Raw genomic sequence first — 46,953 nt, forward strand, 5'->3', positions numbered from 1 at the left:
GAGTCGGTCCGCGCTATTGCCCCTCGATTGAAGACAAGATCCATCGTTTTGCCAGCAAAGAATCACACCAGATTTTTTTGGAGCCAGAAGGTCTGACTACCAATGAATATTATCCGAACGGAATTTCTACCAGTTTGCCTTTTGACGTGCAGCTAGATTTGGTGCGTTCTATGCGAGGTATGGAGGACGCTTATATCCTGCGTCCAGGTTATGCGATTGAATACGATTATTTCGACCCGCGAGGATTAAAAACCTCCCTAGAGACACGTTCAATTAAGGGCTTGTTTTTTGCCGGACAAATTAACGGCACTACCGGTTACGAAGAAGCGGCAGCGCAAGGTATGTTGGCGGGATTGAACGCGGCATTGTTGACCCAAGGCCGTGATGCCTGGGTGCCGCGTCGTGATGAAGCCTATCTCGGTGTCTTGGTCGATGATCTGATTACCAAGGGTGTGCAAGAACCTTACCGCATGTTCACTAGCCGTGCCGAATTCCGCCTGAGTTTGCGTGAAGATAATGCCGATATGCGTCTGACCGAAATCGGTCGTCAGCTTGGTTGCGTTAGCGATGCGCAATGGGCAATGTTCGAGCAAAAGCGTGAGGCTGTTTCACGTGAAATGGAAAGACTGCGTTCGACCTGGGTGAATCCACGTATTTTGGCGGACGTTGAGGCCGAGCGTATTGTGGGTAAAGCCTTGGAGCGTGAATATTCTCTGGCCGATTTATTGCGCCGCCCACATGTGACGTATGAATCTTTGATGACCATGCAAGGTGCTGATGGTCAACAACTTGCTGGGCCTGGTGTGCAAGACGACGCGGTAAAAGAGCAGGTCGAAATCCAGGTCAAATATTCTGGCTATATTGACAGGCAGGCTAAAGAAGTTGAGCGCCATGCGTATTTTGAAAATCTCAAAATGCCAGACGACTTCGATTATTTAGAAGTCAACGGTCTGTCGGTAGAAGTGAAGCAAAAGCTGAATAAGCATCGGCCAGAAACCCTAGGGCAGTGCGGTCGTGTTTCTGGCGTGACACCAGCGGCGATTTCCTTGCTACTGGTGCATATGAAAAAACGTGGTTTTAAAGAGTTTACTGCTGCGCCCGAATTAGCTGTTGCGGTAGAAACAGGTGATGGCGAATGAGCGGGTTTGATGCAGCAAGCTTGCGCGCTAGTTTGGCTGAGGGAATAAAGGCTTTGCCCTTGTCACTGGACGATGCACAGATCGATCAGATGATTGCTTATCTGGCATTGTTATCGAAGTGGAATTCGGTCTATAACTTGACGTCGATTCGCGACCCTAAAGAAATGGTAAAGCAGCATGTGCTGGATTCCTTGTCAGCTGCACCTGCTTTTAAAGACGCCAAAAATGTCCTAGATGTCGGTGCTGGCGGCGGTTTGCCCGGCATGATATTGGCGATTACTTATCCTGCGATTCGAATTTCCATGATCGATACGGTCAGCAAAAAGACCGCGTTTTTGACTCAGGCGAAAACCGAATTAGGCTTAAAAAATGTCACTGTCCATACCGGCAGAGTGGAGACCTTGGCGGTGACAGAGAAGTTTGATGTGATTACCTCGCGTGCTTTTTCTGAGCTATGCAATTTCATTAACTGGTCGGGACATTTGTTGGCAGAGGGCGGGCAATTCATCGCCATGAAGGGCGTTGCGCCGGATCAGGAGATCGAGCGTATGCCAGAAGGATGGCAAGTCCAGTCGCTACAAGCTTTGTCAGTTCCGGGCATGGATGCTGAACGTCATCTGGTGTTTATTAAGCGACAATGAATTCACGTAATTGAGTATGTCAGTAAGCTGCGTCAATAAGTTACGTAAATAAGTATTACAAACGCAGCGACACCAATTGAAGCAAAGCGGATTTTGTTTTGTTTAAATATATACTCCACATGAGTATATTTATTTTTCTAGATAATCATTGGACGATACGGCATAATTTGCAAAATAACGGGGGAGTATATTGATTTCGTATTATTTTAGATTAAGGCAGCTTGCCTCCAAGTTGTACTTGTCCCCCTCCAGAACCCTACTAAAAGTAAGCTAAAGTCACTATGGCGAAAATTTTTTGTGTCGCAAACCAAAAAGGTGGGGTGGGCAAAACCACGACCACAGTCAATCTGGCTGCCGGATTGGCTAAGCTTAATCAGCGCGTGTTGCTGGTTGATCTGGATCCGCAAGGCAACGCTACCATGGGCGCGGGCATCAATAAAGCCAAACTGACGTCGTCGATTTACCAGGTGTTGCTGGGAATGTCCGATGCGGCTTCCGCTATTTTGCGATCCGAGTCGGGCAACTTTGATGTCTTGCCGGCGAACCGGGAGCTAGCGGGTGCGGAAGTAGAAATGGTGGAACTGGAAAACCGGGATAAGCGTCTGCGAGATGCATTGGCCGTAGTAGGCGCTAACTACGATTTTATCCTGATCGATTGCCCTCCGGCTTTATCCATGCTGACCTTAAATGGATTGTGCGCCGCTCACGGTGTCGTGATTCCTATGCAGTGTGAATACTATGCATTGGAAGGCTTGTCCGATCTGGCCAATACCATCAAAAAAGTATCGATCAACCTCAACCCGGATCTGAAAATTGTAGGTCTATTGCGGGTGATGTTTGACCCGCGTATGACACTGTCGCAGCAAGTCTCTGATCAATTGGAACAGCACTTTGGCGATAAAGTATTTAAGACCATCATCCCCCGCAATGTGCGTTTGGCGGAAGCGCCATCGTATGGTATCCCGGGCGTGGTGTTTGACCCAAGCTCTAAAGGCGCACAGGCCTATATTGCTTTCGGTGCGGAGATGGTGGAGAGAATCAAATTGTTAGAAGCAAAGTTAGACACTAAGTCGGAAGCAATATAATGGCAACCAAAAAACAAAAAGGCTTGGGGCGCGGTTTAGAAGCCCTGTTCGACGGCGCAGGCGATTTTACAGAAGCGGTTCCCACGGTAGCGGGCGCACCGAGCAGCTTGCCGGTCAGCCAGATGCAGGCAGGCAAGTATCAGCCGCGTACTCGCATGGATGAGGGCGCACTGACCGAACTGGCTAACTCGATTAAAGCGCAAGGCTTGATGCAACCGATACTGGTACGCCCGATTGGTCAGAATAATGGCATCACGCGTTATGAAATCATTGCCGGTGAACGCCGTTTCCGCGCTTCGCAAATGGCAGGTTTGGAAGAAGTGCCCGTGCTGGTCAAAGATGTAGACGATCAAGCCGCCGCAGCGATGGCTTTGATTGAGAATATCCAGCGCGAAGATCTCAATCCTTTAGAAGAAGCACAAGGTATTCACCGTCTGATCACGGATTTCAGTTTTACCCATGAGCAAGCGGCCGGTGCGGTAGGTCGATCGCGCAGCGCGGTGTCTAATTTATTGCGCCTGCTTAATTTGGCGAAGCCGGTACAAACCATGTTGATGGCAGGCGATATCGACATGGGTCATGCCCGTGCCTTGCTGGCAACGGACGCAGCGACGCAAATCCAGCTGGCGAATCAGGTCGTAGCAAAACGTATGTCGGTGCGCGAGGCCGAGAAACTGGTTACCCGTACCACGGCTGAAATGAGTTCGCCAGCGAAGACTCGGGATAAGGCAGAAAAATCGCGCGACATTACTCGTTTAGAAGAAGAGCTTTCAGACCTGCTGGCAACCCAGGTCACTTTAAAAATGGGTAGCAAAGGGCGGGGACAACTGATGATCGATTTTGCAGATCTAGATAGCTTGGACGGTGTTATTTTAAAAATACGCGGTCAATAAAACTGGTTTACCGATATGACAATTTTATTGCTGCCCGGTTTATACAATTCAGGTGCGACGCACTGGCAAAGTTTGTGGGAACAGCAACTAGCCAAGCAGTATGACATTCACCGGGTTCAGCAAGATAGTTGGGATCAGCCTGATCGCGAATCTTGGGTAACGACTCTTTCGCAAGCAGTCAATCGCGCTGATGGCACCGTTATCTTAGTAGCGCATAGTCTGGGTTGCGCTTTAGTTGCATGGTGGGTCGCATCCGGTATGCCGGGAGTGCAAGATACCCGTAAGGTAAGGGCGGCATTATTAGTGGCGCCGCCAGAGGTAGAGCGGGTCGATTTTCCGGCACCGAGTTTTGCACCAATGCCGCAAACAGCGATGAGATTTAAAACAAAAGTGATTGTTTCTGACGACGATCCTTGGTGTGAGATGCAAATCGCGCAGAAGTGGGCGCAGAGTTGGGGTGCGGAATTTCACCATATCGGTGCAAAGGGTCATATTAACGGAGATTCTGGTCTAGGCGACTGGAAACAAGGCCAGCATTGGCTTGCCGAGCTGGTGGCGAGTGCAGAAAATTGATGTGTGTCTCATTTTGATGCGCAGCATCAAACGTTTGACGATGGTGCGCACTACCACGTATAATTCCGTGGTTTTGGTTGGCAGGCGTTTGCGCTGACTTAAATCGTTTGGCAGTGAATAAATTTTATTAGATGCTGCCGGCAAATTACGAGGAATTGGCATGGCGCGTATTGTCTTGCTGCAATTTGTAGCGACGTTGGTAGTCGCACTGGTCGCGGCACTTATCGCTGGCACAGCCTCAGGAATATCCGCATTATTAGGCGGTTTGTGTTGCGCGGTTCCCAATGCTTTGTTTGCCGCACGGTTATATGCCAGTGCCAAAAAGCCCGGGGGAGCCAATCCGATGACATTCTTCATCGGTGAATTTGTCAAAATTGCGTCAACAGTCGCTCTCATGGCAGCGACTGTTTACTTGTACCACGATGTGAACTGGCTGGCGTTCGTCGCTGCCTTCGTCTTGGTACTGAAAAGTTATTTCATCTTACTATTTAGACACTAATTATGAGCGCAACAGAGAACGCCCCAACCGCGTCAGAATATATTTCCCATCACCTGGGACATTTATCTAACTCACATATTCCTCAAGAGTCTTTGTGGGATATGTCGTATATCAATATAGATACAGTAGTCTGGTCTGTTATTTGCGGCTTGATCGGTAGCTTGATCATGTACATGGCTGCACGTAAAGCGACATCCGGCGTTCCCGGTCGTTTCCAATGCGCAGTTGAGATGTTGTTCGAAATGGTAGATAACAATGCGAAAAGCATTGTCCATGGCAACACAGCATTTATCGCACCTATGGCATTGTCGGTATTTGTCTGGGTAGTGCTGATGAATTCCCTCGATTTTTTACCAGTAGACTTATTCTCTCAATGGTTGTTCCCTGCTTTTGGTATCAGTCCGGAAACGCATCATCGCGTAGTACCGACAGCTGACTTGAACGGCACTCTCGGTATTTCGATTGGCGTGTTTGCGTTAATGATGTACTACAGTTTCAAGATTAAAGGTGTAGGCGGTTTTATCAAAGAATTGTTCAGCGCACCATTTGGCCCTATGTTGTTCCCGTTCAATCTGGCATTGAACATCGTTGAATATGCAGCGAAAACTTTTTCCCTCGGTATGCGGTTATTCGGCAATATGTTCGCAGGTGAATTGCTGTTCTTGTTGATTGCCGCTTTGTTAGGCGCTTCTGATTCCATCCTTGGTGGTGTCGGTCATCTGGTACTTGGCACTGCATGGTCAGTTTTCCATATTTTGATTGTGCCTTTGCAAGCATTTATTTTCATGATGTTGACGCTGGTATATATGGGTCAAGCTCACGAAGCGCATTAATTAACGTTTTTTCAGGTTTTTGAAGTTTGGTTTTTAGTATTTGCTTTTGGTATTTTTATTTTTCAACTATTAAGGAGTTTTCTCATGACTAACGTCGCTTTCGTTGCATTGGCTTGTGGTTTGATTATCGGTTTGGGCGCTTTGGGTGCATGTATCGGTATCGCTATGATGGGTGGTAAATATCTGGAAGCGTCTGCTCGTCAACCAGAGTTGATGGAAAAGCTGCAAGGTAAAATGTTGTTGTTGGCTGGTTTGATCGATGCTGCGTTCATTATCGGTGTTGGTATTGCTATGTTCTTCGCAACTGCAAATCCGTTCAAAGGCTAATTAGCTTTCCTTTTCCTACCGTGGACTTAGTCTGCGGAACGATCGATTTGATAAGGAAACTAACATGAATCTTAATCTATCAATGTGGTACCAAGCTGGGGTGTTTTTCATCCTCGCATTGGTGACTGCAAAATTCATCTGGCCACCAGTTATTGGTGCGATAGATGAACGTATGAAAAAAATCGCAGACGGATTAGCTGCAGCTGATCGCGGCCGTGCAGAAATGCAAGCTGCTGAAAAGCGTGTAGAAGCACAATTAGCTGGTGCTCGTGATGAAGGTCAAAAGCGTATCATCGAAGCAGAAAAGCGCGCTCAGTTGATCGTTGAAGAAGCTAAAAATACAGCAACTGCTGAAGCTGCACGCATTATTGCTGCTGCCAAAGCGGACGCCGATAATGAAGTTACAAAAGCACGTGAAGAATTGCGCGACCAGGTTGCTACATTAGCAGTCAAAGGTGCAGAACAGATTCTGAAGCGTGAGATCAACGCATCGGCACATGCTGATTTGTTGAGTCAACTGAAAATCGAGCTGTAATCATGGCTGAACTCGCAACGATCGCTCGTCCTTACGCAGAAGCATTGTTCCGTGTTGCGCAATCTGGCAACCTGTCCGCATGGTTGGACTTGGTTGCTGAGATGGCGCAAGCCGCAGCACATCCTGATGTAGTCGCTCTTGCTCACAATCCTAAAGTCTCTGCTGTTCAAACAGCCGAGGCTTTCTTGTCCGTGTTGAAGTCTCCAGTGAACGAAGAAGCGAAAAACTTCGTCAATACGCTCACTGAATATGACCGCTTAACTTTGTTACCTGAAATCGCAGCACAATTTCACGCGTTGAAAAATGCGCAAGAAGGTGCCGCAGATGCGCAAATTACTAGCGCCTTTGAACTGACGGCAGAACAAGTAAGCGATTTAGCGACAACACTGGAAAAGAAATTCGGCCGCAAGCTGCACCCAACTGTGACAGTAGATAATTCCCTGATCGGTGGTGTGCGTATCGTGGTCGGTGATCAAGTGCTGGATACGTCGGTCCGTGCCAAGCTGCAACAAATGCAAGTTGCCTTAACTGCGTAGTGTGAGCACGCAAGTACTGAAACAATTTTAGGAGTTAGTATGCAACTCAACCCATCAGAAATCAGCGAGTTGATCAAGAGCCGGATTCAAGGCCTTGGTACCAGCGCTGAAGTTCGTAATCAAGGTACGGTTATCTCCGTTACCGACGGTATCTGCCGCATTCACGGTCTGTCAGACGCGATGCAAGGTGAGATGCTGGAATTCCCAGGCAATACTTTTGGTCTGGCATTGAACTTGGAACGTGATTCCGTTGGTGCCGTTATTCTCGGTGACTACGAGCATATTTCCGAAGGCGATACAGTCAAATGTACTGGCCGTATTCTGGAAGTGCCTATCGGCCCAGAATTGCGCGGTCGTGTTGTTAACGCCTTGGGTCAGCCTATTGACGGCAAAGGCCCGATCAACGCAAAACTGACAGCACCAATCGAAAAGATTGCTCCTGGCGTTATTGCCCGTCAATCGGTTTCCGAGCCTATGCAAACGGGTATCAAATCAATTGATGCGATGGTACCGGTTGGTCGTGGTCAGCGTGAATTGATCATTGGTGATCGTCAAACTGGTAAGACAGCGGTAGCGATTGATGCCGTGATCAACCAAAAGGGTCAAAACGTCACATGTATCTATGTTGCGATTGGTCAAAAAGCATCTTCCGTTAAAAACGTAGTGCGTTCTTTAGAAGCCCACGGCGCGATGGAATACACCATTGTTGTTGCGGCGACAGCGGCTGAATCTGCAGCAATGCAATTCGTCTCCGCTTACTCCGGTTGCGCGATGGGTGAATATTTCCGCGATCGTGGTCAAGATGCATTGATCATTTATGATGATTTGTCCAAGCAAGCTGTGGCTTATCGTCAAGTTTCCCTGTTGCTGCGCCGCCCACCAGGTCGTGAAGCTTATCCAGGTGACGTGTTCTACCTCCACTCCCGTTTGTTGGAACGTGCAGCACGCGTTAATCCAGATTACGTTGAGAAATTCACCAACGGTGAAGTTAAAGGCAAAACTGGTTCATTGACTGCGTTGCCTATTATTGAAACCCAAGCTGGTGACGTTTCTGCTTTCGTTCCAACCAACGTAATTTCGATTACTGATGGTCAGATCTTCTTGGAAACATCTTTGTTCAACGCTGGTATTCGCCCTGCGATTAACGCTGGTATTTCTGTATCACGCGTTGGTGGCGCTGCTCAGACTAAGGTCATCAAAAACCTGTCTGGCGGTATCCGTACCGATTTGGCGCAGTATCGTGAATTGGCCGCGTTTGCACAGTTCGCTTCTGATCTGGACGAGTCCACGCGTAAGCAGTTGGATCGTGGTGCACGCGTAACTGAATTGCTCAAGCAAGCTCAATATGCTCCCTTATCGATTTCTCTGATGGCCGCTTCCCTGTTCGCAGTGAATAAAGGCTTCCTGGATAACGTCGAAGTTAAGAAAGTATTAGCCTTTGAAGCAGGTCTGCATAGCTACTTAAAAACTAGCCAAGCAGCATTGCTCGCCAAGATTGAAGAAACCAAGCAACTCGACAAAGATGGCGAAGCCGTTTTAGCCGCAGCTGTTGCTGATTTCAAAAAATCTGGCGCGTACTGATCTTAACTGGCGCAGAAGGAGTAAGAACAGATGGCCTCAGGTAAAGAGATACGTGGCAAGATCAAAAGTGTAGAAAATACGAAAAAGATCACTAAGGCGATGGAAATGGTCGCCGCATCCAAAATGCGTAAGGCGCAAGACCGGATGCGTGCAGCTCGCCCTTATAGTGAAAAAATTCGTAATATCACTTCGAACTTGTCACAAGCGAATCCTGAGTACACGCATCCTTTCATGGTTCAACAAGATCAATCCAAAAAAGTCGGATTGATCGTTGTGACCACAGACAAGGGTTTATGCGGTGGCCTGAATACGAACGTGTTGCGTTTGGTCACCAACAAACTGCGTGAACTCGAAGCTAAGGGTTCAAAAATTGAAGCGGTCGCAATTGGTAATAAAGGTCTTGGCTTCCTGAACCGTATCGGTGCAAAAGTCGTGGCGCACGCAGTGCAACTCGGCGATACACCGCATCTGGATAAACTGATTGGCCCAGTAAAATTATTGCTGGATGCTTATCAGGACGGTAAGTTAGATGCAGTCTACCTGTCTTACACCAAGTTTATTAACACCATGAAGCAAGAGCCTGTCCTAGAGCAATTATTGCCCCTGACGGCTGACAAACTGGCAGCAGATAAAAATACCCACACTTGGGACTATATCTATGAGCCAGACGCAAACACGGTGATTGATGAGTTGCTGGTACGTTATGTTGAGGCACTGATTTTTCAAGCAGTGGCAGAGAACATGGCGTCTGAACAATCGGCTCGTATGGTAGCGATGAAATCAGCCAGTGATAACGCAGGTAGTGTGATTGGTGAACTGAAACTGGTGTACAACAAAACCCGTCAAGCTGCGATTACCAAAGAGCTTTCCGAGATCGTCGCCGGCGCGGCAGCGGTCTAAACTGATTATTATTTATTGAAGGAACGAACATGGCTAATGGCAAAATCGTTCAGTGTATCGGCGCTGTTGTGGACGTTGAATTTCCACGTGACGCGATGCCTAAGATTTACGATGCCTTGAAAATGGAAGGCTCCGAACTGACTCTGGAAGTTCAGCAGCAATTGGGTGACGGCATTGTCCGTACGATTGCTCTGGGTACTTCTGACGGTCTGCGTCGCGGCATGATTATTTCAAACACTGGCAAACCTATCATGGTACCAACTGGCAAAGCAACGCTGGGTCGTATTATGGACGTATTGGGTAATCCAATTGATGAGTGTGGTCCGGTTAGTCGTGAAACTACCGCATCGATTCACCGTAAAGCACCTGCTTACGATGAACTGTCCCCATCGCAAGAATTGCTGGAAACCGGCATCAAGGTGATTGACCTGGTTTGCCCGTTCGCAAAAGGCGGTAAAGTTGGTTTGTTCGGTGGTGCCGGAGTAGGTAAGACCGTCAACATGATGGAACTGATCAATAACATCGCTAAAGCACACAGCGGCTTGTCCGTATTTGCCGGTGTTGGTGAGCGTACTCGTGAAGGTAATGACTTCTATCACGAAATGGCTGACGCAAAAGTAGTTGATCTGGAAAATCCAGAAAATTCTAAAGTTGCGATGGTGTACGGTCAGATGAATGAACCACCGGGCAACCGTCTGCGCGTTGCTTTGACAGGTTTGACGATCGCTGAAGGTTTCCGTGACGAAGGCAAAGACGTATTGTTCTTCGTCGATAACATCTATCGTTATACTTTGGCCGGTACTGAAGTTTCCGCATTGCTGGGTCGTATGCCTTCTGCTGTGGGTTACCAACCGACTTTGGCTGAAGAAATGGGCCGTCTGCAAGAGCGTATTACATCGACTAAAACTGGTTCGATCACATCGATCCAAGCGGTTTATGTTCCTGCCGATGATTTGACTGATCCATCTCCGGCTACGACGTTTGCTCACTTGGATTCCACTGTTGTTTTGTCCCGTGACATCGCTTCTCTGGGTATTTACCCAGCGGTTGATCCACTGGATTCAACATCACGTCAGTTGGATCCGCAAGTGGTTGGTGTAGAGCATTACGAAACAGCCCGTGCTGTTCAAGGTACTTTGCAACGCTACAAAGAATTGCGCGACATTATCGCGATTCTGGGTATGGACGAGTTGGCACCAGAAGACAAATTGTTGGTAGCGCGTGCACGTAAAATGCAACGTTTCCTGTCTCAGCCTTTCCACGTTGCTGAGGTATTTACTGGTTCCCCAGGTAAATACGTTTCACTGAAAGATACGATCAAGGGCTTCAAAATGATCGCTTCCGGTGAGCTCGATCACCTGCCAGAACAAGCGTTCTACATGGTAGGTACTATCGACGAAGCAATCGAAAAAGCGAAGAAAATGGCTGCTGCTTAATTGCGTATTATTTGCTCATTAATTGCTGATTAATTACTCAGTAATTATTAAGTAACTAACAAGTAGGCTTGGGTGTAGTACAAAGTAATATTGCGCTACACCCCTCGTTTTTTGATCGAATGAAAAGGTCCGATATGGCACACACTATTCACGTTGACGTGGTTTCCGCAGAAGAGTTGATCTTCTCTGGCGAAGCCGAGTTCGTCGCGTTGCCGGGTGAGGCTGGTGAATTGGGTATCTATCCAAAACATACGCCATTGATCACTCGCATCAAGCCAGGCGCGGTACGCATCAAGCTGGTAGGCCAGGCAGAAGACGAATTTGTTTTCGTTGCTGGTGGTCTGTTAGAAGTGCAACCGAATGCCGTTACTGTTTTGGCCGACACCGCGATTCGCGGTAGCGATCTGGACGAGGCAAAAGCGAACGAAGCAAAAAAACTGGCTGAAGAAGCTTTGGTCAATAAAGAATCTAAAATTGACTATGCGCAAGCACAAGCAGAACTGGCAGTAGCAATAGCGCAGTTGGCAGCAATTGCAAAATTGCGCCAAAAGCGTTAATGCAGACAAGCTGACACTGGTAAGTCGGCAAAGCAGTAAATTGAAAGGCAGCTCAGGCTGCCTTTTTGTTTTTTTAGTTTTGTATCTGCCGTGCGTTAATGCATTAATTTTTTGTGTCGCTCAGCACATATTGTCGACATAGATTGATAAGTCGAAATTAATACTCCTGGTAGGTATATTTGGAGTGTCCAGAGATTAATTGGACTATGGCTCAATTAAGACAAAATAAATGGGGAGTATATTAAATCAACAATGATGTCGTCTTGAGAGAAGAGAAAAAAACATGTTAGTCTTGCCAGCGCTAATCTTTGATTTTACCTTACTCCCAGCTTCACATAATTGCTGATAAAAGTGGACGACAAAAGCAGGCGACAAAAAAGGGTTGATATGACTACCAATAAAGAGTTACGCCAGATTTTATTGCACGCAAAAACGATTGCAGTAGTCGGTTTATCGCCCAATCCCGCTCGTCCCAGTCACGAGGTTGCGGCCTATTTGCAGGCGCAAGGCTACACCATCATCCCTGTCAACCCTAACGAGGTCGGAAAATTAATTCTTGGTGAAACCTGTTATGCCAGTTTGGCGGACGCAGCTGCCCACGCAACGAACAGGATCGATATCGTCGATTGTTTTCGTCAATCCGACGCGATGCCCGCGCTGGTTGATGATGCTATTTCGGTTGGTGCTCGCTGTATCTGGATGCAGTTAGGGGTTAGTCATCCATCCGCGGCGATGACCGCACGCTCTGCCGGCATTAGCGTGGTGATGGATCGTTGCATCAAAATAGACCACGCCATGCTTTGCTAATCTCATCCAGCAAAGGACAAAATTTGTTTAAAATAGAGCAACAAAATTACCGTCAGGAATCTCCATGAGCATCAGCGCACTATTCCGTAAAAAGCCCAAATTCGTCTTAAAAGATGAGGATGCGTCGCAAAAAATGATTGCGTCCAGCGAAGAAGACAAGAGCAATGCTAAAGCCGCAGATCGTTTGCTCACCTTGAGCTTGGCGGAAGAGATCTCTGCTTTCCAGACAGTTTTATACGCGCAGAAAAAGTATAAATTTTTGATCATCCTTCAAGGCATGGACACCTCAGGCAAGGACGGAACCGTGCGCGGTGTGTTTGGACAGATTGATCCACTTGGCGCCCGATCCATCGGTTTTAAAGCGCCGACCAGTGTGGAGCTTGCTCATGATTACCTCTGGCGCGTGCATCAGCATGTGCCAGCCAGTGGCGAGATAGTAATTTTTAACCGCAGCCATTATGAGGACGTACTGATCACTCGCGTACATGACATGATCGATGACAAAGAGTGCGAGCGGCGTTACGCACACATCAGGGATTTTGAACGTATGCTGACAGAAACCGGCACCGTAATTCTCAAATTCTTTTTACACATTTCTGCCAAAGAACAAAAGCAACGGCTGGAAGACCGCATCGCCGACCCGGACAAACATTGGAAATTCGATCCCCAAGACTTGGCGGAACGCAAATTCTGGGATGCTTACCAGCGCCAATACGAAAAAACCATCGAAGCCACCGATGCCGACCATGCGCCTTGGTACATCATTCCTGCCGACTCTAAAACCCAGCGCAACCTCGCAATTGCCCATATCGTGCAAGAGAAGCTCGCCAGTTTAAAACTCGCTTACCCGCCCGGCAATCCTGAGTACAGCAAACTCAAAGTAGTTTAAACCTGGATGTTTCCTTATCTGGCTGAATTACTCGCGCTGCCACTATATCCATTGTTATCATGGCAAGGCAAACGCACCCGTGCCACTACGCCACGCTTGCCAGAGGCCAGTGGAGCGCGTTTTGGCATTAGTCACTACCAGCCGGAGCTTGTTTATGGCGACAATAACGCTGATCGTAATGTTGACGGAGATATTGGCTTCCGGTTGCTCAGCATAGGAGAATCGCCCGTTGCTGGTGTTGGTGTAGTTAACCAGGAGCTAGCTATCACAGCGCAATTAGCAAAGGCGTTGGCCTCACGTTTGAAAACCGGTGTGAGTTGGCAAGCGATTGGTAAAAACGGCGCAGATATAGCGAGTGCGATTCAGCATTTGCTGCCGCAACTATTTAATTTGGCAGACAAATCAACGCAGATTGATCTAGTGTTTGTCGCATTTGGGGTCAACGACACGACGGCGTTCAGATCTGATCAGCGCTATCGAGCTGAGTTGTGTCAGCTATTAACCGCGATACAGCAGCAACTCGCACCAAAACAAATTCTGCTATCGGGCGTGCCGCCGATGCACGCATTTCCCGCTTTGCCGCAACCCTTAAGATTCGTTCTGGGCAGCAAAGCAAAAGCACTCGATCTGGTCGCCAAAAAGTTAGTTTCCCAATTAGGTGATGGATGTGGCAACGTCAGTCACGTCCCTATGGCGCTGGATATCAGCGATGCGTCATTAATGGCAGAAGATGGTTATCATCCTTCAGCCAAAGGCACGAAGGCGTGGGCAGAACAGTTAGTGGCGGCGCGTTATGGTCAGCAACTCCAATATGACTAAATCTATCTAAAGTGGCGATAAATTAGTATTCTTTGCGGTACTTATGCACATTTTAAATAAGCTAGTATCTTAATAAAAAACCATGTGTAAAGAAGTGCAAAGACAATTAATCTTTTAAAATCATAAAGTTACAAGACAATATTCAATGCTTACTTTATTACTGGTATTGTCATCGCCATAAAATAGAAACTATCCACAAAGTTATCCACAGTTTCTAAACAGTAATTTCTATCAACTTTCTCTCAGAATTTCACCAGATTGCAGCAGATCAGATGCCTTGATCAGGCGCATCGGCGATAATGTCGGATTAGCGCTGCGTTTAACATCCCAAAGAACAGCAGCGTACGCCACTTCAGTATTCGTTTTATCGAAAGCAATTTATGTCGAACAGTTTTGCCCCGCTCAAAAATGACACCTTCTTAAAAGCCCTGATGTGTCAGGAGACGGATTACACACCGCTATGGTTAATGCGCCAGGCAGGTCGTTATTTGCCGGAATACCGCGCAACCCGCAAAGGTGCCGGATCGTTTATGAGCCTGGCAAAAAATCCCGACTTTGCGACGGAAGTGACGATTCAGCCATTAGACAGGTTTGAATTAGATGCGGCGATTTTATTCTCCGACATTTTGACTGTGCCCGACGCCATGGGTCTGGGCTTATATTTTGAAGAGGGAGAAGGTCCTAAATTTGAACGTCCGCTCAAAGATGAAAAAGACGTGCTGGCGTTAAAAGTACCAGAAGCTGGCAGTCTGCAATATGTCTTTGATGCCGTTACGCAAATCCGTCACACCTTAAACGGTCGCGTGCCCTTGATTGGTTTCTCGGGTAGCCCGTGGACACTAGCTTGTTATATGGTCGAAGGGCAAGGTTCGCGTGAGTTTCATACGGTTAAAACCATGATGTATAAGCGCCCGGATTTGATGGATCATATTCTGCGCACCAATGCCATGGCAGTTGCGACTTACCTCAACGCGCAAATCGACGCCGGTGCGCAGGCAGTCATGATTTTTGATAGCTGGGGTGGGGCATTGGCTGACGGTGCTTATCAACGATTCTCCCTTCGCTACATGCAAGATGTAGTTAATCAATTGCAACGCGAAAAAGATGGTCAGCGTATTCCCGTCATCGTCTTCACCAAAGGCGGTGGCCTATGGTTAGAGCAAATTGCCGATATCGGTGCTGATGCAATGGGTCTGGACTGGACCGTCAATCTTGGTCAGGCACGCGCCAAAGTTGGGCATAAAGTCGCCTTGCAAGGCAATCTTGATCCGGCAGTCTTGTTTGCCGACCATGATCAGATTCGCCAGCAAGTCACTGCGACCTTGCAATCCTATGGAACACCGGGCGCCGGTCATGGACATGTGTTCAATTTAGGTCACGGTATTTCCCAATTCACCCCGCCCGATGCGGTAAGTGTGTTGGTCGAATCAGTGCATGAAGTAAGTCGCCAGCAGCGTCAAAACAAGGCTTAAGGTCTTCGCAAATAAGGTATCAGAACAATAAACCTTGGTACGACTTGTAAAGACGTCATGTTGCTGTGCAACAGGCAATATTCATGCGCTTGTTAGCTTGATATGGCTGGGAGAACTAATGAAATAGCCGCAACAAAAAGCGCATAAAGATGCACACTTTTTGTTAGTTATGCACAAATATGAGGAGCGTAAAAATAAGTCGAATATTTATTTTGAAGACTTTCTGCATATTTGCAAGTCATTGATTTTAAAAGACTTATTTTTTGCTTTCAGAATGGGCAGTTTGTTGAAACCCGCATAAAACCTAGCGCAACGCCATGTCAATACACCTTTGTCCACAAAGTTATCCACAGAAACTGTGGATATGTAAAAAAGACCTTATGAAACCGTTAGTTAGCGTACTTCCTCATAGGTTACATTAAGTTCATGGAACACTGCATCCTCCAAATCGTGCTTGACACGCCGCTTGATACAAGCTTCGACTACCGGTGGAATCTGCGCAAAATTGAGGCGGGCGGAGCTACATCTGAGACCGAACCACAAATTTCATCCGTGCCCCAAATCGGGCAATTAGCCTTAGTTCCGTTTGGGCGGCAAGAGGTGATGGGGCTGATTGTCGGTATCAGCGACACTACCGAGGTGCCCGCCAACAAACTCAAAGATGTACTTGAAGTGCGCACCCAACTCGCGCCTTTGCCACAAGCCTGGCTGGACTTATGTCGTTTTGCCGCTGACTACTACCAGCGACCACTGGGCGAAGTCGCTTTGCCTGCACTACCAAAAAACTTGCGCACCAGTAAAGTGACATCGCTGGAACGCAATCTCAAGAAAGTCGCCAAAGATGCAGCGCCACAAGACACCAACCCCAATCCAGAACCCACCTTAAATGCCGAACAGCAACTAGCGGTCGACGCTATTGCCAGCGCCCAACAGTTTTCCCCGCACTTGCTCTACGGTGTAACGGGTAGCGGTAAGACGGAAGTCTATTTGCAAGCCACCGCCAAGGTTTTGGCTCAAAGCACAGACGCGCAAGTCTTGATTTTGGTGCCAGAAATTAACCTCACACCACAATTAGAGAACCACCTACGTCAGCGTTTTTCGGGTATCCAGATCGCCACTTTGCACAGCGGCATGGCCGAAGGCGAACGCGTGCGCCACTGGTTGTCGGCGCATTTAGGGCAAGCCCGTATTATTCTTGGGACGCGCTTAGCGATACTCGCGTCCTTGCCCAACTTAAAAATGATCGTCATCGATGAAGAGCACGATCCTTCTTACAAGCAACAAGAAGGCTTGCGCTATTCGGCTCGCGACCTAGCCGTCTGGCGCGCCCGTCAGCTCGATATCCCGGTCGTGCTCGGCTCCGCCACACCGTCCTTGGAAAGTTGGTACCACGCCAATACCCAACGGTATCGCAAGCTGAGCTTGCGTGAAAGAGCCGTTAAAGACGCCGTTTTACCCGTCGTCAAAGTCATCAACACCGAGCATGAAAAACCGAGCGAAGGTTTGACCCAAAGATTGGTCACCTCTATCCGCTTACGTTTAGAGAAAGGTGAGCAGTCACTACTATTCTTAAACCGGCGTGGGTATTCCCCCGTCATCGCCTGCGACGCCTGCGGCTGGATCAGCAACTGCACCCGCTGCACCGCGCATCTGGTCATGCATAAACTCGATCACAAATTGCGTTGCCATCATTGCGGTTTAGAGCAACGCATCCCAAGATCATGCCCGACCTGCGGCAATGTTGACTTGCAACCTCTGGGTCGCGGCACCCAAAGAATCGAAGAAAGCCTTGCCCATATTTTCCCAGAAGCAAGAGTGTTCCGGATTGACGCCGATTCCACCCGACGCAAAGGCAGTGCCGAAGCCGCTTTTGATACCGTCCACCGTGGCGAAGTTGACATCCTGATCGGTACCCAAATGGTCGCCAAAGGTCACGACTTTAAAAACCTCAGTCTGGTTGCTGCGCTTAATCCCGATTCTGCCCTATTCTCGCAAGACTACCGTGCGAGCGAACGCCTGTTTGCTCAACTGATGCAAGTCGCCGGTCGCGCCGGCCGCGCCGCCCGCAAAGAAGGCGGCAACCTCAGCGAAGTCCTGATCCAGACACGCTACCCCGACCACCCGCTATATCACGCACTGATGGCGCACGACTACGACAGCTTCGCCAACGACTTGCTGCAAGAACGCGAACAGGCAGGCATGCCACCGTTTATCTACCAAGCCTTGTTACGTGCCGAAGCCAAAGAGCTACAAATCGCCCTCGACTTTCTGCACCAGGCCGCCGCCCTCGCCACCGACCCTGGCATCACCCTCAACGACCCCATTCCGATGACTATGACCCGCGTCGCCAACGTCGATCGCGCGCAACTATTAGTCGAATCCACCTTCCGACCCGCTTTGCAATACTTCCTAAAAAACTGGATCAACGACCTGCGCGCACTGAAGTCACGGGTGAAGTGGTCGGTTGAGATTGATCCTGTCGATATTTGACTGAATTTAAGCCTAATCAAATACGATGCTGTGCCGTGACCACGCTGACCCATGCAGGTTTGTGACGTCTACGGTAACTTGTAATCGAAGGTATAAAAATGCTGCCCGTTATTGATTTGTATCTCCATCTGCCCAGTGATTCCTGCCAATTCATCGGTGCCGGAATCTGGAACGATTTGGACCACTAAATCTGCCTGGCCGCGATTCATTGTTCCTGTATGCATCAGGACAAAACTACCTTTCTTGCCTTGCAGACTACCTGTCACGCGCTCAATCGCGACATAACCCGCCGAACCCTTGGTTTCCGTAACTGCAGTCAGCATTTCACCTAAGCTAGAGGCATTTAAGTCGCCGTTAAATTGCTTGATGATCGTTTGGCGAGCAAGTTTTGCGACTTCGATTGCTGTTGCTGGTACTTGCGGGTTCAATTTGATGTCAAAGCCCCCTCTAGCGTGGTGCATATTTGGCGCCTTTAAAATGACAGATGCGGACTCTGTTGCTGGCGGGTTGGTAACACAGGCACTCAGGCAAGTTAATAAGTAAATGCTGATACCCACGTGATGTAATAAGTTTGTTTTCATCGTAATCTCCTTGGTAATAAAAATGTCTCCATTGACCAATCCAGATTAAATAGGACTCCAGATCGACATGATAGGAAAAACGCGACAACGTGTTATTAGAAAGAAGGCGTTATGAGCAATACCGATCCTTTGGCGCAAACGCAGATACAAAACCAAGAGTCGCCCAAACCACGTGGTGTTTTGCGCCGGACGCTCAATCAGGGAGAATTTCAGCATCACCGGCAACTGCCTTCTGCCGAATTGGCTGATGTTATTGAGCACTACTGGCATGTCAGCTGGGATCTGCGTGGCTTGCCCGCACAAGAGCAAGCCACTTTGCCCCATCCGAATGTGCATCTGGTGATAGAGCAGGGACAAGCGCGCATTTACGGTGTGCACAGCCACCGCTTCATCAGGCAACTGGCCGAACAGGATCAGGTCTTTGGTATCAAATTTAAGGCCGGAGGCTTTTACCCTTTTTATAGACAAGCCTTAGCAAGCTTACATAACCGATCAATTGACCTTACTACTTGTTTTGGTCAGTCCAGTGCGGATTTTGCCGGACAAATATCTGTCGCCGATAATTTTCTCGCCAAATGCGCAATAGCAGAAAACTTCTTACTAGCCCATTTACCGCCATCCGATCCGCAAGTCCTCCAAGTCAGTCAGCTAGTTGCGAGCATAGAACAAAACCACAGCATCACAACGGTCGACGATCTGCTTCGCATAAACGATCTGGACAAGCGCAGTTTGCAGCGCTTGTTTCAAAAATATGTCGGTGTCGGTCCGAAGTGGGTTATTCAGCGCTACCGCTTACACGAAGCTATAGCCCAGATTCAGGAAGGAAAAACACTTAACTGGATAGCGTTAGCGCTAGAACTTGGCTATTTTGATCAAGCCCATTTCGGACGTGATTTTCGGGCCTTAGTGGGCATGACGCCTGCGGAATATGAGAAGAGCTTGGTCTAGGCGAACGGATGGTATGTTTTATGCACACCACTTTAAATATACTCCAGGCGTGTATATTTAAAGTGTCCATATATTATATGGACAATAAGGCATATTTATACTGATCAATAGGGGAGTATATTTAATAAGGCCGGTATTCTCAGGTGTGTAGAGCCCTTTAAGGTTTTGAAGATTGTAAGAGTATGGAAACAAATGGTATTTTCTTAACTGCCAAGTTAGCATATAAAATTGGTAAATTAAATCACCTCAAGTTTCAACAGCGCGCCGGCTTAGCCACGCGTGCCTGTTACCTCAAACCTTAAACTGCGGGAATAATCAATGAAACTGTCCATAACTCAAGAGCAGCAACAAGAGATGCGCCACGCCCACTATGATGGCGCCCCGGGCGTTCTGGTATCTGGTCTCGTTTGGATTGCTGCCACATTGGTATGCTATCAGCTCGGTATAGACAAGGCTGTATGGACTCTGCTCATAGGCGGTGTATTTATTTATCCAATTAGCCTCGTTGTGACAAAGGCGATAGGACGCCCCGCGAAAACAAGCAAAGACAACGCATTGAACCAACTTGGGATGGCATCGACAATTTGGCTAATCCTTTGCTGCGCGATGGCCTACGGTCTTTTCCTTTTAAAGCCCGCGTTATTTTTCCCCGCAATGATGGCAACGGTAGGAAGCCGCTACCTGATCTTTGCAAGCATCTACGGCAGATCAATTTTTTGGGTGATAGGCGTAAGCCTGATTGTCGCTGCAAATCTCGTCCTCTTCGCAGCGGTAACGCCTGTCCTTGCCGCTGGACTTGGTGGATTGGTCGAGGTTTTATTTGCATTTTTAGTGTTTTCAAAAGCGTCCAAGTCAAATATCAAATAATAAAATCAAGCAATAAAATCAGGCGACATCCTATGTTGTTCTTCGCTCCGGATATCGCTTATATTCAGCTTAAGTGCAAAAGATGCCGTAGCCGGTTAATACCATCCGGCATCATCTTCAGTACTTACAAGGTAGCAGGGCTTTTGAAGACCGGATAGTTTGACCACGCGATCTCTTTAGTGAATACTAGAATTTTAGTGAGAACTTCTATGAAAAATATTTGGCAATTATTCAGTCCATTGGGTAAGACCGTAGTTTGTGTAGTCTTGTTGAATTGTGTGTGATTCTACTTTTGACGATGTTGACTAAGTCGGTCTTTGCATCAGCGGCTTGTTCCGTGGCGTTTTTGGGGTCGGTGTCTTTCTGGATTGGACCAGCAATGCTTCGTCATTATCGTAAAGAAGCTCACATTTAGCAGACACAGATTTTATTCGTGCGGCGCACGGACACGTGTTTGTTTTGGGTTTAATAAGCACCGTCTGCAGGAAATCTTTGCATTTATAACTAGCTCCCCCTCCATAAACCAATAAATCAATGAGTATAAAATCGTGCGATTAGCCTGTACTAATTCCACTTACTTGGGTTTGCTACTTTTGTTAAGCGTATTCCCATTTGCAGCGTCAGCCTCGGGCGGTACTGGCAAATACACATTGCCGTGGGCGCGTCTAGGCGAGCTTCTGGAATATCATTCTTGTGGCTGTGCCGATGCTTGTTGGGTTGCCGAGGTGAGGGCAGTTACAAGTCGTGCGTTGTTAGCCAAGCTGCGATGCGATTGCGAGAATCTGCATTTTTCCATCGGTGCGCACGGCAAGGAGCAAGCGGATATTCGTAGCTGTTCTGCGCTAGACAACAAGCCTGAATTTATCCGCGAGACCTTGGAAAAACTAGTGAAAAAATAGTAGCGGAGTATGTTTGCATGAATACAGACCGACCAGCTTATCTTGCTAGTCTGCATGCGTGACGTGCAACATAACTTTATTCATTAATCCAATTCACCGATATATACTCCCTATAGGTATATTTTAATTGCCTAGAGAAAATATGGACAATAAGCATATTTTAATTAAAAAACTAGGGAGTATATGGATTTGTGCCGCATAGACTTAGCGCAATATAGCTCGACTCACCGATTTCCATCTTCCACTATTAGCGATGCCATTGATGACTATTTCTTTACCGAATATACCTTCCGATACTCATATCAATTCCGGTGTTGCCGATGCCAGTTCAACGACACCAGTGATTACTTTCCGTGATGCAGTGCTGGCGGATGCGGACGTGGTTGCTGACATGGTCAACAGCGCTTATCGTGGCGATAGCAGTCGTCAGGGCTGGACGACGGAGGCGGACTTGTTGCAGGGGGCGCGTACCAATGCGGATGAAATCCGCGATCAGATCGCTGCCGCCGGATCGTTTATTTTGTTGTGTTTGCAGGATCAGGCAATCGTCGGTTGCGTGCATCTGGAGCAGCAGCAAAATGCAGCGTATTTCGGGATGTTTGTGGTACGTCCGCAGTTGCAGGGCAAAGGCATCGGTAAACAGTTTATGCAACAGGCAGAAAGTGCGGTACAGCAGCGTTGGGGCGTGACTAAAATCTGGATGACAGTGATCAGCGTTCGCCATGAGTTGCTAGCGTATTACGAGCGGCGTGGCTATGTTCGCACCGGGCGCTTAAGTCCTTTTCCGGTTGAGGAGCGTCAAGAGATCTTGCTGGCTGGTGATCTTCAATTTGAAGAGCTGGAAAAACTTTTACCCCACAAATCTTCATAAGCCTATCGCGTCTGCGACATTGGCGCGGTTGATGTAGCCAGTGACTTGATCCCATGAGTTCCTGACGCTCCTGCGCAGGCAGCAGACCAGATGTTCGGTTATACACGAACACCCGTGGATTCATGCTAAAGGAACGCAGTAATGATGTGAGCGGACCTGGTCGTTTATTGAAAAATTTCCAGAAGATCCCAATCCAATATTCGAGAGCGAATCAGCGTGTAGATTAGCTACTACCGCCTCCGCAACTACTGCCGCAGCTACTACCGCCAGAGCTACTACCGCAACTGCTGCCGCTATCCGCAGAACCGCCACTATCGCAAGAATTCCCAAAATCAAATGTGTTACCGTTGTCATAGGATGAGCTAGCCGCATTTGCTCTGGCGGCAGCCTCTGCTTGACGCCGATAGGCTTCGTACATTGCCGCGCTGATAAAGCCTGCCGTCATTAATTCCATTACATCCAGGCTGGCAGGGAAAATCATTCCCCCACCACCAACTCCGTCGCTATTCAGATTGCGATAACCAAACTTACCAGCGGCTGCTTGGTAAGCATAACCAGTAGGCATCTTCAATTTTCTATCAAGCGCAAACAGCGCCGGTACGCTGGTGCTGGCCAATGCCAATCCCTCAAGCCGCCGCGCCTGCACCAGTGTGCCGGCCAGCGCTTTATCGATAGACTCGCCCATTTCGCCAGCCTCGATATGCGGGATGTCTCTGCCAAAATGCTTGCGGCAGAACATTCCTAATCCAGCTTGTGACAGCGCGCTCCACGCATGCCAGATCGAATCCGCCGCTTTCGATGGCAACGCACAAGCGTGCTCGCTGTGTTTAACGCAATCAAAAAACATCATCAAGCCTTCTGCCGCCCGCGTAAAAAAAACGGCATCACGAGGGATGCCAGGAAATTCTCTGCTTGCCATAGTTTGCCAAAAGCCGAATAAGTTATCGGGGATATCGCTGAGGGAGTTTTGATACACCGACCGGCGAATAATGTGCTGCGACCGTAAGGTGTTGATCTGATCTCTGAGATTTTCTAACATTATTATTGTTCTCCCTTGGTTAAATTTCTTTTTTTTATGACTTTATCATGGGAGACCAATATGACCTTTGTATGACGCGGCACTAAGGAGTTTTACGTAGTTGCTTTAATGTTAGTTTGAACAACAAATAAAAATTGACAGATCAATTTCAGCTGATATTATATCGACATCCGATATATCAATATACGATATACCGATTAACGATATAAAGTGGCTATAGCATGACGACTATTAATTATTCTAAATATTTGCCTCTCTCTGAAGCCACGTTTTACGTAATGGTGGCACTAAGTGAACCCATGCATGGGTATGCCATCATGCAAAAAGTAGAGACCATCAGCGAAGGAAACGTCGTTATTGGACCTGGTACTTTGTATGGCGCTTTTACCACACTAGAAAAGCAGGGATTAATCATAAAAGTGAAGGAGGAGGAACGCCGCAAATCTTATGCTCTTACGGAGCTTGGGCAGCAAATATTGACGGAGCAGATCCGTCGCCTCGAAATCATGGTCAAAAACGGACAGTTAATTTTAAAATATCTTCAACAAGGAGCTGTAAAATGCGGTCACCATAAAAAAATTTAAATTTCACTTGGCTTGGCAAGACAATCAATGTGAACAATGGCTGCAAGAAATGGCAAGACAAGGACTACATCTCAAGAGCGTAAATATCTTCTGTCTTTACACATTTATACAGAGCAAACCCGCCGAGGTCAGTTATTGCCTGGATTTTGTGCCTCACCTCAGAAGAGATCCGGCCTATTTCGATTTGTTCCGTGATGCTGGTTGGGAGCATGTAATTGAAATCACCGGCTGGCATTATTGGAGAACCCCGATCGTTGCTGGTCGAGTCCCAAAAATATTCACCGATATCGAATCTAAAATTAAAAAATATAAACGTATTTTATTAATACTGGTACTTGGGCCATCACCCTTAATATTATTGTTTATTAGAAGTTTAGTCCTACACAGCCCAATAGAACAGCTAGCCACCTCAGACAAATGGATACTTGGCGGTATGTTTGGCGGATTGGGCGCGTTTTACATGTATGCGATGACTTCAGTTGGCGCGCGTATTCGTGAACTCAGACGAAATGGGCAATGAGAGGATGTCAGACGACACTTATTGTTTAAGCGTCCGAAGCAAACCATCCGAAGCATCTTCAATATAATCAAGCACCACATCAAAACCACGCCCGCCACCGTAATAAGGATCGGGCACTTCGTCGGCTTTACTCTGCGTCGCATATTGCATTAATAGACCTAGCTTATGGCGATATTCGATAGGGCAATCCGCTTCTAATAGCGACAGATTAGCTTTGTCCATCGCCAGAATTAAATCAAATTGGGCGAAATCTTCAGGTGCTACCTTGCGCGCTCGTTGGCGGGATAAATTGATGCCACGTTTTGCCGCAAATTCTTGCGACCGCAGATCCGGTGGCTCGCCCACGTGGTAGGCATGTGTGCCGGCAGAATCGATCACGAACGCGTCAGCTAAACCGGCTGCTTCTATCTTGCTGCGGAATACGCCTTCCGCCGTCGGTGAGCGACAAATGTTGCCCATGCAGACAAAGAGAATCGCAGTATTTTTTGTTGTGTTCATGATGTGATTTTAATGGCTTAGTAAATTACTTAAACAGATACGAAGTACCATGCTACAACGATGTCAGCAGATAGTTACGCCATCAAAAAAATGCCAACACAAGTAGCGACTCCACCAGTCCAGATCAAGGTGCGTAGCGTAGAAAAATTCATCAGATAGGCTCCGGTATACAACAAACGTAAAGCAATAAAAACGACCGCCAGACTATCAATACGTCCTTGATCCGCATGCGCTTGCTGTGCCAGTACAACCGCTGCAATAAATAAGGGCAAGGCTTCAAAACTATTACTCTGCGCGGCATTAGCACGCTGCTGCCAGCCAGTTAAATTTTTTGCCCACTCGCGTGGATTGTCGTTGTTGTACCTGCCAGCATGACGCGCTAATTTGGCAGAGCTACTTTTTGCTAAACCCACCGTGATTACTGGTAAAGCACAGGCCACGAGTACGCACCAATTTGCAATTGTCATTTTATTTTCTCCTATTCATTTCAATTATTATTAAATCTAACAGCAAGCACTTGCTGGTAAAAACCTAGTTTCATCGCAATAGTAAGATAAATCAGATCGATTTACACAGACAGATCAAAGTACTGATGCAGTCTAAGACCTTAGCGGATAGACAGCGAATCGTCAGCATAAGAGAGCTGTAACAAGATCGATAAAAGAGCGATAAATATCCGCTGTAACATTTAGCAACACATTCCTTGTCAACACAAATCGATTCCATCGCGTTCTAGAGCTACGTAGACTAACTACGGAAAACAAACCAACCAAACTCAAGAACAGGATCTATCATGAACAAGCTAATCGCCGCTCTCGTTGCTACTACCTTCGCCATGGGTACAGCGTTCGCACAAACACCAGCACCAGCAGCTAAGCCAGCAGTGCCAGCAACTGCGGCACCAGCAGCAAGTGCAGCTCCAGCAGCAGCTCCTGCGGCATCAGCACCAGCTGCTGAGAAAAAAATGAAGAAGCATCACCACAAAAAAGCAGCATCTGCAACAGAAACACCAGCAGCGTCTGCACCAGTAGCTCCAGCGAAGTAATTCGCAACAGTCAGCTATCGCATTGAGATAGCTGGCAATGTAAAAAAATCGGCGTGATGAGCGCCGATTTTTTTTGCGCTCTACGTTTGCAGAACCCAAGGCAGCGCTTCAACTATGTTGCCCAGTTCATACACTTCAATCGCTGTCGGTAAATTGTCCTCATCACCCCATCGTCCATGAGCAATAATCAAGAGCTACTGCGTGGATGTTATTCCTGACTATTTAATACGATAACGATCAGACGATTCCATCCCTCACATTAATCATGCTGTACACCCCGGGGTCATCATGAATCTGAAACATGTTTTCGCATGCATCGCCGTCTCTGCTGTTTGCCACACTTTGCCCGTACAGGCGCAAACTAATGTGCTTGTATATGGGCGCCTGGTGGTCGGTGTTGTCAACTACTCGGCATACAGTGATGGTCGTGGGTCAGTAACAAAAGAGAGCAGTTTTAGCAGCCGCCTTGGTTTTAAAGGCAGCGAAGCACTGGGTGACGATCTCAACGCGCTATTTGTGTTGGAAGGCGGATTTAATCCCGATACCGGTAGTGGAGGTGTTATATCGCGCGAGGCCAGTATTGGCCTTGGCTCGCCTTACGGAAAAATCCGTTTTGGTTTTATGTTGACGCCCTTAGACGATTTGCACGGGATTGTCGGTCCAGGTTATCTCAGCAATGTCAGTAACGACAATCTCAACGGATTTTGGGCAAACGGCTACAACAATAGTTTTACCGGCGCCAGCGCAGATGGCAGTTCGCCTTGCATACAAACTTCTGCAACGGAGGGTAATGCAAACACCTTTGCATTTGATAATCGCTACGGCAATTCGGCCCGCTATGATTCGCCTAATATGCATGGCTTTAGCTTTGCCACGCATCTGGCGCTTGGTGAACCGGCGCAGAATCTCAACTGCCATAGCACTGCATGGTCAAGCAAACTACAATTCAATTCCGGTCAGTTAGTCGCGGCACTTGCCTATAACTTGCACCACAACGTCAGAGGCATCAACCTGGACGACAGCATTGTATTGTTTGCGCTGGGCTTTAATCTGACTTCGCAAATCAATCTCAGCACGTATCTCCAGCACATCAAGTACGACAATATCGGTAGTCACCCGTTACAGCAAAACGGTATTGGTGTGCGAGGAAGATTTTTCCAACATAGTCATACCTTTGAGCTAGCCTGGTATCGCGGCGGCGAGGGAAAAGGGGATCAAACTCCGGTTTTTTCCGGCATCTTTACCGGTGCTGGCACCCAATCTGATTTAATGATTGTTGGCTACCGTTATGACTTATCCAAGCGATCGCAACTGTGGTCTCAGTACGCAATTTTGCGGAACGGCTCACATGCCGGATATGAGCTTGGTGGTGCCGCTGCAGTTAGCGCATCAGCAAGATTAGGACAACACCCGCAGGCGATTGCCTTTGGCATAAAGCATGATTTTTAAGATATTTACGGAAATTTGTTCTTCACTAAATATATATACTCATGGTAAGTATATTTAGATTGTCCATGTATTAATTTGACAATAAGGGATTTTTATAAAAATATATGGGGAGTATGTATAAAATTAACGATTTGGTCACGGCTAAAATACCAAAAATATTCTGTATGTGGGTTGTCAACAATGAGTTTGCATAAGGTCAAATAAAGTCAAATTAGTTTGAATAAAGTAAGACATTGGCGAATAGCTTAGTATGATTCATTACAGAATTTAGTTTCCACGATCTGACGAATAATTACTGTAATAAGACACCTGGATTTGTAATTGAAATGACAGCGCTTCACAAATTTCTGCCAATCAGTTTGCTGCTTTGCGCATGCGTGTTGCCACTATCTGCTTTGGCAGTAGTGACCAGAGTGATCTATCCTTTAGGTGAAGTTCAAAACGATACGCGCTACAAAGATGTTATAGAAATGCTGTGCACGTCGCTGGAAAAAACCAAAGCCCAATTTGGTGACTATGAGTGTAAACCCAGCGCGGCGATCATGCCAAAAAAGCGTTTTTTACAGGAGTTGGAACAGATCAATCATGATATCAACGTGATCTGGAACCCAACTTCTGAAGAGTTAGAACAGCGTTTTTCTGCGATTCATATCTCTTTACGCAAAGACTTGCTTGGCTACAGAGTGGCACTGATTCATAAAGATAACCAACATAAAATCGATCAGATCAAAACCTTAAACGACCTGAGAACAATCAGCTTTGGTCAAGGAGTCGGGTGGTCCGATAACGCAATATACGAGTTTCATGGCATCCAGGTGGTGCAGGCGCAATACAGTCAATTGTTTAAAATGTTGGACGCCAATCGCTTTCTTTTTTTCCCACGTGGCGTGGGGGAGATTCTGTCAGAGTACGACAATAACATCAAAGATAATCCCAATCTGGCGATCGAAAAAAACCTACTGATTTACTATCCTTTCCCTTATTATTTCTTTTTCAACCGTAATGACAAAGCGATAAAAGACAGAGTCGAAATCGGTTTACGGTTGATGCAAAAAGATGGCAGTTTTGATGCTATTTTTAATAAATACCATCAAGTTGCGATAGAAAAACTGAATCTAAAAAATCGTCGGATTATCCGTTTAGAAAATCCCTTCCTACCTAAAAATACACCAATGGACGCCGCTACTTTATGGTCGCCGTCGATAAAATAAGTACAGATCAGCGTTGCAATCCGCTAGCAGTAAGACGTCCGTAAACTAGGGAGGTCTTCATTTTTTTGACTCTAAAATTGCGTCATCACAGCGCTCGCGCTAAGGATGCTCGCTCATATAAATCACGCGTGGACATGACGACGTTGCCGATATTTGAGGGCACAAAAAGGACACCGTAATTGACCAGCGTTTGCAGGAAATTTCAATCAGATCGGGTGTGTCGCCCATCCCGATTGTGCAGGTAGATTGCAATGCTGCATCTAGTGACTTTGCTTGAAAATAACCATAGGTACTGATTTTTTGTATCGCCTCATAAGCGACTTTAGGTGCTACCGTGCCCGGGCGAATAATTAACTCACGAATCGGGTCTCGATTATTGAGGATGACTATGGTTTCTAGCTCGGCACGACCGCAACTCCATTGGGTATTTTCCCGCGCACATTGCGCCACGTAGTACATGGGTTTGCCATTTAATTGCGCATGCGGACGACATTTAACATCAGCAAAATTCGCCTGACGGGCATTGGCGTCAAAGGCTTGCGCGTCAATCTCAGCCACCGCGACGCCAAACTTTTGTCCACAAACTATTTGCTCTAACAACAGACGGTCATGATTATTGAGTTTGACTGGGAAAGTTTGAGCAGCAGTTTGAGCAGTAGTTTGTGATCTGCTCACCGCCCTCGCAGAAGACGAACTAGATAACAGCGCCAGTAATAACAGTAATGACAGCAAAAATAATAAAGCTGAATAGTGGTGCCTGAGCTGATGCCTGAATAGTCGTTTCATTCTTAATTCCAACGGATCAGTTGTTTAGAAAAGTTTGTAAAAAATATCGTTAAAGCTTTGTACATCTTAAATTGCTACGCAAAATTATTTTAACAATCGCGTAGTTTTTGATCAGTCTAACGAACCTGCTATAGACTGACGATCCATTTAGTTAAAAAGAGTGTACAGAAAATCGTAGATTACTATGCTTGCTAAACTTTCTTTCCGCCAACTGCTACTTGCTGGTTTTCTTTTTATCGCAATCTTGCTTAGCGGTACCTCGGTGCATGCGTTATTGACGCTGGAGCGACTGACCAAGCAAAGCCGTGCAGTTGCACATCAGGCGGTTAACTTAACCGAAGAGTCCCAACGTCTGACCGAGCGCACGGTGGCGATGGAGCGTAGCGCACGTCAATATTTGGTATTGGATGACGTGACATTTCGTGATATTTACGATGACGCGGTGCAAGAGGCAAAAGCATCCTTGCAAGTGTTGGCGCAAGCAATCCCTGACCTCCCGCCAAAACAATTAGAGGACTGGAATACGCAGACCGATATTGCTAGAAAAGTCTTACAGGAAGGTCGTGTGACGAACAAGGCGACGCTCCATAAAAATCAACAAGCCTTATATCAAAGCTTTGTGCGTTTGCCTGAAATCAATGATCAGATAGTGCTCGCCAGCAAGCGTGAGATTGAACGCCGTAACGACCAATCGCTGACAGAGTTAGAGCGCCAACGGCGTTTGCTTACAGCCTTGGTGTCGGGCGCGATGATCATGGCGATTGTGTTAGCGCTGACTTTTGGTCTCTGGCTTGCGCGCCCTTTGGCGCAAATCGAGTTAGTGATTGGTCGTTTGGGAGAAAATAAATTTGATCAGGAAATCGCCGTGAGCGGGCCTGCCGATTTGCGCCGCTTAGGTAAGCAACTAGATTGGCTGCGTCGTCGTCTGGCTGATCTGGAGGCCGACAAAGCCCGCTTCTTACGCCACATCTCGCATGAGTTAAAAACTCCGCTGGCGGCGTTGCGCGAAGGAGTCGCTTTATTGGAGGACGGCGTGGCAGGTACGCTGAGCGATAATCAGCGCGAGATTGCCCGTATATTGCGTCAGAACACGGCTTCTTTACAAACCCAGATCGAAGATTTGCTGCGCTATAATGCCGCCGCTTTTGATGCGCAACATTTACATAAAACTCCGGTAGATCTGATGCAGTTGCTCAGCACCGTCATTGACGGTCAGCGTTTGCAATGGCAGGCGCGCGGTTTGACTGTTGAACTGAAAACACAATTAGCTGCTGAACGGCAAACAGACTTGCGCCAGTTGCTCAGTAATACGCCAAGTCGCCTGCTGACCATCAACGCAGATGCAGAAAAACTCGGTGTCGTGCTCGCCAACCTGCTGTCTAATGCAGTGCGCTTTAGTCCTGATGGTGGCGTGATTGACTTCATCCTTACCCAAGCCGATGGCTACGTCAGTATCGACTGTATTGATCAGGGAGCTGGCGTGGCGGCAGACGATGCGGCGCGTATCTTCGAGCCGTTTTATCAAGGTGCACGCCAGCCCGCTGGTGCCCGTAGCGGTAACGGCATTGGCCTCTCTATCGTGAGCGAATATATCGCTGCCCACGGTGGAAAAATACAACTGCACCCTACAGTTTCAGGTGCACATTTTCGGATTGAATTACCTTATGAACGCTAGAGCTAAGTTAAATTTTTTATGTGGTACCGGCTTACGCAGTGTGCTTCTTTGCGCGCTACTAAGCACACTATTAGGCACATTACTCAGTGCCTGCAAAATTGCACCGCAACAGACCGACCCTAACCTGGCGTCAGCGACACCGGTGACCGTCGTGGTGCCGCCGCAAGCGGTGATTGCCAGTGATAACGAGGATCTTTTAGCCTACTTTCAGCGAGCACGCTTATTGCCATCGACCGAATTACCCAAGATGCTGGCAGACCTGAATGGTTTAGAAAAAGGCATAGAAAAAAAAGCACGCCATGATGTGCAGCGCGCGATACTGCTGGGATTTATCCGTGGCAGCGGCGATCTGATGCGCGCGCAAGCCTTGTTAGATGGCATAGTGAAATCGACTGACGCCGATGCAGAACATATTAAGCCGCTAGCGTATTTTTTATCCACCAATTACGCAGAATGGCGACGCTTGGATGAGGCGCTTGATAAGCAAACGCAACAGCTAAAAGAAAGCCAGCGCCGCGCCGATCAGCTTAGTCAAAAGTTAGAAGATTTAAAAGCCATAGAGCGCCAGTTACCGACCCGACCAAGGAGCGCCGTAGTTGCTCCTGCTACTAGTGATAACAAGCAGTAGAGCGCGTGTAGTTCTAGTGAAGGATACGATAGTACGCGATCAATATTGCGATCAAGCTAAAAAATAAAGTAGTGACGAAGATGAAGCCAAAAACTGAACAAGCGCAATTACTATTGGTCGATGATGACCCCGATTTGTTAACCTTGATTTCCATGCGCCTAACCGCCGCAGGTTATCGTGTGACCGCGGTCAGCAGCGCAGAGGCTGCACTCGCCAGATTATCGATAGAGTTGCCATCGCTGGTCATCACCGATGTCCGTTTGCCGGGGCGCGACGGGATGGCGTTGTTCGACGCGATCCGCAGCCAGTACGCCGCCTTGCCGGTCATTTTGTTGACTGCCCACGGTACGATTCCGGATGCGGTAGAAGCCACAGCGCGTGGTGCCTATGCCTACCTGACTAAGCCTTTTGATGGCAATGTCTTGCTAGAAAAAATCGCCCACGCCTTGAGCCTTAGTGGCTCCAGTGCCGACCCCGCCAGCAAAGACGAGGCGTGGCGTGAAGAACTCATCAGCCGCAGCCAGCGCATGGCAGAGCTACTGGCAGAAGCCAAGCTGGTCGCCAGCACCGATGCCAGCGTGTTGATCCAAGGCGAGAGCGGTACCGGTAAAGAATTATTAGCCCGCGCTATCCACCGCGCCAGCAACCGTGCCAAAGCGCCTTTTATCGCAGTCAATTGCGGCGCCATTCCTGAACAATTGCTGGAGTCAGAATTGTTCGGCCATGTCAAAGGCTCCTTCACTGGCGCGGTCGCCAATCGCCATGGTTTATTCCAGGCAGCGCATGGCGGTACTTTATTTTTGGATGAGATCGGCGACATGCCGCTGTTGTTGCAAGTCAAACTGCTGCGCGTACTACAAGAGCGTACCGTCCGCCAGGTCGGTTCTGATCAGGCGATTCCGGTAGATGTGCGGGTTTTGTCCGCCACCCATCGCGATCTTGATGTCGCTATGAAAGAAGGTCAGTTCCGCGAAGATTTGTACTACCGTCTTAACGTCGTCACGCTAGCGTTGCCATCACTGGCAGAACGGCGCGAAGATATCGCTCTGCTCGCCAACCACTTCCGTCAGGCGCTAGCTGACAAATACGACAAGCAGATCAACGGATTCGCTCCCGACGCGCTGGCAGCGCTGATGTCCGCACCGTGGCCTGGCAACGTGCGGCAATTGCATAACGTGGTCGAGCAGGTATGCGCACTGGCTACTGCACCGCTGATCCCGCTGACCTTGGTACAACGGGCTTTGCGCGTACCGTCGCTAGAGGCGCTCAGCTACACCGATGCCAAACAAAAATTTGAGCGCGATTACCTGATCCAGTTACTCAAACTGACTGACGGCAACGTGTCCGATGCCGCCAGACTGGCGGATCGCAACCGCACCGAATTCTATCGATTGCTACAAAAACACGAGCTGACACCCAGCCTGTTCAGGGCAGACGGCGATCCTGTCGCTGATGAGCGACAGGATTAAATCGTTTAAAATCAACTGCTTACGAAATCACACCTTTTGCCTGTCGCTATATCCCGACACATTTACGGTAAAAAACCAGTATTTTCATTCGGCTTACAGGCAAAAAATTACCTAAGTGCTTGAATTAATGTAGGTTTTTAATAGCTGGCACAGCATGTGCAATACACCAGTCAGTAGCGCCACAAACATGTGAGACGTTGCCTTTAAACCTCATTAAAAAGGATTTATCATGCAAAATCGTTCATCTATCACTTCCCTCATCGCTGCTTCCGTATTGTCTATGACTGCAGCATCCTCTTTCGCCGCTGATACCGTAGTAGCGCAAGCCGATAAGCCAACCATGACCGAAAAAGCGGGCGTCGCCGTTGATGATTCAATGATCACCGCCAAAGTAAAAAGCGCTCTGGTTGCTGATAAAGAAGTGTCCGCATTGAAAATCAATGTCACCACCAAACAAGGTGTCGTGATCCTGACAGGCGCAGTACCAAGCGTTGCAGCAAGTGATCGCGTACTGAAAATGGTCGCCAGCATTGAGGGTGTGAAAGACATCCAAAACCAGCTGCAAGTATCCCAAGGCTAAGCTAGGGCTAACGCAGATTCTAAGCGACGTCTGACCATGTCTTAAGTCGATAACCTATGCAAGCTCCCCCTTGCCTGGATAGGTTCTGTTGATCAGGTCAGAAATGGTTAGAGTGAGTTAGAAGCAGAGTTATTAGTAGAGAATTGGAAACGGCATTATCAAGAGATAGTGCCGTTTTCTTTTTGTTGGCCCTAGTAGTTAAATATTAATACTCCTAATGGGTATAGTTTAGTTGTCCACGTAATATTTGGACGATAAGGCAATTTAGAAAAAAATAATGGGGAGTATATTGATTATGGTGTATTTTAATTTAAATAATCTGTAAAAATTTCTATTAATAATCGGCGAGTTTAAATCTAATACCAAAGCCAATAAGTCCCACACAGACGGACTTATGATTACCCTCACAAGCCCCGGTCAATCAACTGCAATTGTTGTCGATAAGCTCGCTTCAATCGATACACCTGCGCAGGCCGATGCGCGCCTGCTGCTTCAAATTTCCCTGCGACCTCTTCTAGCATATCCATTTCTGTGATTTTTCTGCGGAAGCTGACTTTGTTCATTGTTTCTCCCATCAGTGCCTCATATACGCGTTGCAGTTGAGGCAGGGTGAACAGGTCGCCTGCTAAATAGCATGGCAGTGATGAGTATTGGCTTTTGCTACGTACGCGGGCGACGGCGGTGTCTACAATCGCTTTATGATCAAACGGTAGAGTAGTCTGGCGATCAACGCTGACTAATTGCACATTGGGATGTCCGGCGCTTTGGATGATGTCGGACGATACCAGCGCGTAATAGCTGACGGACACAGACCAGCCTCTGGGGTCGCGTGCGTTGCCGGAGAACGTGGCTAACTGCTCTAAATACGGCGCCTCAATACCGGTCTTGGTTTTTAAAACGCGTAGTGCGGCATCGCGTGCATCGCTATCGGTTTGCTGATGAATATAGCCACCAGGGAGCGCTAGCGCGTTTTTAAACGGATTGGCATCGCGTTTTAATAAGGCGACTTTTAATCCGTCGTCTTGCAGTGTCAATAAAACGATATCAACGGTACAAATAATTTGTTCCATCGGAGCCTTTGCTATCGGTGTTGAGATCAAATACAGCTAATTTATTCTTCTTAGATACATTTTGCAACTAATTTAATTGATGTACTTGGTGAAATTTTATATTTAAAAAAGAAGAATTTAGAAATAAATTTCTACTTAGTTGCAAAATGGTTTTATCTATCCTAGAATAGAATCACCTGATTAAAAAAAGGAAAGACGTCATGAAAAGCCAATTGCATCTTCTCATCATTGACCCACAAAACGATTTTTGTGATTTGCCAGAAAACCACCTGACAAGCAATCCGCAAGACGGACAATTGGTGCAGCCAGCACTGCCAGTGCCGGGCACGCATGCGGATATGTTGCGTGTCAGTGAACTGATTCAACTCGCTGGCAAGGGATTGACTGCGATTAGCATTACGCTGGATTCTCACCACCGCTACGACATCGCTCATCCGACTTTTTGGTTTGATGCCGCGGGTAAGCCAGTTACACCGTTTACGCAAATTTCATCCGCCGATGTCCGTGCCGGAAAATATCTACCACGCGATCCAAGTGCAATGCCAAGAGCGCTGGCTTACATAGAGGCGCTGGAAGTGGCGGGACGCTATCAGCTGATGATCTGGCCAGTACATTGCGAGATCGGGTCTTGGGGGCAAAATGTGCACAGCGATATCCTGGCTGCCTACAATTTTTGGGAAGACGCTACTAACGGCGTGGTGAGCAAACTGAACAAAGGGTCTAATCCATGGACGGAGCATTACTCCGCCGTGATGGCAGAAGTGCCGGATGCCGCTGATCCAGATACTCAGTTAAATCATGCATTTATCGCCAGCTTAGCCAGCGCCGACCGTGTGTATATTACTGGCGAGGCGGGCAGCCATTGCGTCAGGGCGACCACCGAGCATATTGTGGAAAATATGAAACCCGAAGATCTATCCAAATTAGTTTTATTGACCGACTGCATGAGTCCGGTAACAGGCTTTACCGCACAATATGACGCCTTTATCCGCGACATGGCAGCGCGCGGTGTACAGATTGCAAAATCGGGCGATGTGTTAGCTGAGCTGATTGCCAATCAAAGTCGCTAAGGCAGATCAACACAATAAAAATGAGACCAGAGAAGAAGAATATGAAGCCCATCGTCACCAGTTTGTTAGAAACCGATTTATATAAATTTACGATGTGGCAGTCTTTGTTGCATAGCCACCCCAATGCGCAGACGGAGTACGCCTTTGTTTGCCGCAATACCCCAGCCTATCCTTTGTCTGAATTAAAGGCGGATGTAGACAGAGAACTGGATCATCTATGCGCGCTGCATTTTGCAGAAGACGAGTTAGATTATTTGCGCTCACTGCGCTTCATCAAAAGTGATTTCACTGACTTTTTGACGGTATTTCACTTTCAAAGAAAATTCATCAAAGTCACGACCAATGGTGACACCTTAGAGATCGTCGCAACCGGTCCGCAAGTACATGTGATGGGCTTTGAAATCTATGTACTGCATATCGTCAATGAATTGTATTTCCGCCGTTTGCAAACAGAAACCAGTCTGCAAGAAGGCCGTGATCGTTTGGCTAAAAAAATCGCTTTAGTCAGAACATTTGCTCAGGAAGCGACACGAGCAAATCCGTTTGAATTTTTTGATTTTGGATTGCGCCGCCGTTTTTCTGGTGAATGGCATGATGAAGTCGTCGCTACGCTGAAGCGTGAATTACCTGACTATTTTAAAGGTACCTCTAATGTGTATCTTGCAAAAAAACATAAGCTAGTTCCGATAGGCACAATGGCGCATGAGTACCTACAATCGTATCAATCCTTTGGCGTTCGCCTGCGTGATTTCCAGAAAGCAGCCTTAGAAGATTGGGTGCAAGAATATCGCGGTGATCTTGGTACGGCACTCACCGATGTTGTGGGCATGGATGCGTTTTTGGCGGACTTTGATCTCTACTTTGCCAAGCTGTTTGATGGCTTGCGACACGATTCCGGTGATCCGATTATCTGGGGTGAAAAAGCGCTTGCGCACTATGCCAAGCTGCGGGTGGATGCGCATACCAAGCGCCTGGTATTTTCTGACGGACTGGATTTCGATAAAGCTTTTTCCTTATACCGCCACTTTGCCGACCGCACCATGACAGGCTTTGGCATCGGCACCAATCTCACCAACGACACGGGCATCAAAGCGCTCAATATTGTGATGAAGCTCAAAACTTGTAACGGCCAACCGGTTGCGAAGTTGTCCGATTCCGCTGGAAAAACCCTCTGTACCGACGAGACCTTTTTGGCCTATTTGCGTCAGGTATTTAATCATCCCGTCATTTGATGTAGCGAATATAAAATCATGTTATCCATCGCCATTGCACAATTGAATTACACAGTGGGTGACTTCGCTGGCAACACTGCCGCGATCATCCAGTCGATGAACAAAGCTAACGCGCTTAAAGCGGATATTGCGGTATTTTCTGAGTTATGTATCTGCGGCTATTATCCCGGCGATTTGCTGGAAGACAGCCGGTTTTTATCGCAATTGGATGCCGCTTTGTCGAGCATTCTTGCTGCCTCAAAACAATCACCGTCTATGGTCACTGTGATCGGGACTGCCAGGCGTAATGCAGGCATAGGCAAGCCAATACATAACGCCTTACTCGCGATCAAAGATGGTGTCATCGTTGCTGAGTATTACAAACAGCTGTTACCTACTTACGGTATTTTTGACGAGCGTCGTCACTTTGAGCCAGGCTCGGAAGGAGCTTGCTTGCTAAAAGTGGCAGGTCAAAAAATTGGCTTCATGGTGTGTGAAGACGGTTGGAATGATGCAGGCCGCGATTACCAGATCAATCCATTCACCGCATTGAGTGCAGCCCAGCCCGATTTGATTATCAGCATCAACGCCAGCCCATCCGACATAGGCAAGCGGCGGCAACGTCATGCCATGTTTAGTAAGGCATCCAACCATCACCAATTGCCGCTGTTATATGTCAACCAGATTGGCGGACAAGACCAATTGGTGTTCGACGGCGCCTCGTTTGCGGTCTCGCCTGCGCAGGGTATTGCGTATGAGGCAGCCCGTTTTGAAGAAGACTTCAATCTCATAGGATTTAACGCAGGACAGTTTTTATCCGTCGATGGCAGTGCATTGCCAAAACCCGATAGCGAGGGATTGTCCGTCACCGAATTTACCAGAAGGCAAATTGTGCTCGGTCTGCAAGATTACGCCCGTCGCTGCGGCTTTACTCAAGTCGTAGTCGGCTCCTCAGGCGGTATCGATTCTGCATTGACGTTAGCACTCGCCGCAGAAGCCTTAGGTGCTGAGAATGTGATCGCGATCACGATGCCATCGGCATACTCTAGCGATGGCTCAATCGCAGATTCAGTCAAGTTATGCAACAATTTAAACGTGACTTTATTCACGCATCCGATTTTGGATTTGGTCAAACAATATAGCCATGGATTTAGCGCCGCATTTGCCGCGCCGCTAATAGGTTTGCCATTAGAAAATCTACAAGCACGGATACGCGGCACTATCCTCATGGAATACTCCAACACCTACGGAGCCTTACTACTTACCACCGGTAATAAGAGCGAAATCTCGGTCGGCTATTGCACCCTGTATGGTGACACCAACGGTGGATTAGGCTTGATTGGCGATCTGTATAAAACTGAGGTGTACGCCTTATCACGCCACATCAATCAACATGCCGCGCGCGAGATTATTCCCGAGGATGTACTAACTAAACCGCCTTCTGCCGAGCTGGCACCAGATCAACTCGATACAGATAGCCTGCCACCTTACGACGAGCTCGATGAGATGCTGAAATGGCATATCGAAGGCAAGCGGTTACCCTCCGATGAATTTGCAAAGGCCAGCGCTTTTGTCGAACAATTAGTGAGTACCGAGAAAGGTGAAAGTAGCTTGAAGCGCATACTAGGCATGGTCGCCCGCAACGAATACAAACGTCGTCAGGCACCACCAATTATTCGCGTCCGCTCTCGTGCCTTTGGTAGCGGACGCCAGATGCCAATCGCTGCTAAATATTTGAATTGACCAATATGACCAATATAACTTCAGCTAACAACTTTGATGTCGCCGTTCTAATTGGCCGCTTTCAGCCATTTCATCACGGGCACGCACAACTTTTGCAGCGGGCATTAGACACTGCACCTCAGGTTGTGATTGTGCTCGGATCATCTTTCCATGCGCGCAGCACAAAAAATCCTTTTACCTGGCAAGAGCGCGCCAGCATGATCTGCGCTTGTTTGGCGGAGGCGGATAAAGAGCGTATTCGGTTTGTCGCGGTGCGTGATTATTACGATGATGTTCGCTGGGCCCAAGCAGTTCAGGAAAAAGTACATGCGCTGATGCCGGAGGCAAAGCAAGTCGCTTTGATTGGTCACTTTAAAGATGCTTCAAGCTATTACCTTAATCGGTTCCCGCGCTGGCAACTGATCGAGGCGGATCAAACTATTGCAGTGGACGGACCACTGGATGCGACGCTGATACGCCGGGTATTATTTGAGAGTGAAGACATTAATGTATCGCTCGATGTGATTGATCAGTTTTTGCCAAAGGTGATACGGCACTACATTAAAGCCTGGGTGATTTATCCGCACTTCGCTGATCTGGTCGAAGAACATCAGCAATTGGATAAATACAAAGCCGCCTGGAAAGCGGCGCCTTATGCTCCGATCTTCTCAACCGTGGACGCAATCGTCAAAGCTGCGGAGCATATTTTGCTGGTGCAGCGTGGTGGCTTTCCGGGGAAAGGTTTGTGGGCGCTGCCAGGAGGATTTCTGGAACAGGATGAGCGCTTGCTGCAAGGTGCTATCCGTGAATTGACAGAAGAAACCAATCTCGCCGTTTTAGATTCCACTTTAGAAAACGCGCTGGTCGATGTCGAAGTCTTCGACCATCCCGGTCGCAGTCAGCGTGGCAGAACTATTACACATGCGCACTTCTTCGACCTGCAAACTGACCATCTGCCAGACATCGCCGCAGCGGACGACGCAGCGGCTGCCTCGTGGGTGCCGATATCTGCACTGGCTGCAATGGAAGAAGTTTTCTTTGATGATCACTTCCATATTCTGGATCATTTTTTGAACGTGACTGCCGATTGATTGGCACATCCTCTCGCAAATAAAGTTTAGCCAAGTTTACACCGGTTACATCAGAGTTTTCATAGGAAGTTTAAATATACTCCATTTATGTATATTTAAACTGTCTATATAATCATTGGACGCAAAGCGATATTTTGCAAAAATAATGGGGAGTATATTAATTTATCGTTTTCACTCTGGTCGCCATCACTTGTTAGCGCAACCCATAAATACGACCTGCATTTTTCTCATCGCAGACAGATAATCATACGCCTGGCGCGTCAGGCTTGATCCGATGCGCGTGAATGCAGCTCACGCAATTGGACGGGGTCATCGTAATGGTGATGGAATCCATCGCGCAAATCTTGGCGCATTAAAAGGATTATGCGCTTAGCCGTCTTGTCATCAATTGTGATTTTGATTGCTTCCTCGCATCGCTTTTTTAATACCGGGATGTCGCTGCCTACAGGCGCAATCCGATTGCCATATTTTTTTCCAATTAAGTCGGGTGGCAAATCCATGGGATGCTTCGGTTTTTGCTCAAAAGCTAAGTACTAAACGATACGCATCAGAGCCTTCGATCGGCTAGGTGTCTGGCAGTTCCTAGTCGGTATTGATTTTATGCCTCTGTTCGCAGATGGGTAATAAGCGCTCCAACTTATATTGCTTCGCCATATGTGTATTACCGACCCGTACCAGATTAGCGATCAGTTCGCTAAGCGATGCGTGACCAATAGTTGACGATTCTCTTTCCATCCCGCCCCCAGTAACCATCAGCACCGTGCAGCAGTGCTTCAAGCGCCGATGCGTTTTCCATACCGTTGCCAGCGTGTGCGTGGAATAACACTTTTTGGTTGGCATCTAACAGTGCTTTCATTGACACGACTACGGCTGCGATTTGGAAAGGGAAAAAACTACCGCGCCCGTCTTCAAACGATACGCCGTCTACACCATCTTTCGCCAGTTGTTCCAACACATCACAAGCCCAACTGCGGTCAATAAAAAAGGTATCGATTAAATCCAGTATGTTTACATAAATCCGGCAGGGTTTGCCATGATCGCCTCTGACATTAGCGTGCAGCCATTGAATACAGGCGCACAGCGACGCCAGCACTTGCTTTGTATCACCTTTGGGGAGCAGCGAAATTTCGTGCACTGTATTGGGAATACGATATGCGACCAGCTTCTCCATACTAAGATGCGGCGTGAATTGACTACCGTTCATACGACCTACTCCAGTCAACGCAAAACAACCCGTCATATCGTATTTTGTTTCCAGCAAATACTGACAAAAATCGTCCTCGACCTGAGGGTAATGTGGCAACTGATAATTGAGCGTCGCAATGATTTTATCCTTGACGCCAAACTCGTCGACCAAAGGTAGCAGCGCCTGTTTGTTTGCCAAGGTATGCACGATCGCCGCACCAAAGCACGGCTCAAGCAGCGACACATCGATCAGCATGGGATTTATTCCGCACAAATAACGTTGTTTAGCTTCTGATAACGCAAACAGTTTTTCGACTTCTGGGCGACCTTGGGGTGCGGATAAAGTTGACATAGTCGTTCTTTCAAAACGATACACATCGGGTTGATGAAGATACGTTCATCCAGGTGCGTCAAGACGACTTTATTTGACATGAAAAAATGAGCCATACCAGACGGATTACTTCATAGAAATAATTTTGGATTAGCGCTACCGCTGTGTGAAAGTGCGGCAATTTTATCTAGGCCGCCATGTAGTTAACTGACGAGGCCATATTTTATGACGTGTCGATTCTACCTCTAACTATCAACGACATTCGTAGAGAAATTCAATAAAAGAATAGTCGTTTTAAGACTGTTGCAAAGAAGTTGCATCTGATACCGAACTGATCCTAACGTGATACCAGCTAGCACTGTTGATACGCAAATAGCGCAACGATACTGTGACCAACGTTTGCGTAAAGCTAGTGGCTTAAGCAGCGCAATCAAAGACCAGCTCAACCGATGAAGACTTTTTTTAAAATAAGAAATTGACGGTAAAAAATACAAATATTGTGTAGCGATCGGCTGTGAAGAGTTGATTTTATTTTTCTAAATAATGGGAGAAAAACATGTAGCACGCAGTTCAATCCAGATTTTCCATTAAACCGCATGCCGTATGTATTTTTTGCGATGTGGTAGTGGTCTAATAAAAACTCTGGGTTTAAATAAACTGAGATTTAAAAATCACCACCTTGTAAGCCCAATATACATCAGGGTTTGCAGGTAGATGCTGCCAGCAACCGCAGAATGATTGGGCACTGGCAGGGTGCGTTTTTTTCTTTAGCGATCAACACAAACGGATTATTCCAGCGAATGCTGGAATTTAGTCTTGTATCAGGCAATTGTACTGATCGGCGTTCTAGTGGATAATTCAAGCCTATGAACGATACTACGACACCCCCAAATTTGCCTGATCGACTCTCAGTTGATCCCCGCAGTCCTTACCACATCGCCGCCGTATTCGAGCACGAAGTCGGTATCAAGCTCAACGACAAAGAACGACTTGACGTTGAAGAATATTGCATCAGCGAAGGCTGGATAAAAGTCGCGGCGGGTAAAGCCGTGGATCGCAAGGGCAAGCCATTAATGATTAAAGTAAAAGGCAAAGTTGAGGCGTTTTATCGCTGATTCTGATGTTCTGGTTGGCGCTGATGGCATGGCAAAGCTGAATTAAAAATACAAAATTACTATTAAAAATGGGGCGACATCGACGTGATTCGATGTCGCCCCAATTAGTTTTGACGCATGAATTGTGCAGACATCGCTAAATCGTTTTTGGCAATGGTAGAACCTAGCGTTAACTCCAGACAGTGCTGGATTGTTGCTAAGCCTCCTGTTGGGAGTCACAAGCTAGGTGTTGTTTGCTGGCAGTGGCAAATCATGCAAATCAGGCAAATTACGCAGATTACGCAGGTCACGCAGGCGCTGGTGCAAGTCATCATCCCAGTTCAGCTTTTGCTGCTGCTTGGCGCGCAGGTAGTGTTCGGTAAATACATCCAGATAGGCTTCTAAAGTCTGCGCGGCCAAGGTCTCGCCAGCCAGAGTCAGGCATAAAGCTGCGACCTCGCATGTACACAAATGATCTTCTTGCTGGGCGCGGCGCAGGCGGTATCGCGATACTTGTTCAGGCATCAGACTTAGTACCGGAAAATGATTCAGGTAGGGACTTTTTTTAAAAATCTTGCGGGCTTCTTGCCAAGTCGCGTCTAATAGAATAAACAGCGGACGCTTGCTCGCCGGGCTTACATCTTTGGTATCGGATTGCTCTGCCGGTAAATGCGTGATCACCCGTTCCGGCGCGACAAACTCGCCGGGGAATACTACATACGGCTGCCATTGCGGATCAGCCAGCACTGCCAGCAGCGCAGGATCTACTGTAGTGCGCGCCCAGCCAAACGCCATCGTATCCGGCACCACATCGGCAATTAGCCAGCCTGTGTTGCTAGGTTTCAGCGTCTCGTGCTCGGCCATGATCAGGCAGACTCCGGCACGCGTAGCTACCACCGGACGCAAGGCGCACAGGCAATGACTCAGGATCAGACGACATCCGCCACAACGCTCGCCATGCGGACCGCCACGAGCAAGAAACGGTCGCGTACTACGCTCCAGACGCGAGGAGCGCAGGCGGGATACAGCGTGAGGGAAGGGGGGGGAGTGGGGTTGGGTCATGGGAGAATCAAGAGCAATGCCAGAATCAAAAGCTAAATTGATCTGGCACAGCAAGAGCACTGGCCAAATCCCAGCATTCTAAAGCAATCAAGCTGAAGACCGATTTACCTACCAATTCATCAAGCAACTTAGCAATCAATTCAGTCAGCGCTATTACTGATTACTAACCCCGAAAAACACCACCGAAAAATAGTCCTTTGAAGCGCTTCCGAAAAATCACAATCGTGCCAGTGAGTAGTAACACGATAAAATTAAAACTCAAAATCTTGGTACCACCAAGATCAACATAAGGCACTGCGTTAGACTGCATAGTCGCTGCGTTCAAACCGCGATCATAGGTCGCACCGATGACTTGCTCTTGGTTATTGATGGCATTGGTAAGGTATAAGCCTTTACCGCTCGGGTGCAGCAGCATTTTGTTATCCCGCCAGACGAAGGAGATACGGTGGTCGCCAAAACGGTCGTTGATAATATCAACACCTCCGACGACGTGACCAGCATTGTTGATGCCAGTAGCGAAGCTATCGCCACGACCGATGATCGCACCCAAGTCTGTCATGCGCTTGCCGTCGTAGACAAAGGCATGCAAGCTGCGATCCTTCATCTCTGATGTGCCGACGACAACGCCCTTATCATTGATCGCAGTCGCCACACTAAAGCGACCACCAAGAGTGCCAAGATCGATCATGCCGCGTGCGGCGTCATACAAAAAAGCATGGCGCGAGCCATCGTCAGTCATTGCTGTGCCAACCACTTGCCCCACGCTGTTGATGGCGCTGGCGGCACTGACCTTACCGCCTAAAGTACCCAGATCCTTGAGCGGCTCGCCGCGCTGGTACAAGAAAGCATGCCAGTCGCCATTAGCCGTATCAGCAAAGCCTACGACCGCACCAGCATTGTTTAACGCCATACCGTGGCTGCTAGGGCCACCCAGAGTACCTAATTCTTGTATGCCATCGGCACGGCTGTAAAGGAAGGCGGTCCAAGTCCCGTCTTTTTTGTCGGATGACCCAACCACCTGGCCTTTGTCATTGATGCGCTTTGCCTCGCTCTCTGTCCCACCAGGCGATTCAAGCTTGATCAACTGTCCTTTATCAAAAAAAGCGGCATGCCGGCCACCTTTCTCATCCTCAATCACCGCCGCGACCTGACCAGCAGCATTCATATCATATGCAATCGACCCACCCTGCTTAGGCGGCACAATCCCAAGCGACTGAGTAATTGCAGAGGCTTCACCACCTGCCAAAGCCAGCAGAAAAAAAGAATAACGCAGAATATGACGCATACAAGAATCCTTTCAGGTGGGAGTTTCACAAACAGAAAAGTCGTGGATAAATGTACATCAATAATGTGCGCTGCTAGTGCGAAATTGTTATGGTTTGTGGCTAAATTGGGAATTGCTAGAGGAGGTATTTAAAGTGTGTTGGGCGTAGAAAACCTTGTCATTTAGTTTGATATTCAACTCGTAGAATTCGATTGTTGTTACATAAGTTTGACTTAGAGCAGTACTTTGTTCGCCACCATTTTTTTACTATTTTGGTGAGATTGCCGAAATAGTTGTCAATTACTTGCGAGGGTTGCTTGCTAGTTGATTTCATAAAGAGTTTTTATGTGACTCATAGTCCGTAGACCTATAAGTCACATCGACGCATGATTGTCGAATCAAGATACTTAGGCGGGCGCATGCTTAATCCACAATTGCAAGAGTTTGGTCTTCATCTCAAAAAGCTACGTCTAGCGCGTGGACTGAGTCAGGAACAACTGGGCTTGATTGCGGAATTGGATCGCACCTACATCAGCGGGATCGAACGCGGTGTGCGTAATGTGAGCTTGGCGAATATATTCAAAATTGCAAAAGCCTTAGACGTCGATTCAGCGGAATTATTTGCTAGCAAACGTTAACAAAATTTCCGTTTATCGCATTTCAATACATTGCGCATTACCGCGTAAACGCATCAAAAGAAACAACACCCAATATGAATGAGGAGATTGCTTACATGATTGAAACGATCAGGGCTTTTGTCAAAGACGAAGCGGAAAAATTTGGCGCTAAGGGGTTTTATATCGAGAGAAATAATACTATGCCTGATGCATTAAAAGATGATGGCGCTTACTTTGGGTTTATTCATCCGAGTGAAGAAAAGTCCGGTCCTTTTCATGATTTCTCATTCACGATTTTCCCTAATAATCAAAACAAAGCTTGGCTAATTTGTTTAGGTGTTGGTTCCAGCGGTTTTAAAAATGACTATGAGCTAGCAACTTATCCTGGGCCGTGTCGTTTCTTTTCAAAATTGATTGATACAGATGGAATCTGTAAATCGGATTTTTCGGACATTGAATCCTCCTTGCCGAGGAATTTTTTAGATCGTGATGAACTCGCGCATATCAAAAAAACTTTAGACAAATATCGCAACGTTTTGCCAGTCGCGCAAATTGTCAAAGATCCAAACTCTGACGACGGCAAAAAGCGGATTTCCTCCATCTTGGCAGGTTACGCCAAATTACGAAATTGGCCGACGAATGATTCCCAAAGAAAAGCAGTAAGCAAAGCAATCAAAGAAGTCACAAGCGACAAGCTTAGTGACGATAAGAAAGCAGTTTCTAGTCTTCTCAGCGAACGTAAATATGTCGTACTGCAAGGCGCGCCAGGTACAGGTAAAACGCGGCTCGCAAAAAATATTGCGGCGGAGTGGAAGGCTAAAACTTTCTTCACGCAATTTCATGCTGAAACGTCTTACTCCGATTTTATTTATGGCATACGTCCAAAATTAGACGCAGCGTCATTGGCCTATTCAGGCGAAGAAGGCGTATTACTAAAAGCGATTAAGCACGCGCAAGCGCATCCAAATGAGCCCACCATACTCATCATCGACGAGATTAACCGTGCCAATTTATCGAACGTCTTAGGGCCATTGTTTTACCTATTCGAATACAAGCAAGACTTTGCCAATGTCGAAATCGCGCTTACCCCTGAGATCGCGCTATCAAAGATCCCAAGCAATCTTTACGTGATAGCCACCATGAATACTGCCGACCGCAGCTTGGCGGTAGTTGATTTCGCCTTACGTAGACGATTTGCATGGTACGACCTCAAACCGCAAGCGATAAGCTCTAAGGAATTTCATGGGAAACACTTTGCTAAGTTCGAAGAAATATTTAATTGGTACGCCAGCTCAACTGAACTCGCGTTACAGCCAGGGCAAGGCTATTTTCTCGCGCAAAATGAAGATGAGATGAAGAATCGAATTCGCTATGAATTATTCCAACTCATGCGCGAATATCTGCAAGAAGGCTTACTCAGCAATGCCAAAGAAGAACTGAACAGTTACTTCGTTGCCGAAATAGGTCAGGCATTATTTGAATGAAAAAATTTAACGATAGAGCTTCTTGCAAAATACCCAAACCAGTAAAGTCGAGCATGGGTGTGGCCACTGTTGCGATTGGTTTTCTTGTTT

The 46,953-nt window shown here is 47.5% G+C and carries 49 protein-coding genes (1 of these 49 cut by a window edge); 39 read left to right on the forward strand and 10 right to left on the reverse strand.

The window, feature by feature from the left end:
- The 19 genes from mnmG to QN395_RS11750 form a co-directional block, all read left to right on the forward strand.
- A protein-coding gene (gene mnmG, locus QN395_RS11660; RefSeq protein WP_322120631.1) for a tRNA uridine-5-carboxymethylaminomethyl(34) synthesis enzyme MnmG crosses the window boundary here: on the forward strand, positions 1 to 1,139 show its 3' portion. The gene continues 814 nt to the left of window position 1, outside the view; the window shows 1,139 of its 1,953 coding nt (coding positions 815–1,953); the start codon falls outside the window, past its left edge; its stop codon occupies positions 1,137 to 1,139.
- The gene (rsmG, locus tag QN395_RS11665; protein ID WP_322120630.1) at positions 1,136 to 1,780 is read left to right on the forward strand and encodes a 16S rRNA (guanine(527)-N(7))-methyltransferase RsmG; all 645 of its coding nucleotides are present in this window, start codon (positions 1,136 to 1,138) and stop codon (positions 1,778 to 1,780) included. Before mnmG ends, rsmG begins: the two co-directional genes overlap by 4 nt.
- Before the next feature lie 281 nt (positions 1,781 to 2,061).
- On the forward strand, positions 2,062 to 2,865 hold the full coding sequence (locus QN395_RS11670; protein ID WP_323492058.1) for a ParA family protein: 804 nt from the start codon (positions 2,062 to 2,064) through the stop codon (positions 2,863 to 2,865).
- Complete coding sequence (locus tag QN395_RS11675; RefSeq protein WP_322120628.1) at positions 2,865 to 3,758, forward strand: ParB/RepB/Spo0J family partition protein; 894 nt, start codon at positions 2,865 to 2,867, stop codon at positions 3,756 to 3,758. Before QN395_RS11670 ends, QN395_RS11675 begins: the two co-directional genes overlap by 1 nt.
- A gap of 15 nt (positions 3,759 to 3,773) precedes the next feature.
- Entirely contained in the window at positions 3,774 to 4,331 is a 558-nt protein-coding gene (locus QN395_RS11680) for an alpha/beta hydrolase (RefSeq protein WP_323492057.1), read from the forward strand.
- Positions 4,332 to 4,491: 160 nt separating this feature from the next.
- On the forward strand, positions 4,492 to 4,830 hold the full coding sequence (locus QN395_RS11685; protein WP_323492056.1) for an ATP synthase subunit I: 339 nt from the start codon (positions 4,492 to 4,494) through the stop codon (positions 4,828 to 4,830).
- Positions 4,831 to 4,832: 2 nt separating this feature from the next.
- Complete coding sequence (gene atpB / locus QN395_RS11690; protein WP_322120625.1) at positions 4,833 to 5,663, forward strand: F0F1 ATP synthase subunit A; 831 nt, start codon at positions 4,833 to 4,835, stop codon at positions 5,661 to 5,663.
- Positions 5,664 to 5,747: 84 nt separating this feature from the next.
- Positions 5,748 to 5,990, forward strand: a complete 243-nt coding sequence (atpE, locus tag QN395_RS11695) for a F0F1 ATP synthase subunit C (protein WP_110254369.1) — start codon at positions 5,748 to 5,750, stop codon at positions 5,988 to 5,990.
- Between the two features lie 64 nt (positions 5,991 to 6,054).
- On the forward strand, positions 6,055 to 6,525 hold the full coding sequence (locus QN395_RS11700; protein WP_323492055.1) for a F0F1 ATP synthase subunit B: 471 nt from the start codon (positions 6,055 to 6,057) through the stop codon (positions 6,523 to 6,525).
- Between the two features lie 2 nt (positions 6,526 to 6,527).
- A complete protein-coding gene (locus QN395_RS11705; protein ID WP_323492054.1) occupies positions 6,528 to 7,061 on the forward strand; it encodes a F0F1 ATP synthase subunit delta in 534 nt (177 codons plus the stop codon).
- A gap of 39 nt (positions 7,062 to 7,100) precedes the next feature.
- Complete coding sequence (gene atpA / locus QN395_RS11710) at positions 7,101 to 8,642, forward strand: F0F1 ATP synthase subunit alpha (RefSeq protein WP_322120622.1); 1,542 nt, start codon at positions 7,101 to 7,103, stop codon at positions 8,640 to 8,642.
- Positions 8,643 to 8,672: 30 nt separating this feature from the next.
- A complete protein-coding gene (atpG, locus tag QN395_RS11715) occupies positions 8,673 to 9,542 on the forward strand; it encodes a F0F1 ATP synthase subunit gamma (RefSeq protein ID WP_322120621.1) in 870 nt (289 codons plus the stop codon).
- A gap of 29 nt (positions 9,543 to 9,571) precedes the next feature.
- Positions 9,572 to 10,978 carry a F0F1 ATP synthase subunit beta gene (atpD, locus tag QN395_RS11720; RefSeq protein WP_322120620.1) on the forward strand — a complete coding sequence of 469 codons (1,407 nt, stop codon included), beginning with the start codon at positions 9,572 to 9,574 and terminating at the stop codon, positions 10,976 to 10,978.
- Positions 10,979 to 11,112: 134 nt separating this feature from the next.
- On the forward strand, positions 11,113 to 11,535 hold the full coding sequence (locus QN395_RS11725; RefSeq protein ID WP_322120619.1) for a F0F1 ATP synthase subunit epsilon: 423 nt from the start codon (positions 11,113 to 11,115) through the stop codon (positions 11,533 to 11,535).
- 387 nt (positions 11,536 to 11,922) lie between these two features.
- Positions 11,923 to 12,342, forward strand: a complete 420-nt coding sequence (locus QN395_RS11730; protein ID WP_322120618.1) for a CoA-binding protein — start codon at positions 11,923 to 11,925, stop codon at positions 12,340 to 12,342.
- Positions 12,343 to 12,406: 64 nt separating this feature from the next.
- A complete protein-coding gene (locus tag QN395_RS11735; protein ID WP_322120617.1) occupies positions 12,407 to 13,231 on the forward strand; it encodes a PPK2 family polyphosphate kinase in 825 nt (274 codons plus the stop codon).
- A 6-nt stretch (positions 13,232 to 13,237) separates the two neighbouring features.
- Positions 13,238 to 14,050: an SGNH/GDSL hydrolase family protein gene (locus tag QN395_RS11740; RefSeq protein WP_323492053.1), complete on the forward strand. Its 813-nt coding sequence runs from the start codon at positions 13,238 to 13,240 to the stop codon at positions 14,048 to 14,050.
- A 380-nt stretch (positions 14,051 to 14,430) separates the two neighbouring features.
- Entirely contained in the window at positions 14,431 to 15,522 is a 1,092-nt protein-coding gene (gene hemE, locus QN395_RS11745) for a uroporphyrinogen decarboxylase (protein WP_322120615.1), read from the forward strand.
- 426 nt (positions 15,523 to 15,948) lie between these two features.
- Positions 15,949 to 18,012 carry a primosomal protein N' gene (locus tag QN395_RS11750; RefSeq protein ID WP_322120614.1) on the forward strand — a complete coding sequence of 688 codons (2,064 nt, stop codon included), beginning with the start codon at positions 15,949 to 15,951 and terminating at the stop codon, positions 18,010 to 18,012.
- A gap of 68 nt (positions 18,013 to 18,080) precedes the next feature.
- Here QN395_RS11750 and QN395_RS11755 read toward each other — a convergent pair whose 3' ends face one another.
- Positions 18,081 to 18,593, reverse strand: a complete 513-nt coding sequence (locus QN395_RS11755) for a DUF3224 domain-containing protein (protein WP_322120613.1) — start codon at positions 18,591 to 18,593, stop codon at positions 18,081 to 18,083.
- A 111-nt stretch (positions 18,594 to 18,704) separates the two neighbouring features.
- Between QN395_RS11755 and QN395_RS11760 the strand changes: the two genes are divergently transcribed.
- From QN395_RS11760 to QN395_RS11775, 4 genes are all read left to right on the forward strand, one after another.
- Positions 18,705 to 19,541: a helix-turn-helix domain-containing protein gene (locus QN395_RS11760; RefSeq protein WP_322120612.1), complete on the forward strand. Its 837-nt coding sequence runs from the start codon at positions 18,705 to 18,707 to the stop codon at positions 19,539 to 19,541.
- Between the two features lie 318 nt (positions 19,542 to 19,859).
- Positions 19,860 to 20,408, forward strand: a complete 549-nt coding sequence (locus tag QN395_RS11765) for a DUF7010 family protein (protein ID WP_322120611.1) — start codon at positions 19,860 to 19,862, stop codon at positions 20,406 to 20,408.
- A gap of 548 nt (positions 20,409 to 20,956) precedes the next feature.
- Positions 20,957 to 21,307, forward strand: coding sequence for a hypothetical protein (locus tag QN395_RS11770; protein ID WP_322120610.1), 351 nt, complete (start codon positions 20,957 to 20,959; stop codon positions 21,305 to 21,307).
- A gap of 262 nt (positions 21,308 to 21,569) precedes the next feature.
- A complete protein-coding gene (locus QN395_RS11775) occupies positions 21,570 to 22,178 on the forward strand; it encodes a GNAT family N-acetyltransferase (RefSeq protein WP_322120609.1) in 609 nt (202 codons plus the stop codon).
- 223 nt (positions 22,179 to 22,401) lie between these two features.
- On the opposite strand, the gene QN395_RS11780 is transcribed toward QN395_RS11775, so the two are convergent.
- Entirely contained in the window at positions 22,402 to 23,217 is an 816-nt protein-coding gene (locus tag QN395_RS11780; RefSeq protein WP_322120608.1) for a hypothetical protein, read from the reverse strand.
- A 221-nt stretch (positions 23,218 to 23,438) separates the two neighbouring features.
- Between QN395_RS11780 and QN395_RS11785 the strand changes: the two genes are divergently transcribed.
- Together QN395_RS11785 and QN395_RS11790 are read left to right on the forward strand one after the other, a co-directional pair.
- Positions 23,439 to 23,801 carry a PadR family transcriptional regulator gene (locus QN395_RS11785; protein ID WP_323492052.1) on the forward strand — a complete coding sequence of 121 codons (363 nt, stop codon included), beginning with the start codon at positions 23,439 to 23,441 and terminating at the stop codon, positions 23,799 to 23,801.
- Between the two features lie 7 nt (positions 23,802 to 23,808).
- Positions 23,809 to 24,321, forward strand: a complete 513-nt coding sequence (locus tag QN395_RS11790) for a DUF2812 domain-containing protein (RefSeq protein WP_323492051.1) — start codon at positions 23,809 to 23,811, stop codon at positions 24,319 to 24,321.
- A gap of 18 nt (positions 24,322 to 24,339) precedes the next feature.
- On the opposite strand, the gene QN395_RS11795 is transcribed toward QN395_RS11790, so the two are convergent.
- Both QN395_RS11795 and QN395_RS11800 read right to left on the reverse strand, forming a co-directional pair.
- Positions 24,340 to 24,819, reverse strand: coding sequence for a low molecular weight protein-tyrosine-phosphatase (locus QN395_RS11795; protein ID WP_323492050.1), 480 nt, complete (start codon positions 24,817 to 24,819; stop codon positions 24,340 to 24,342).
- A 74-nt stretch (positions 24,820 to 24,893) separates the two neighbouring features.
- Entirely contained in the window at positions 24,894 to 25,286 is a 393-nt protein-coding gene (locus tag QN395_RS11800) for an MAPEG family protein (protein ID WP_322120604.1), read from the reverse strand.
- Between the two features lie 326 nt (positions 25,287 to 25,612).
- Between QN395_RS11800 and QN395_RS11805 the strand changes: the two genes are divergently transcribed.
- The 3 genes from QN395_RS11805 (at position 25,613) to QN395_RS11815 (ending at position 28,524) form a co-directional block, all read left to right on the forward strand.
- A complete protein-coding gene (locus QN395_RS11805; RefSeq protein ID WP_323492049.1) occupies positions 25,613 to 25,864 on the forward strand; it encodes a hypothetical protein in 252 nt (83 codons plus the stop codon).
- 288 nt (positions 25,865 to 26,152) lie between these two features.
- A complete protein-coding gene (locus QN395_RS11810; protein WP_323492048.1) occupies positions 26,153 to 27,313 on the forward strand; it encodes a porin in 1,161 nt (386 codons plus the stop codon).
- Between the two features lie 326 nt (positions 27,314 to 27,639).
- Positions 27,640 to 28,524 carry a transporter substrate-binding domain-containing protein gene (locus QN395_RS11815; RefSeq protein WP_322120601.1) on the forward strand — a complete coding sequence of 295 codons (885 nt, stop codon included), beginning with the start codon at positions 27,640 to 27,642 and terminating at the stop codon, positions 28,522 to 28,524.
- 99 nt (positions 28,525 to 28,623) lie between these two features.
- Here the strand turns inward: QN395_RS11815 and QN395_RS11820 are convergent, their stop codons facing one another.
- Positions 28,624 to 29,310: a hypothetical protein gene (locus tag QN395_RS11820; RefSeq protein ID WP_322120600.1), complete on the reverse strand. Its 687-nt coding sequence runs from the start codon at positions 29,308 to 29,310 to the stop codon at positions 28,624 to 28,626.
- A 184-nt stretch (positions 29,311 to 29,494) separates the two neighbouring features.
- Between QN395_RS11820 and QN395_RS11825 the strand changes: the two genes are divergently transcribed.
- From QN395_RS11825 to QN395_RS11840, 4 genes are all read left to right on the forward strand, one after another.
- Entirely contained in the window at positions 29,495 to 30,985 is a 1,491-nt protein-coding gene (locus QN395_RS11825; protein WP_322120599.1) for a HAMP domain-containing sensor histidine kinase, read from the forward strand.
- On the forward strand, positions 30,975 to 31,613 hold the full coding sequence (locus QN395_RS11830) for a hypothetical protein (RefSeq protein ID WP_322120598.1): 639 nt from the start codon (positions 30,975 to 30,977) through the stop codon (positions 31,611 to 31,613). Before QN395_RS11825 ends, QN395_RS11830 begins: the two co-directional genes overlap by 11 nt.
- An 80-nt stretch (positions 31,614 to 31,693) precedes the next feature.
- The gene (locus tag QN395_RS11835; protein WP_322120597.1) at positions 31,694 to 33,082 is read left to right on the forward strand and encodes a sigma 54-interacting transcriptional regulator; all 1,389 of its coding nucleotides are present in this window, start codon (positions 31,694 to 31,696) and stop codon (positions 33,080 to 33,082) included.
- Positions 33,083 to 33,311: 229 nt separating this feature from the next.
- Positions 33,312 to 33,662, forward strand: coding sequence for a BON domain-containing protein (locus QN395_RS11840; protein ID WP_323492047.1), 351 nt, complete (start codon positions 33,312 to 33,314; stop codon positions 33,660 to 33,662).
- A gap of 404 nt (positions 33,663 to 34,066) precedes the next feature.
- Here the strand turns inward: QN395_RS11840 and QN395_RS11845 are convergent, their stop codons facing one another.
- Entirely contained in the window at positions 34,067 to 34,732 is a 666-nt protein-coding gene (locus tag QN395_RS11845; protein ID WP_322120595.1) for an NUDIX hydrolase, read from the reverse strand.
- Positions 34,733 to 34,932: 200 nt separating this feature from the next.
- On the opposite strand from QN395_RS11845, the gene QN395_RS11850 reads away from it, so the two are divergent.
- From QN395_RS11850 to QN395_RS11865, 4 genes are read left to right on the forward strand one after another with little or no spacing between them, the layout of a single operon-like run.
- The gene (locus QN395_RS11850) at positions 34,933 to 35,802 is read left to right on the forward strand and encodes a cysteine hydrolase (RefSeq protein WP_323492046.1); all 870 of its coding nucleotides are present in this window, start codon (positions 34,933 to 34,935) and stop codon (positions 35,800 to 35,802) included.
- A 41-nt stretch (positions 35,803 to 35,843) separates the two neighbouring features.
- A complete protein-coding gene (gene pncB, locus QN395_RS11855) occupies positions 35,844 to 37,034 on the forward strand; it encodes a nicotinate phosphoribosyltransferase (protein ID WP_322120593.1) in 1,191 nt (396 codons plus the stop codon).
- 18 nt (positions 37,035 to 37,052) lie between these two features.
- Positions 37,053 to 38,756 carry an NAD+ synthase gene (locus QN395_RS11860; protein WP_322120592.1) on the forward strand — a complete coding sequence of 568 codons (1,704 nt, stop codon included), beginning with the start codon at positions 37,053 to 37,055 and terminating at the stop codon, positions 38,754 to 38,756.
- 5 nt (positions 38,757 to 38,761) lie between these two features.
- Entirely contained in the window at positions 38,762 to 39,826 is a 1,065-nt protein-coding gene (locus tag QN395_RS11865; RefSeq protein WP_322120591.1) for a bifunctional nicotinamide-nucleotide adenylyltransferase/Nudix hydroxylase, read from the forward strand.
- 260 nt (positions 39,827 to 40,086) lie between these two features.
- On the opposite strand, the gene QN395_RS11870 is transcribed toward QN395_RS11865, so the two are convergent.
- Positions 40,087 to 40,326 (reverse strand): hypothetical protein, encoded by a 240-nt coding sequence (locus QN395_RS11870; RefSeq protein ID WP_323492045.1) that lies wholly within the window; start codon positions 40,324 to 40,326, stop codon positions 40,087 to 40,089.
- Between the two features lie 194 nt (positions 40,327 to 40,520).
- Positions 40,521 to 41,363, reverse strand: coding sequence for a hypothetical protein (locus QN395_RS11875; RefSeq protein WP_322120589.1), 843 nt, complete (start codon positions 41,361 to 41,363; stop codon positions 40,521 to 40,523).
- An 845-nt stretch (positions 41,364 to 42,208) separates the two neighbouring features.
- Here QN395_RS11875 and QN395_RS11880 point away from each other — a divergent pair.
- Positions 42,209 to 42,457: a DUF3297 family protein gene (locus QN395_RS11880; protein ID WP_322120587.1), complete on the forward strand. Its 249-nt coding sequence runs from the start codon at positions 42,209 to 42,211 to the stop codon at positions 42,455 to 42,457.
- A gap of 222 nt (positions 42,458 to 42,679) precedes the next feature.
- Here the strand turns inward: QN395_RS11880 and QN395_RS11885 are convergent, their stop codons facing one another.
- Both QN395_RS11885 and QN395_RS11890 read right to left on the reverse strand, forming a co-directional pair.
- A complete protein-coding gene (locus QN395_RS11885; protein ID WP_322120586.1) occupies positions 42,680 to 43,498 on the reverse strand; it encodes a tRNA-uridine aminocarboxypropyltransferase in 819 nt (272 codons plus the stop codon).
- A 163-nt stretch (positions 43,499 to 43,661) separates the two neighbouring features.
- Positions 43,662 to 44,783: an HAF repeat-containing protein gene (locus QN395_RS11890; protein ID WP_322120585.1), complete on the reverse strand. Its 1,122-nt coding sequence runs from the start codon at positions 44,781 to 44,783 to the stop codon at positions 43,662 to 43,664.
- A gap of 398 nt (positions 44,784 to 45,181) precedes the next feature.
- On the opposite strand from QN395_RS11890, the gene QN395_RS11895 reads away from it, so the two are divergent.
- Positions 45,182 to 45,400 (forward strand): helix-turn-helix transcriptional regulator, encoded by a 219-nt coding sequence (locus tag QN395_RS11895; protein ID WP_322120584.1) that lies wholly within the window; start codon positions 45,182 to 45,184, stop codon positions 45,398 to 45,400.
- 95 nt (positions 45,401 to 45,495) lie between these two features.
- Entirely contained in the window at positions 45,496 to 46,863 is a 1,368-nt protein-coding gene (locus QN395_RS11900; protein ID WP_323492044.1) for an McrB family protein, read from the forward strand.
- The last annotated feature ends 90 nt before the right edge of the window (positions 46,864 to 46,953 follow it).

Source organism: Undibacterium sp. RTI2.2, from assembly GCF_035018705.1.
GTDB lineage: Bacteria > Pseudomonadota > Gammaproteobacteria > Burkholderiales > Burkholderiaceae_D > Undibacterium.

What these genes read in the sequence shown, in the direction of transcription:
- rsmG (WP_322120630.1), top strand. Translation starts at nt 1,136, where the DNA reads ATGAGCGGGTTTGATGCAGCAAGCTTGCGCGCTAGTTTGGCTGAGGGA.
- QN395_RS11670 (WP_323492058.1), top strand. Translation starts at nt 2,062, where the DNA reads ATGGCGAAAATTTTTTGTGTCGCAAACCAAAAAGGTGGGGTGGGCAAA.
- QN395_RS11675 (WP_322120628.1), top strand. Translation starts at nt 2,865, where the DNA reads ATGGCAACCAAAAAACAAAAAGGCTTGGGGCGCGGTTTAGAAGCCCTG.
- QN395_RS11680 (WP_323492057.1), top strand. Translation starts at nt 3,774, where the DNA reads ATGACAATTTTATTGCTGCCCGGTTTATACAATTCAGGTGCGACGCAC.
- QN395_RS11685 (WP_323492056.1), top strand. Translation starts at nt 4,492, where the DNA reads ATGGCGCGTATTGTCTTGCTGCAATTTGTAGCGACGTTGGTAGTCGCA.
- atpB (WP_322120625.1), top strand. Translation starts at nt 4,833, where the DNA reads ATGAGCGCAACAGAGAACGCCCCAACCGCGTCAGAATATATTTCCCAT.
- atpE (WP_110254369.1), top strand. Translation starts at nt 5,748, where the DNA reads ATGACTAACGTCGCTTTCGTTGCATTGGCTTGTGGTTTGATTATCGGT.
- QN395_RS11700 (WP_323492055.1), top strand. Translation starts at nt 6,055, where the DNA reads ATGAATCTTAATCTATCAATGTGGTACCAAGCTGGGGTGTTTTTCATC.
- QN395_RS11705 (WP_323492054.1), top strand. Translation starts at nt 6,528, where the DNA reads ATGGCTGAACTCGCAACGATCGCTCGTCCTTACGCAGAAGCATTGTTC.
- atpA (WP_322120622.1), top strand. Translation starts at nt 7,101, where the DNA reads ATGCAACTCAACCCATCAGAAATCAGCGAGTTGATCAAGAGCCGGATT.
- atpG (WP_322120621.1), top strand. Translation starts at nt 8,673, where the DNA reads ATGGCCTCAGGTAAAGAGATACGTGGCAAGATCAAAAGTGTAGAAAAT.
- atpD (WP_322120620.1), top strand. Translation starts at nt 9,572, where the DNA reads ATGGCTAATGGCAAAATCGTTCAGTGTATCGGCGCTGTTGTGGACGTT.
- QN395_RS11725 (WP_322120619.1), top strand. Translation starts at nt 11,113, where the DNA reads ATGGCACACACTATTCACGTTGACGTGGTTTCCGCAGAAGAGTTGATC.
- QN395_RS11730 (WP_322120618.1), top strand. Translation starts at nt 11,923, where the DNA reads ATGACTACCAATAAAGAGTTACGCCAGATTTTATTGCACGCAAAAACG.
- QN395_RS11735 (WP_322120617.1), top strand. Translation starts at nt 12,407, where the DNA reads ATGAGCATCAGCGCACTATTCCGTAAAAAGCCCAAATTCGTCTTAAAA.
- QN395_RS11740 (WP_323492053.1), top strand. Translation starts at nt 13,238, where the DNA reads ATGTTTCCTTATCTGGCTGAATTACTCGCGCTGCCACTATATCCATTG.
- hemE (WP_322120615.1), top strand. Translation starts at nt 14,431, where the DNA reads ATGTCGAACAGTTTTGCCCCGCTCAAAAATGACACCTTCTTAAAAGCC.
- QN395_RS11750 (WP_322120614.1), top strand. Translation starts at nt 15,949, where the DNA reads ATGGAACACTGCATCCTCCAAATCGTGCTTGACACGCCGCTTGATACA.
- QN395_RS11755 (WP_322120613.1), bottom strand. Translation starts at nt 18,593, where the DNA reads ATGAAAACAAACTTATTACATCACGTGGGTATCAGCATTTACTTATTA.
- QN395_RS11760 (WP_322120612.1), top strand. Translation starts at nt 18,705, where the DNA reads ATGAGCAATACCGATCCTTTGGCGCAAACGCAGATACAAAACCAAGAG.
- QN395_RS11765 (WP_322120611.1), top strand. Translation starts at nt 19,860, where the DNA reads ATGAAACTGTCCATAACTCAAGAGCAGCAACAAGAGATGCGCCACGCC.
- QN395_RS11775 (WP_322120609.1), top strand. Translation starts at nt 21,570, where the DNA reads ATGACTATTTCTTTACCGAATATACCTTCCGATACTCATATCAATTCC.
- QN395_RS11780 (WP_322120608.1), bottom strand. Translation starts at nt 23,217, where the DNA reads ATGTTAGAAAATCTCAGAGATCAGATCAACACCTTACGGTCGCAGCAC.
- QN395_RS11785 (WP_323492052.1), top strand. Translation starts at nt 23,439, where the DNA reads ATGACGACTATTAATTATTCTAAATATTTGCCTCTCTCTGAAGCCACG.
- QN395_RS11795 (WP_323492050.1), bottom strand. Translation starts at nt 24,819, where the DNA reads ATGAACACAACAAAAAATACTGCGATTCTCTTTGTCTGCATGGGCAAC.
- QN395_RS11800 (WP_322120604.1), bottom strand. Translation starts at nt 25,286, where the DNA reads ATGACAATTGCAAATTGGTGCGTACTCGTGGCCTGTGCTTTACCAGTA.
- QN395_RS11805 (WP_323492049.1), top strand. Translation starts at nt 25,613, where the DNA reads ATGAACAAGCTAATCGCCGCTCTCGTTGCTACTACCTTCGCCATGGGT.
- QN395_RS11810 (WP_323492048.1), top strand. Translation starts at nt 26,153, where the DNA reads ATGAATCTGAAACATGTTTTCGCATGCATCGCCGTCTCTGCTGTTTGC.
- QN395_RS11815 (WP_322120601.1), top strand. Translation starts at nt 27,640, where the DNA reads ATGACAGCGCTTCACAAATTTCTGCCAATCAGTTTGCTGCTTTGCGCA.
- QN395_RS11820 (WP_322120600.1), bottom strand. Translation starts at nt 29,310, where the DNA reads ATGAAACGACTATTCAGGCATCAGCTCAGGCACCACTATTCAGCTTTA.
- QN395_RS11825 (WP_322120599.1), top strand. Translation starts at nt 29,495, where the DNA reads ATGCTTGCTAAACTTTCTTTCCGCCAACTGCTACTTGCTGGTTTTCTT.
- QN395_RS11830 (WP_322120598.1), top strand. Translation starts at nt 30,975, where the DNA reads ATGAACGCTAGAGCTAAGTTAAATTTTTTATGTGGTACCGGCTTACGC.
- QN395_RS11835 (WP_322120597.1), top strand. Translation starts at nt 31,694, where the DNA reads ATGAAGCCAAAAACTGAACAAGCGCAATTACTATTGGTCGATGATGAC.
- QN395_RS11840 (WP_323492047.1), top strand. Translation starts at nt 33,312, where the DNA reads ATGCAAAATCGTTCATCTATCACTTCCCTCATCGCTGCTTCCGTATTG.
- QN395_RS11845 (WP_322120595.1), bottom strand. Translation starts at nt 34,732, where the DNA reads ATGGAACAAATTATTTGTACCGTTGATATCGTTTTATTGACACTGCAA.
- QN395_RS11850 (WP_323492046.1), top strand. Translation starts at nt 34,933, where the DNA reads ATGAAAAGCCAATTGCATCTTCTCATCATTGACCCACAAAACGATTTT.
- pncB (WP_322120593.1), top strand. Translation starts at nt 35,844, where the DNA reads ATGAAGCCCATCGTCACCAGTTTGTTAGAAACCGATTTATATAAATTT.
- QN395_RS11860 (WP_322120592.1), top strand. Translation starts at nt 37,053, where the DNA reads ATGTTATCCATCGCCATTGCACAATTGAATTACACAGTGGGTGACTTC.
- QN395_RS11865 (WP_322120591.1), top strand. Translation starts at nt 38,762, where the DNA reads ATGACCAATATAACTTCAGCTAACAACTTTGATGTCGCCGTTCTAATT.
- QN395_RS11870 (WP_323492045.1), bottom strand. Translation starts at nt 40,326, where the DNA reads ATGGATTTGCCACCCGACTTAATTGGAAAAAAATATGGCAATCGGATT.
- QN395_RS11875 (WP_322120589.1), bottom strand. Translation starts at nt 41,363, where the DNA reads ATGTCAACTTTATCCGCACCCCAAGGTCGCCCAGAAGTCGAAAAACTG.
- QN395_RS11880 (WP_322120587.1), top strand. Translation starts at nt 42,209, where the DNA reads ATGAACGATACTACGACACCCCCAAATTTGCCTGATCGACTCTCAGTT.
- QN395_RS11885 (WP_322120586.1), bottom strand. Translation starts at nt 43,498, where the DNA reads ATGACCCAACCCCACTCCCCCCCCTTCCCTCACGCTGTATCCCGCCTG.
- QN395_RS11890 (WP_322120585.1), bottom strand. Translation starts at nt 44,783, where the DNA reads ATGCGTCATATTCTGCGTTATTCTTTTTTTCTGCTGGCTTTGGCAGGT.
- QN395_RS11895 (WP_322120584.1), top strand. Translation starts at nt 45,182, where the DNA reads ATGCTTAATCCACAATTGCAAGAGTTTGGTCTTCATCTCAAAAAGCTA.
- QN395_RS11900 (WP_323492044.1), top strand. Translation starts at nt 45,496, where the DNA reads ATGATTGAAACGATCAGGGCTTTTGTCAAAGACGAAGCGGAAAAATTT.